45 protein-coding genes and 1 pseudogene (1 of these 46 only partly in view) are annotated in these 43,568 nt (G+C 71.1%); 22 read left to right on the top strand and 24 right to left on the bottom strand.

Annotated features, from left to right (window positions below; genetic code table 11):
* Positions 1 to 166: 166 nt before the first annotated feature.
* The 3 genes from ACFVFQ_RS29185 (at position 167) to ACFVFQ_RS29175 (ending at position 3,665) form a co-directional block, all read left to right on the top strand.
* Positions 167 to 580 (top strand): DUF3592 domain-containing protein, encoded by a 414-nt coding sequence (locus ACFVFQ_RS29185; protein ID WP_383421604.1) that lies wholly within the window; start codon positions 167 to 169, stop codon positions 578 to 580.
* Between the two features lie 371 nt (positions 581 to 951).
* Positions 952 to 1,761 carry an SDR family NAD(P)-dependent oxidoreductase gene (locus ACFVFQ_RS29180; RefSeq protein ID WP_383421601.1) on the top strand — a complete coding sequence of 270 codons (810 nt, stop codon included), beginning with the start codon at positions 952 to 954 and terminating at the stop codon, positions 1,759 to 1,761.
* A 335-nt stretch (positions 1,762 to 2,096) separates the two neighbouring features.
* Complete coding sequence (locus ACFVFQ_RS29175) at positions 2,097 to 3,665, top strand: Na+/H+ antiporter (protein WP_383421598.1); 1,569 nt, start codon at positions 2,097 to 2,099, stop codon at positions 3,663 to 3,665.
* An 83-nt stretch (positions 3,666 to 3,748) separates the two neighbouring features.
* Here the strand turns inward: ACFVFQ_RS29175 and ACFVFQ_RS29170 are convergent, their stop codons facing one another.
* Positions 3,749 to 4,522, bottom strand: coding sequence for a class I SAM-dependent methyltransferase (locus ACFVFQ_RS29170; RefSeq protein ID WP_383421595.1), 774 nt, complete (start codon positions 4,520 to 4,522; stop codon positions 3,749 to 3,751).
* 562 nt (positions 4,523 to 5,084) lie between these two features.
* Here ACFVFQ_RS29170 and ACFVFQ_RS29165 point away from each other — a divergent pair.
* Positions 5,085 to 6,122, top strand: a complete 1,038-nt coding sequence (locus ACFVFQ_RS29165; RefSeq protein WP_383421593.1) for a Gfo/Idh/MocA family protein — start codon at positions 5,085 to 5,087, stop codon at positions 6,120 to 6,122.
* Complete coding sequence (locus tag ACFVFQ_RS29160) at positions 6,119 to 7,132, top strand: Gfo/Idh/MocA family protein (RefSeq protein WP_383421588.1); 1,014 nt, start codon at positions 6,119 to 6,121, stop codon at positions 7,130 to 7,132. The genes ACFVFQ_RS29165 and ACFVFQ_RS29160 overlap by 4 nt, the downstream gene beginning before the upstream one ends.
* 145 nt (positions 7,133 to 7,277) lie before the next feature.
* On the opposite strand, the gene ACFVFQ_RS29155 is transcribed toward ACFVFQ_RS29160, so the two are convergent.
* The 5 genes from ACFVFQ_RS29155 to ACFVFQ_RS29135 form a co-directional block, all read right to left on the bottom strand.
* Complete coding sequence (locus ACFVFQ_RS29155; protein WP_383421585.1) at positions 7,278 to 7,769, bottom strand: GNAT family N-acetyltransferase; 492 nt, start codon at positions 7,767 to 7,769, stop codon at positions 7,278 to 7,280.
* Between the two features lie 153 nt (positions 7,770 to 7,922).
* Positions 7,923 to 8,516: a lipoprotein gene (locus ACFVFQ_RS29150; protein ID WP_383421582.1), complete on the bottom strand. Its 594-nt coding sequence runs from the start codon at positions 8,514 to 8,516 to the stop codon at positions 7,923 to 7,925.
* A 711-nt stretch (positions 8,517 to 9,227) separates the two neighbouring features.
* Positions 9,228 to 9,677: a hypothetical protein gene (locus ACFVFQ_RS29145; RefSeq protein WP_383421579.1), complete on the bottom strand. Its 450-nt coding sequence runs from the start codon at positions 9,675 to 9,677 to the stop codon at positions 9,228 to 9,230.
* A gap of 297 nt (positions 9,678 to 9,974) precedes the next feature.
* Positions 9,975 to 10,922 carry a hypothetical protein gene (locus ACFVFQ_RS29140; RefSeq protein ID WP_383421576.1) on the bottom strand — a complete coding sequence of 316 codons (948 nt, stop codon included), beginning with the start codon at positions 10,920 to 10,922 and terminating at the stop codon, positions 9,975 to 9,977.
* Positions 10,923 to 11,182: 260 nt separating this feature from the next.
* Positions 11,183 to 13,240 (bottom strand): DUF2264 domain-containing protein, encoded by a 2,058-nt coding sequence (locus ACFVFQ_RS29135; RefSeq protein ID WP_383421573.1) that lies wholly within the window; start codon positions 13,238 to 13,240, stop codon positions 11,183 to 11,185.
* A gap of 168 nt (positions 13,241 to 13,408) precedes the next feature.
* Here ACFVFQ_RS29135 and ACFVFQ_RS29130 point away from each other — a divergent pair, with 168 nt between their 5' ends.
* From ACFVFQ_RS29130 to ACFVFQ_RS29120, 3 genes are all read left to right on the top strand, one after another.
* Positions 13,409 to 14,617, top strand: coding sequence for a Gfo/Idh/MocA family protein (locus ACFVFQ_RS29130; protein WP_383421570.1), 1,209 nt, complete (start codon positions 13,409 to 13,411; stop codon positions 14,615 to 14,617).
* 264 nt (positions 14,618 to 14,881) lie between these two features.
* Positions 14,882 to 15,487 (top strand): HAD family acid phosphatase, encoded by a 606-nt coding sequence (locus tag ACFVFQ_RS29125; RefSeq protein WP_383421567.1) that lies wholly within the window; start codon positions 14,882 to 14,884, stop codon positions 15,485 to 15,487.
* Between the two features lie 100 nt (positions 15,488 to 15,587).
* A complete protein-coding gene (locus ACFVFQ_RS29120; RefSeq protein ID WP_383421564.1) occupies positions 15,588 to 16,571 on the top strand; it encodes a helix-turn-helix domain-containing protein in 984 nt (327 codons plus the stop codon).
* Positions 16,572 to 16,624: 53 nt separating this feature from the next.
* Here the strand turns inward: ACFVFQ_RS29120 and ACFVFQ_RS29115 are convergent, their stop codons facing one another.
* Positions 16,625 to 16,843: a ferredoxin gene (locus ACFVFQ_RS29115; protein ID WP_383421620.1), complete on the bottom strand. Its 219-nt coding sequence runs from the start codon at positions 16,841 to 16,843 to the stop codon at positions 16,625 to 16,627.
* A gap of 69 nt (positions 16,844 to 16,912) precedes the next feature.
* Entirely contained in the window at positions 16,913 to 18,133 is a 1,221-nt protein-coding gene (locus tag ACFVFQ_RS29110; RefSeq protein WP_383421561.1) for a cytochrome P450, read from the bottom strand.
* Between the two features lie 199 nt (positions 18,134 to 18,332).
* On the opposite strand from ACFVFQ_RS29110, the gene ACFVFQ_RS29105 reads away from it, so the two are divergent.
* The 3 genes from ACFVFQ_RS29105 (at position 18,333) to ACFVFQ_RS29095 (ending at position 20,964) form a co-directional block, all read left to right on the top strand.
* The gene (locus ACFVFQ_RS29105) at positions 18,333 to 18,869 is read left to right on the top strand and encodes a TetR/AcrR family transcriptional regulator (RefSeq protein ID WP_383421558.1); all 537 of its coding nucleotides are present in this window, start codon (positions 18,333 to 18,335) and stop codon (positions 18,867 to 18,869) included.
* 297 nt (positions 18,870 to 19,166) lie between these two features.
* Positions 19,167 to 19,967, top strand: coding sequence for an SDR family oxidoreductase (locus ACFVFQ_RS29100; protein ID WP_383421555.1), 801 nt, complete (start codon positions 19,167 to 19,169; stop codon positions 19,965 to 19,967).
* Between the two features lie 172 nt (positions 19,968 to 20,139).
* Entirely contained in the window at positions 20,140 to 20,964 is an 825-nt protein-coding gene (locus ACFVFQ_RS29095) for a lipase family protein (RefSeq protein WP_383421552.1), read from the top strand.
* 80 nt (positions 20,965 to 21,044) lie between these two features.
* Here the strand turns inward: ACFVFQ_RS29095 and ACFVFQ_RS29090 are convergent, their stop codons facing one another.
* From ACFVFQ_RS29090 to ACFVFQ_RS29070, 5 genes and pseudogenes are all read right to left on the bottom strand, one after another.
* Positions 21,045 to 21,785: a hypothetical protein gene (locus ACFVFQ_RS29090; RefSeq protein WP_383421549.1), complete on the bottom strand. Its 741-nt coding sequence runs from the start codon at positions 21,783 to 21,785 to the stop codon at positions 21,045 to 21,047.
* Entirely contained in the window at positions 21,782 to 22,927 is a 1,146-nt protein-coding gene (locus ACFVFQ_RS29085; RefSeq protein WP_383421546.1) for an NAD(P)/FAD-dependent oxidoreductase, read from the bottom strand. The genes ACFVFQ_RS29090 and ACFVFQ_RS29085 overlap by 4 nt, the downstream gene beginning before the upstream one ends.
* Positions 22,924 to 24,942 carry a LodA/GoxA family CTQ-dependent oxidase gene (locus ACFVFQ_RS29080; RefSeq protein WP_383421543.1) on the bottom strand — a complete coding sequence of 673 codons (2,019 nt, stop codon included), beginning with the start codon at positions 24,940 to 24,942 and terminating at the stop codon, positions 22,924 to 22,926. Before ACFVFQ_RS29080 ends, ACFVFQ_RS29085 begins: the two co-directional genes overlap by 4 nt.
* Positions 24,943 to 25,243: 301 nt before the next feature.
* Positions 25,244 to 25,399 (bottom strand): annotated as a pseudogene (locus tag ACFVFQ_RS29075) (TetR family transcriptional regulator); the annotation flags it as partial.
* Between the two features lie 2 nt (positions 25,400 to 25,401).
* Positions 25,402 to 25,566 (bottom strand): hypothetical protein, encoded by a 165-nt coding sequence (locus ACFVFQ_RS29070; protein ID WP_383421540.1) that lies wholly within the window; start codon positions 25,564 to 25,566, stop codon positions 25,402 to 25,404.
* Between the two features lie 334 nt (positions 25,567 to 25,900).
* Here ACFVFQ_RS29070 and ACFVFQ_RS29065 point away from each other — a divergent pair, with 334 nt between their 5' ends.
* Both ACFVFQ_RS29065 and ACFVFQ_RS29060 read left to right on the top strand, forming a co-directional pair.
* The gene (locus ACFVFQ_RS29065) at positions 25,901 to 26,164 is read left to right on the top strand and encodes a hypothetical protein (RefSeq protein WP_383421535.1); all 264 of its coding nucleotides are present in this window, start codon (positions 25,901 to 25,903) and stop codon (positions 26,162 to 26,164) included.
* Entirely contained in the window at positions 26,151 to 26,501 is a 351-nt protein-coding gene (locus ACFVFQ_RS29060; protein WP_383421532.1) for a hypothetical protein, read from the top strand. Before ACFVFQ_RS29065 ends, ACFVFQ_RS29060 begins: the two co-directional genes overlap by 14 nt.
* A gap of 41 nt (positions 26,502 to 26,542) precedes the next feature.
* Here ACFVFQ_RS29060 and ACFVFQ_RS29055 read toward each other — a convergent pair whose 3' ends face one another.
* Positions 26,543 to 27,958, bottom strand: coding sequence for an alpha/beta hydrolase family protein (locus tag ACFVFQ_RS29055; RefSeq protein ID WP_383421529.1), 1,416 nt, complete (start codon positions 27,956 to 27,958; stop codon positions 26,543 to 26,545).
* Positions 27,959 to 28,042: 84 nt separating this feature from the next.
* Positions 28,043 to 28,468 carry a MarR family winged helix-turn-helix transcriptional regulator gene (locus ACFVFQ_RS29050; protein ID WP_383421617.1) on the bottom strand — a complete coding sequence of 142 codons (426 nt, stop codon included), beginning with the start codon at positions 28,466 to 28,468 and terminating at the stop codon, positions 28,043 to 28,045.
* Between the two features lie 266 nt (positions 28,469 to 28,734).
* On the opposite strand from ACFVFQ_RS29050, the gene ACFVFQ_RS29045 reads away from it, so the two are divergent.
* From ACFVFQ_RS29045 to ACFVFQ_RS29025, 5 genes are all read left to right on the top strand, one after another.
* On the top strand, positions 28,735 to 29,664 hold the full coding sequence (locus ACFVFQ_RS29045) for an SDR family oxidoreductase (RefSeq protein ID WP_383421526.1): 930 nt from the start codon (positions 28,735 to 28,737) through the stop codon (positions 29,662 to 29,664).
* Positions 29,661 to 30,548: an amidohydrolase family protein gene (locus tag ACFVFQ_RS29040; RefSeq protein ID WP_383421523.1), complete on the top strand. Its 888-nt coding sequence runs from the start codon at positions 29,661 to 29,663 to the stop codon at positions 30,546 to 30,548. Before ACFVFQ_RS29045 ends, ACFVFQ_RS29040 begins: the two co-directional genes overlap by 4 nt.
* A gap of 11 nt (positions 30,549 to 30,559) precedes the next feature.
* Complete coding sequence (gene menE, locus ACFVFQ_RS29035; protein ID WP_383421520.1) at positions 30,560 to 32,080, top strand: o-succinylbenzoate--CoA ligase; 1,521 nt, start codon at positions 30,560 to 30,562, stop codon at positions 32,078 to 32,080.
* A 29-nt stretch (positions 32,081 to 32,109) separates the two neighbouring features.
* The gene (locus tag ACFVFQ_RS29030; protein ID WP_383421518.1) at positions 32,110 to 32,583 is read left to right on the top strand and encodes a MaoC family dehydratase; all 474 of its coding nucleotides are present in this window, start codon (positions 32,110 to 32,112) and stop codon (positions 32,581 to 32,583) included.
* Between the two features lie 68 nt (positions 32,584 to 32,651).
* Positions 32,652 to 33,191: a DUF3995 domain-containing protein gene (locus ACFVFQ_RS29025; RefSeq protein WP_383421515.1), complete on the top strand. Its 540-nt coding sequence runs from the start codon at positions 32,652 to 32,654 to the stop codon at positions 33,189 to 33,191.
* On the opposite strand, the gene pcaB is transcribed toward ACFVFQ_RS29025, so the two are convergent.
* The 5 genes from pcaB to ACFVFQ_RS29000 all read right to left on the bottom strand — a co-directional run bounded on the left by pcaB (position 33,163) and on the right by ACFVFQ_RS29000 (position 37,423).
* A complete protein-coding gene (gene pcaB / locus ACFVFQ_RS29020) occupies positions 33,163 to 34,536 on the bottom strand; it encodes a 3-carboxy-cis,cis-muconate cycloisomerase (RefSeq protein ID WP_383421512.1) in 1,374 nt (457 codons plus the stop codon). The two genes, ACFVFQ_RS29025 and pcaB, sit on opposite strands and share 29 nt — an antisense overlap.
* Positions 34,533 to 35,123, bottom strand: a complete 591-nt coding sequence (gene pcaG / locus ACFVFQ_RS29015) for a protocatechuate 3,4-dioxygenase subunit alpha (RefSeq protein WP_383421509.1) — start codon at positions 35,121 to 35,123, stop codon at positions 34,533 to 34,535. Before pcaG ends, pcaB begins: the two co-directional genes overlap by 4 nt.
* A gap of 1 nt (position 35,124) precedes the next feature.
* Positions 35,125 to 35,898 carry a protocatechuate 3,4-dioxygenase subunit beta gene (pcaH, locus tag ACFVFQ_RS29010; protein ID WP_383421506.1) on the bottom strand — a complete coding sequence of 258 codons (774 nt, stop codon included), beginning with the start codon at positions 35,896 to 35,898 and terminating at the stop codon, positions 35,125 to 35,127.
* Positions 35,899 to 35,966: 68 nt separating this feature from the next.
* Complete coding sequence (locus ACFVFQ_RS29005; RefSeq protein ID WP_383421503.1) at positions 35,967 to 36,641, bottom strand: CoA transferase subunit B; 675 nt, start codon at positions 36,639 to 36,641, stop codon at positions 35,967 to 35,969.
* The gene (locus ACFVFQ_RS29000) at positions 36,641 to 37,423 is read right to left on the bottom strand and encodes a CoA transferase subunit A (RefSeq protein WP_383421498.1); all 783 of its coding nucleotides are present in this window, start codon (positions 37,421 to 37,423) and stop codon (positions 36,641 to 36,643) included. The genes ACFVFQ_RS29005 and ACFVFQ_RS29000 overlap by 1 nt, the downstream gene beginning before the upstream one ends.
* Before the next feature lie 158 nt (positions 37,424 to 37,581).
* Here ACFVFQ_RS29000 and ACFVFQ_RS28995 point away from each other — a divergent pair, with 158 nt between their 5' ends.
* Positions 37,582 to 38,052: a MarR family winged helix-turn-helix transcriptional regulator gene (locus ACFVFQ_RS28995; RefSeq protein ID WP_383421614.1), complete on the top strand. Its 471-nt coding sequence runs from the start codon at positions 37,582 to 37,584 to the stop codon at positions 38,050 to 38,052.
* Positions 38,053 to 38,162: 110 nt separating this feature from the next.
* Here ACFVFQ_RS28995 and ACFVFQ_RS28990 read toward each other — a convergent pair whose 3' ends face one another.
* Entirely contained in the window at positions 38,163 to 38,462 is a 300-nt protein-coding gene (locus ACFVFQ_RS28990; RefSeq protein ID WP_383421495.1) for a chaplin, read from the bottom strand.
* A gap of 187 nt (positions 38,463 to 38,649) precedes the next feature.
* On the bottom strand, positions 38,650 to 38,880 hold the full coding sequence (locus ACFVFQ_RS28985; RefSeq protein WP_383421492.1) for a hypothetical protein: 231 nt from the start codon (positions 38,878 to 38,880) through the stop codon (positions 38,650 to 38,652).
* 194 nt (positions 38,881 to 39,074) lie between these two features.
* Between ACFVFQ_RS28985 and ACFVFQ_RS28980 the strand changes: the two genes are divergently transcribed.
* Complete coding sequence (locus ACFVFQ_RS28980) at positions 39,075 to 39,881, top strand: HipA family kinase (RefSeq protein ID WP_383421490.1); 807 nt, start codon at positions 39,075 to 39,077, stop codon at positions 39,879 to 39,881.
* A gap of 56 nt (positions 39,882 to 39,937) precedes the next feature.
* Here the strand turns inward: ACFVFQ_RS28980 and ACFVFQ_RS28975 are convergent, their stop codons facing one another.
* Positions 39,938 to 41,809: a glycoside hydrolase family 15 protein gene (locus ACFVFQ_RS28975; RefSeq protein WP_383421487.1), complete on the bottom strand. Its 1,872-nt coding sequence runs from the start codon at positions 41,807 to 41,809 to the stop codon at positions 39,938 to 39,940.
* Positions 41,810 to 41,942: 133 nt separating this feature from the next.
* On the opposite strand from ACFVFQ_RS28975, the gene ACFVFQ_RS28970 reads away from it, so the two are divergent.
* A complete protein-coding gene (locus ACFVFQ_RS28970) occupies positions 41,943 to 42,608 on the top strand; it encodes a TetR/AcrR family transcriptional regulator (RefSeq protein ID WP_383421484.1) in 666 nt (221 codons plus the stop codon).
* A 68-nt stretch (positions 42,609 to 42,676) separates the two neighbouring features.
* On the opposite strand, the gene ACFVFQ_RS28965 is transcribed toward ACFVFQ_RS28970, so the two are convergent.
* Positions 42,677 to 43,234, bottom strand: coding sequence for a heme-binding protein (locus tag ACFVFQ_RS28965; RefSeq protein ID WP_383421481.1), 558 nt, complete (start codon positions 43,232 to 43,234; stop codon positions 42,677 to 42,679).
* A gap of 192 nt (positions 43,235 to 43,426) precedes the next feature.
* Between ACFVFQ_RS28965 and ACFVFQ_RS28960 the strand changes: the two genes are divergently transcribed.
* Positions 43,427 to 43,568, top strand: the beginning of a protein-coding gene (locus ACFVFQ_RS28960) for a sensor histidine kinase (protein ID WP_383421478.1). 1,145 nt of this gene lie beyond the right edge of the window; only the first 142 of its 1,287 coding nucleotides appear in the window; it begins with the start codon at positions 43,427 to 43,429; its stop codon lies off the right edge, out of view.

Below are 43,568 nucleotides of genomic sequence, written 5' to 3'. Positions count from 1 at the left end.
TGCACTGGTACAACCACCACCGACCCCACACCGGAATCGGCGGCCACACCCCAGCCAGCCGCGTCACCAACCTCTCCGAACAACACACCTAGGCCCTGTCGTCCGACGAGTCAGGCCGGGGCGGGAACGGAACGCCAGGCACGGGGAATCCGGAAGGAGGCGCGCGATGGACGGAGTGGCGGTGCTGGCGGTGTTCGCCGCGTTCGGTGGTGCGCTCGCCCTGCTCGCCGGGGTGTACGGGCTGCGGCACGTGCGCCGGGTGCAGCGGACCGGTGTGTGCGTGCCGGCCCTGGTCATGCAGGCGCCGGGCCGGGGCGCCGAGGAGCCGGTCCGGCCGCGCCCGTTGCTCCAGTTCGTGACGGACGACGAACGGGTCATGGAGGTGGTCTGCCCCGTCGCGTCGACGTCCCGCCGTCCGCTGATCGACGGTGACCGGGTGCTCCTCCACTACGACCCCGCCGATCCGCGCACCGTCGTCGTCCGGGACCGGGAACGCCTGGGCATGGAGCGCGCGTTCATCGCCGCCGGCGGAACCGTCCTGCTGCTCGCGCTGGTGCTGTTGGCGGCCGTGGCGCTCTGATCGGCGCGCCGGCCGGGCGGTGCCTTCCGGCCGTCGCGCCGCAGGTCATCAGGGCGGCGTCAAGAGGGGCCGGGAGTGCTTGCGACCGTGCCCGGCCCGGCATTTGATGGTGGCGTGAACAGCGCCTGGCTCCTGCTCGACCGCCCGCCTCATCCGGCGGCCCCGTGTCGTGCGCCGCGCTGCCCGGAGGGCTCCGCCTCCCTCTGAGCCGTCTTCCGGATCCTCACGGGGCGTCACGATCCGCTCGGGCGCCCCGTTTCCGTGCCTCCGCACGGCCATGCCCGTTCGCTGCCGCCCGTTGCGGCAGCGACTCCGGCATAGCCGGACGCGGCGCACCCCTCCCTTCCTTCGTCCCAACCCAGATAGGAATCATGTCCGTCTTCGACCTTTCCTCCCGTACCGTCCTGGTCACCGGGGCCACCTCCGGCATCGGTTACGAGACCGCCCGGCAGCTCGCCGAACGCGGCGCGACCGTGCTGCTGCACGGCCGGACCATCGAGGAAGCCCTGGCGGCGGCCGATGCGCTCGTCGCCACGTCGGGCCTGGATGCCGCCCGACTGATCGGCCTCGGCGCGGACTTCGCACGCCTGGAGGAGGTCGAGGCGCTGGCCCGGCGGGTCGTCGCCGACCACCCGCACCTGGACGTGCTGGTCAACAACGCCGCCACCGCGGCGCCCGAGCGCCACACCCTCACCGCCGACGGCAACGAACTCGCCTTCCAGGTCAACTTCCTCGCCCACTACCTGCTGACCTGCCTGCTGGAGCCGGCAATCACCAGCGGAGTCGGCGGCCGCGTGGTCAACGTCTCCTCCTCGCTGCACCGCACCGCCTCCATCCAGTGGAGCGACCCGCAGCGCGCCCGCCGCTACTCCCGGCTCGCCGCCTACGCCCAGTCCCAACTCGCCCTCACCGTCTTCGCCGCCGACCCGCGCGTGGCCGCCGTCTCCGTCCACCCGGGCGTCTGCGAGACCGGTCTGCTGCCGCTCTACGGCGTCGAGGGCGGCCCGGCGGCGGAGGGCGCGACCCATGTGGTCCGGCTCTGCGACCCGGCCGTCGAGATCGTCAACGGCGCCTACTACGACCGCGACCAGCGCGTCGACCCGGCACCCGTCGCCGCCGAGGACCGCACCGTCAAGCGCCTGAGCAAGCTGGCCGACGAACTCGTCGCCCACCACGCCTGACGGCCACTCCCGCGCTCCCGCACTCCACCGACACTCCGAAAGGATCCGTACCGATGTCCAAGCGCGCCCGTAAGAAGAGAGCCCGCCGCAAGAAGAACGCCAACCACGGCGGCAAGGCCGGGCAGGGCTGAGGCCGAACTCGCGGGGCCCCGGGGCGGATTGCCGTCCCGGGGCCCCGCCATGACGCCCCCTCAACCGCGGCCGCGCATGCGGACACATGGCGCGTAGGAACTGTGGCAGAGACCCGATAAAACCCGATAGGTTTCCTTGCGGAGTGCCGGGAAGTCTGGTCGGCGGCGGTTCCTTGACGGCCGAAGCCACCGAGAGACGAGCGTGTGACCGAACTTACTGCCATCCTCCTCCTCGTCGGATTCGCCACCCTGGTGGCCACCGGCGCCCGCCACTGGCGCATCCCCGCCCCCTCGTTGCTGGTCGTCGGCGGGGTGCTCATCGGCCTGTTGCCCTGGCTTCGGGACATCCAGGTGGCGCCCGAAGTGATCAGCGTGGTGGTGCTGCCGCCACTGCTGTACGCGTCCGCCGAGGACATCCCGTGGCGCGAACTGCGCCTGGTGTGGCGGCCGGTGACCGTCCTCGCCTTCGGTCTGGTGCTGGCCAGCGCGGCGGCCGTGGGCGTGGTGGCCTCCGCGGTCACGCCGCTCTCCCCCACCATGGCGTTCGTCCTGGGCGCGGTGCTGGCCAGCACCGACCCGGTCGCCGTGACCGCCCTCGGACGCAAGATCGCGCTGCCGCCGCGGATACAGGTGCTGGTCCAGTCCGAGAGCCTCTTCAACGACGCCACCAGCCTGGTGCTCTTCAAGGTCGCGGTGGGCACGGCGGTCGCCGCCAACGCGGTCACGCTGCCCTCGGCCGGCGGCCAGTTCCTGCTGTTGGGCGGCGGCGGGGCGCTGGTCGGCGGCGCCGTCGCGGGCGTGGTCGCGCTGATCCGGCGGCGGACCGAGGACCCGATACTGGAGACGGTGATCGCCCTCGTCACCCCGTACGCCGCGTATGTGCTCGCCGAGGACCTGCACACCTCGGGCGTCACCGCGGTGGTGGTCGCGGGGGTGGTGCTCGGCAGCACCGGCCACAAGCTGACCAACGCCGCCATCCGCCTCCAGGTGCACGCCGTCTACGGCACCGTGGTCTTCCTCCTGGAGAGCGTCGTCTTCGCCCTGATCGGGCTGGAACTGCCTCCGCTCGTGCGCCAGTTGACGCCGGACGAACGGGCCTGGCCGCTGGGGCTGCTCGCGGTGGCCGGCACGGTGCTCGCCGTCCGGCTCCTCGGGGTCCTGCCGCTGTCCGCCATCATGCAGCGGCGCCGCGGCAACGGCACGGTCACCTGGCGCATCCCCGCGGTGGTCTCCTGGGCCGGCACCCGCGGCGTGATGCCGCTGGCCGCCGCGCTGTCCATTCCGCTGACCGCCGACGGCGGCGGCCCGTTGCCACACCGCCCGTTGGTCCTCGTCCTCACCACCGGCGTGGTCGTCTTCACCCTCGTCCTCCAGGGCTTCACCCTGGCACCGGTCGTGCGCTGGTCCGGGATCGCGCTGGAGCCGGAACACACCGCCCGGGAGGAGGCCCGCGCCCGCGCCGGCCTCGCCAAGGCGGGCCTGAGCTGCCTGGACGACCTCGAATCGGCCGAGGCCGCGCCCGCCCCGGTCATAGACCAACTACGGCGCGGCCTCCTGGCCCGACTCGACCAGGCCGACGCCGACCAGGACGACGCCGCCACACCCACCCCATGGGCCTCGGCCGCCACCTACCGGGAACTGCGTCGCACCGTGATAGCGGCCGAATCCGCCCAACTCCACCGCCTGTACGCGGACAACCACATCAGCGACACCACCCGCCGCAGACTCCAACGCAGCCTGGACCTCGAAGAGGCGGGTTTGGGCGACGACTAGGGCGCTTCTGACGGATCTCCGCGGCGCCGGTGGCGGTGGCGGTATGACCGACCCACCTGCTGCGACAAGACGCCCTACAGGCCCTAGTTGACCGAGCCAGTGTCCGAAAGCGGCACCTCGACAACGAAGAACAGGAAGCAGGGTTTGGCCGAAAGGTCGCGGAAGCCGTCGGGGAAGAGTTCACGGGCGGCCGGGTCCGGCTGCGGCTCGCTGAGGGTGGCAAGGCGGAAGCCCGCGGCGGTGAAGGCATCGATCATCGCGTGCAACGGCTTGCGCCAGAACTTCATCGGGACGGTCTGCCCGCCGAACGTCCAGTCGAAGGTATAGCTGGTGGTCGCGAAGTAGTCGGGCCGAGGTTCCTGGATCGTGTAGGCCACGACCGGGTGGTCCACCGACGCGATCAGCCGGCCGCCGGGCCTGAGCACGCGCCGCAACTCGGCCAGCGTCGGCCCCCAGTCCTCCAGGTAGTGCAGGACCAGCGAAGACATCACGTCGTCGAACGCGCCGTCGTCGAACGGCAAGCGGTCGCGAAGGTCGACCTGGTGCACGTCCGCGTCCGCACCGAGCCGTCGCGTGGCCAGTGCCAACATTCCCGCGCTGGCGTCGATGCCGGTGACGACGGCGCCGCGGTCGCGCAGCGCTGCGGAGAGGGGGCCGGAGCCACAGCCGGCGTCCAGGATGCGACGACCGGACACGTCTCCGGCGAGGTCCAGCATCGCGGGTCGCGCGTAGTACGCATTCACGAGACTGCACTCGTTGTCCGCCGAGTACGCCTCGGCGAAGCTGTCGTAGTCGTTCACCCGGGCCGCGTCCGCAGACTCGTCAGGGCGCTCGGGCACATCGGTTGCGCGTTCCATCGTCGCAGCCTAGTGAGCCATGGGTCACAAGATCCGCCGGACGGGCCATATCGCGCCGCCCCGCCCCCGCCACGTCAGATTCAGCAGCGGTCCCGGAATCAGAACCGGTCGCGGAACTTGACGCCGGCCACCAACAACCCGACCAGTGCCACCGCCACCAGCACCCCCACGACGCGCTCCGCGCTCACCACTTCACCGCCGGCACGACCACGCCGCCGCAACCATCCACCACGGGTCTCCTCCTCGCGCGCTGCACCCGATCCGTTCCCGGTCCGCCCGGTCCCGGCGCCGATCCCGGTCCACCGTGGCGGCCGAACCGCCGCCGGACGCACCCCGGCACCACTTCCCTAACGGAATCCGAACGTCGACGGACACCCTTCGGCCACCGGGCCGGGAGACGCCCCGCACACGAGGCGTGGGCCGCCCGGCAGGGGGAGGCTCACCGCGCCCCGCTGCCCTGTGCCCCGCGCCCCACATCAAGCGGGTCGGAGAAATCAAAGCCACCGTCACTCCAGCCCACGGCACAATTGATCTTGACGTAGAGAGAAAGGCACGAACCTCGATGTCACCGCTTCATATCGGCCTGCTCGGCGCGGGCGCCATCGCCCGCTCCCACCTCGACGGCTGGCTGGAACTGGGCGCCACCGTCAGCGTGTACAGCCGCGGCGACTCGGCGGAGAAGCTCGCCGCCGAGTACGCCGCGCTCGGCCACGACGTCACCGCCAGCACGCTCGACGAACTCCTCGCCCACTGCCGCGCCGTCGACATCTGCACGCCCACCGCCACCCACAAGGACCTGGCCCTCGCTGCGATCGCCGCGGGCAAACACGTCGTGTGCGAGAAGCCGTTAGCCCTGACGGTGGCGGACGCCCAGGAGATAGGCGCAGCGGCCGAGTCAGCGGGCGTCCGCCTGCAACCGGCACATGTCGTGCGCTACTTCCCCGCGTACGCCGCCATGCGGAAGGCGGTGCACCAGCGCGAGCTCGGCGACCTCGCCGTGCTGCGCTTCACCCGGAGCAGCGCGAGGCCGCGTTGGGCCCCCTGGCTCGGCGACCCCGCCCAATCCGGCGGCATCCTCATGGACTTCATGCTGCACGACCTCGACATCGCCCGCTGGGTCGCGGGGGACGTGGTCCGCGTACACGCCCTGACCCGAGGCACCGAGCGCCTCGCGGATACCCAGGCCGGGAACGGCACGGACGCCCCGGCCGACGTCGTCACCGCCACGGTCGTGCTCACCCACGCCTCCGGCGCGCTCACCCACGTCTCCGGCCTGTGGGGACTGCCCGACCAGCCGTTCCGCACCACGTTCCATGTCGCCGGCTCCGAGGGGCTGCTGCGCCACGACTCCGCCGCCGCGCCCGGCTTCCGCATCACCGCGCAGGACGCCCGCACCGCGCACGAGGGCATCCCGTCGACGCCCATGACGGAGAGCCCCTATCTCAGCCAGCTCCGCGAGTTCGCCGCGGCATGGGACGACGCCATGGTGTCGCCCCGCGTCACCGCCCAGGACGGCATCGAGGCCGTGCGCCTCGCGCGGGCCGCCCTCGAATCCAGCCGCACCGGCCGCGCCGTCGAGCTCAAGGAGGTCACGCGATGAAGGTCGCCGTCCTGTCGTTCGCCCACGTCCACGCGGCCACGTACCTGGAGTTGCTGCGGGACATGCCCGGCGTGGAGGTCCTCGCCAGCGACCCGGACACCGCCGGCGCCGCACCCGGTGAGGTGCGCGGCAGCGATCTCGCCGCCTCGCTCGACGTCCCCTACGCCGCCACGTTCGACGACGTCTTCGCCTGGCAGCCGGACGCGGTGATCGTCTGCTCCGAGAACGCCCGCCACCGCCCCCTCGTCGAACTCGCCGCCGCACACGGCGTGGACGTGCTGTGCGAGAAGCCGCTCGCGACCACCGTGGCCGACGGCGAGGCCATGCTCGCCGCCTGCCGCGCCGCGGGCGTGCGCCTCTCGATCGCCCACCCGGTCCGCTTCAGCCCCGCGTACGCGGCCGTCAAGCGGGCCGTCACCTCCGGCGACACCGGCCGCGTCCTCACCGTGACCGGCGCCAACAACGGCCACCTGCCCAGCCACCTGCGCCAGTGGTTCGCCGACCCCGAACTCGCCGGCGGCGGCGCCCTCATGGACCACACCGTGCACCTCGCCGACCTCCTCGACGACCTGTTCGGGGCCCGCGCCGTCGAGGTGTACGCGCAGACCAACAACCTGCTCTACGAGGGCAAGGCCACCGTCGAGACCGGCGGCCTGGTCACCGTGACGTACGACAACGGCGTCGTGGCCACCATCGACTGCAGTTGGTCCCACCCCCGCTCCCACCACTCCTGGGGCGGCCTGGACATGACCGTGGTCGGCGAGCGGGCAACCCTGGAGATGGACGCCTTCGACCAGAAGGTCCACGGCTTCAGCGAACGCCGCGGCACCGGCCTCGAACTCCCCTACGGCGTCGACCTGGACGAGCGCATGCTGCGCACGTTCCTCTTCGGACCACGCAAGGGCGAGGTGAACGTCTCGGACGCCGAAGCCGGCCTGCGCCTCCTGCGGATCGTCAAGGCCGGCTACGCGTCGGCACGGGCGGGCGCACCGGTACCGGTGGAAGACTGACAACCGGCGAGGCTCCCTGTTCCTCCTTCCCTTCCCTTCAGCGAAGGGAAGGAGGAACAGGGGATGGCGATGTTGCGGAAGTTGGTGGCGACCTCGATCCATGGGCCGCCATTGCCGCTGTAGGAGAGCCCAAACCCCCCTGCCTTCAGGGGAGTTCCTTCCGCATCAACGTGCACATCGTCTCGTAGCGGCGCACCGACCCGTCCGGAGCCAGTTCGTCCCAGGCATCAGCTTCCCGGCCGTAAGCGACATAGCCCAGTCGCTCGTACAGCGCCCGTGCCCGGGGGTTGTCCTCCTCCACCCCGAGCTCGGCCCGACGGAGGCCGCGCTGTCTGATCCGCTCCTCCGCCGTCCGAATCAGGAAGCTGCCGACCCCGCACGACTGCCAGGCAGGATGGACCGCCAACTGCCACAGCGTGCCCACCGCTTCACGAAGCCCGTAGTCCACTCCCCCGATGGCCACCGGCACGCCCGAGGACGGGCAGACCGCCAAGTAGTCCACCTCGCCGAGCTCGGCCCGCCGCAACTGCTCGGCAACGGACCGAAGATGGAGGGCGGACCCCGACCACCCGCACGCCGCCAGATCATCCGTCAGGAGATCGCGCGCACTGAGCGTCAGCACCATCTCGTCCACCATCCTCACCACCTCCGGCTGACCAGGATCGGCGCGAACGCCCCGGGCGGCAAAGGGTTTTCGTCGACACCGAACGTCTCGGTGGCCTGCCTTCCCGAGTGAGGCCACAGCCACCGGCCCGGCTCGTCCCCGCTCACCAGACCAGCCGAGGTCGTGTCAGGAGGCGGCGCGCAGGGTGGACTTCACCCGGTCGTAGACCCGACGGGTACGTTCCTCACCGCCGGGGCCATGGCTCTTCACCTCCAGCACGATGGTGTCCTTCGGCGCCACCACCGCGAGCTTGCGGACCCAGATGCTGGGGTCAAAGGCGCTTGGGGGCTGAAGCTCGTAGTCCATCTCCGCTGCCGGCCGTCCGGCGACGGTCATCGACTCGGTCACGTGCCGGTTGTGCATGTACTCGCCATAGAGGTTGGTCGCTCCCTCGCCATCGTGGTCACCCACCACCTTGCGAGGGTTGTCGCCCTTGAGGGAGTCGGCGTCAACGGTGAGCTCCACCGCTTCCTTCCCCGTCCCCAGTTCGAGCTTGCAGGTATTGGAGAAGTGGTACCACGAGGCCGAGTCGTCCGGTTCCAACGGCTTCGCCTTCCAGACCCCCACCACCTCGAACGTCACCGGCAACGCGCACGCCGAACGCGGACCGCCTATCGACGCCACGGATTCCTCCGCATCCCGCGCACACCCGACGGCCGCTGACGCCAACAGTGCCAGTGCCAGTGCCCAAGACGCATGACGAGATACCCGGCTTCCCATCCAGGCCCCCTCCCTCTGCTTCCGCGGAACGGTAGCCGACTTCCCCAAAACGACCAACAGACAGCCCCTGCCAGTCAGAACCGTTGGGCCACTGCCCCTTCATGAAGTGCTGCTCGGACTGCGCCATCGCCTGGCGCAGGCATCGAGGTTCGCTCGACGCCTGCGCCGCCAGGCCGTCGTCGGTGGGCCCGGGAGGAGGCCCGTCAGGAGTCCGGCGCGGGATGGCCTTCGGTCGCGCGGGGCTCTGCGGAGTCGGTTCGTCGCCGCCCACTGACGCAGCCGGCGCAGGCCCGCAACACCCTTAGCAACCACAGCAGTCGGAGCTTGCGGGACCGCCGGGAGCGGGGGCGCCAGACAGCCTGGACGGGGGCCGGGACCGGGGCCAAAGGCGTTGTCGGCGCGGATGTGGACGGGTCGCCCTGGTTGCCTGGCACGGAAGCGGTCGAGGGTTGCGGCGGCGCGGATCTGGCATCGCCTGGCGGCGTAGCGGGGGTTGGGGTGGAGGTTGGGGTGGGGGTACGGGGCTCGGGTCGGGCTGCGTTGCGGGCAGCCTCGGCGCGCACGAGGGCGCCGAGGGCCGCGAAGATGTCGGCGGGCATGCCGGAACTCCTGCGGTGCTGAGGTCGTGGACGCTGAAGTGGCAGGTGGCGGCGCCCCGTTGGCCCCCTTCGTGGGGAAGGCGGGCTGGGGGATGTGCGCGGCCGGGTCCGCTCAGCAGCGCAGAACGGTCACACGGGAGGGCGCTCCGGTGGCGGCCGGGAGAACGGCCCAGGAAGCAGCGCGTTCGGGCGCGACCAGGGAGTTCAACACCCGGGATTCCCGAACCGCCTTGTCGTTCGGCCCGGTTGGAACGTGGGGGCGCAGATGGCCGGCCGTCGCGTGGGACAGCCGGCGGAAGCCGTTGCCGTGATGGTGCGTCTCGCTCCGCGAGCGAGTCAGCAGGTGCGCCGAGGGGTCGCAGGTCCGGTCCGCGGGACCGGTGGCGGCGCCGTCGGCGGTCTCGGCGGAAGCGGTGCACTTCCCGGCGCCGGGCGACAGCGCGTCGGAGTAAGGGGCGCTCAACGCCGTGAAGAGCAGGGCCAACAGGGCCACGAACACCAGCATGCGCCCGCGGCCGCACCCGGTCGCCACGGAGCGGCCGGTGCTGGCGGTGTTACGCATGCGGGTCTCCCAACGCTCTTCCGCGGAAGGCATGCCCTGGGAGCGATGGGGACATTCGGGAGCTAGGGGAACGAGTCGGTTATTCCACTCGTTCCGGCTATGGGTCGCATGCGTGATCCAGCGCGCCCCGGGCGCAGTTCGGGCGGTGGGGTGCGGGAAGCGGCTGGTGGGGAGCCTGTTTCCGCGACCCGCGCCCCTGGCACACGCGGGTACGACCACAGACACGCGCCCGCCAGGGACGCGACGGTCCCCCGCCAGTCAACCAGTAGCGAGACCAGCAGGGACGCAACGCCCCCGTCAGTCCTCCGCGCAGGCGCGACCGTAGTGATGCGCGAAACGCTCCAGCGGCTCGCCCTCCGCGTTCCACGGCCAAGGCGTCGCGACGCCGCCGGTGGCGCGCAGCGTTTTCGCGGCCTCGCCCGGCCGCGCGGCCTTGATCAGCGCGTAGGCCAGCAGGTTCAGGTCGGCGAGCGCCCGCGCGTGGTGGAGGAAGCCGGGGCTGAGCCAGTAGTGCGCGGCGTGGTCGAGCACGGTGACGGCGTCATGGCGCCGCCAGAACTCCCCCGCGCCGAGGGCGGTTACCCCACCGGGGGCCATGGCGCGCTGGTGACTGCGGACGAGCGCGGTGAGCTCCAGTCCGGCCGCGGGGGCGTTCGGCGGCATGGCGCGAACGCTGTCGAGCAGGTCCAGCACCTGACCGCTGGAACCGCACTCGTCCGGCGAGAGGTACCCCAGGGCCTGGAGATGGGCCTCCCGGTTCCACGGGTCGCGGGCCTTGATCTCCCGCCAGACCGCCGACAGTTCGGTGGACGGCCACCGCTCCAGGCGGAGCGTTGCCAGGTAGATCGCCCAGGGCGTGGGGTCGGCGGGCACCAGCTCGGCCGCGAATCGACAGCTCTCCCGGGTCGCGTCGAGGTCGACGTTGGAGCCCTCTTGGCCCGCCTGGAACAGCTCCGACCAGGCATGCAGCAACACGGCGGACTGCTTGCGCGGGTTGTGCTCCCGCCAGATGCCCGGCAGTGCCCGCCCCGCGGATGCGGCCAGGACGCGGAGGCGGTGTGCCTTGCGGTCCCAGTCCTCGCCGGCATCGTCCAGGATGTCCGACATCAGGGCCATGACAGCCGTATCGAGCGAACCGCGGTCCCAGCAGGTCTCGACGCGTTTGCGAACGCGCCCGAGGGCGACGTCGTCGAGTTCGGGGAGCAAGCGGGGACGGCTGCCTTTGCGGCGTCTGAAGACGGGCATTCCGCGATGGCCTTCCGGGGGAGATGTGGACGGAACGGAGTTTCGGGCATCGTACGGGCGAAGAGACGCCACGCGATCCGCATCCCGCACTCCGAGACGCACCCGATATCCAGCCACAGGGAAGGCGTCATGGAATGGATGAAAATGGGCAGTTTGCGAGACCTATCGTTTCTCCTCCCCGATTGACCTTTGGTGGGGATTGGGTTGGGGATCTGGGGTGCGGTCGGAGCCGGGCACGCGGTCGACGTACTCAGCGAGCCCTACCCCACCCCCGGAACGATCACCGGCCGCTCCCCCGGAGACAGTCGGGCATAGCGCACCGACCCGGCCAGCCGCTCCCCTCCCACCAACGGCGACTGGCCAGGCTCTTCCCCAAGGGCGAGGAAGACCCAAGTGCCGTCGGGGAAGCGGGCGTTGACCGTCGTCCCGTTGATGTCGCATCGTACGGTAGGAGGGTGGGGGTCCGCGCCACGGCCGGTGAGGCCGACGAGGGCGACATGTACGGAGCGTGCCGTGGTGCGCCGGCCGGTGGCGTGGGGAACGGCGGAATGCCGGCCGAAGGCGCTGGTGCCTTCGGCGGTCGCCACGGCGAGCTCGGTGTGGCCGGCGAGGGAGACGAACGAACTGGTGAGGCCGTCGTCCGTGGTGGCGGCGGCCACGCCGTCGACGGACCGGACGCGAGGGGGCCGCTCCCCCGCGATCTGCCAACCGCTGTCGTACAGCGGTAGGTGCGGGGGCGCGTCGACCAGGTGGGCGCGGAGCTCCCACGCTCCCCAGACCACGCTCGCGGTCTCGATGCGGGCCTCGGGGTCGGTACGACCGTTCCAGGTCGGGCGGTGCCAGGACGCGGCGTAGCGGTCCTGGACGTGCCGACGGTGGATGCGGGCGCGGCCGGACAGACCGAATTCCGGGTGGTCGAGCGCCACGTGGTTGTCCGGTTGGTGCCTGTGGTGGGCGGCCTGGGTGTGGGCGTTGGCGTGGCACGGGCCGGTGGCCGTGGAGTAGGCGAACCGCGCGTAGTGCGGATCCCCGGCCGTACCGCCCTGACCGTTCCCTGCGAAGTGGTCGATGCCGTGGTGGTCGCTGCCGTGGTTGATCAGGCGGACGATGCCGTCGGTCCGGGTCGTCGAGAGGAGGAAGCCGGGGGCCGGCAGTGCCTGGATGCGGTCCTCGCGTTCGACGGGCAGCGGCTCCTCGGGGGCGGTCCAACACGGATGGTCCGCCGGGAGCAGCAGGCCGAGGAAGGCCTTGGCGAGCCAGTAGGGCGAGCCCGGGCCGGAATAGCGCTGCACCATGGGCGGGTACGGCCCGTACCAGCCGAGGGTGGCGATCCCGTTCCGGTCGCGGAACCCGTGCTCGGTGAAGTGCCGCAGGGTGCCGCTGGCCAGGCGCCTGGTCTGGCCCGGGCTGAGCGGTGTCGCGTCGACCAGCGCGCCCAACCACGGGGCGGTGGCCGCCGCGAACCGGTAGATGAGCGAGCGGCCCTGGTGCATGGGGGCTCCGTCCGCACCGAAGAACAGCGCGTAGTCCGCGAGGAACCGTCGCAGGCGTGCCTTGAACAGCGGCAGACGGGCCGCCCGGTCCGTCGCGTGCGGGTCGGCCATCAGGGTCCACAGGAGCGGGTAGGTGTGCAGGGCCCAGCCGTTGTAGTGGTCGAAGTTGTCCGCGGTGTCGGCGTGACCGCCGTCGCGGTACCACCCGTCGCCGACGTAGAACTCCTCGATCCGCGCGAGGTCGGCGGCCATCTCGGCACGGTCATGGCCGCCGCCGACGCTCGCCAGGAACTCGCCGACGATCACCCGGAACATATGCCAGTTGTTGTCGGGTATCGACAGTCCCCACACACCCTGGAACCACTCAACGGTCCGTTCCCGTATGGAACTTGACAGGTGATCCCACAGCCACGGCCGGGTCAGATGGAGCCCGAGTGCGAGCGAGCACGCCTCGACGAGCGTCTGGCGGCATGCCCGGTCGAGTGACGGCCACGCCTCGGGGTGTCCCGGATCGACGCCGGCGCCGATACCCTCGGCGTACGACTGGAGCAGCCCCGCGGGTGCTTCCCCACCGCAGCCGGCCGTGCGGAAGGCCAACAGCAGGAACGTCCGGGCGAAGCCTTCGAGTTGGTCGGAGCCGGTGCCCGACACCGAGGGCCGGCCGGGCAGCACGATGCGCGCGCCGGAGGGAGAGGCGAACCGATGTACGTCCGTGAGGAGTTGGTCGGCAAGGGCCAACCAGTGGGCGCGGCCGTATCCCGTGAAGGGCGACAGCGTGCGGTCTTCGGGCGGCAACGGTGAACCGGCCCCCTGCGTGCGCGGCATTCTGCTCCTTGGGACGGCGGACCCCCTCTCACCAGCATGGCCGCCGCACCCCGAGGGTGACAACCGTACGCGCCTGTCGAGGCGGACCGTCGCGACCCGACGTCGCGGCGCACGCCTCGCGTTCTCCCCACCCTCCCCCACACCCCCACGCCGGAAAGGCAGTTGACGTTGCCCAGTCCTCAGGAACCCTCCCCACCACGCACCCACGGCAACCTCCGGCTGGCCGTAGTAGGTCTCGGTCTGCGCGGAACGCTCGGCAGGCATGTCGCGGAGCGGGGCCTGCCGGCGCGGGTGGTGGCGGTGTGTGACCCGCTCGCGGCCCGTCGGGAGCGCAGCCGCGAGCTGTACCCGGAGGCGGCCCACTACGCCGACCACCGCCCCTTGCTCGACCGGGGCGCGAACGGAGGCTTGGACGGCGTCCTGCTGACCACACCGGACGACACCCACGAGGAGCTGGCCAGCTCGTTCCTGGAGGCCGGCGTAGCGGTGTTCGTCGACAAGCCGCTGGCCATCACGACGGCGGGTTGCGACCGGGTGTTGGAAGCGGCCCGTCGCACCGGCACCAGGCTCTACGTCGGGCACAACATGCGGCACATGCCGGTCGTCCGGACGCTGCGGGAGCTGATCGTCAAGGGCACCATCGGCGAGGTCAAGGCGGTCTGGTGCCGCCATTTCGTCGGCCACGGTGGCGACTTCTACTTCAAGGACTGGCATGCCGACCGGCGGCGGACCACCAGTCTCCTGCTCCAGAAGGGCGCGCACGACCTCGACGTGATCCACTGGCTGGCCGGCGGCTACACCGTGCGGACCCAGGCGATGGGCGGGTTGACCGTCTACGGCGGCATCGCGGCGCGGGGCGGTCAGGGCGAGCGGACCATGACCGAGTGGTACGACCCGGACGCCAACTGGCCGCCCACCTCGCTGACCGGCCTCCATGACGTGGTGGACGTCGAGGACCTCTCGATGATGAACATGCGGCTGGACAACGGCGTGTTCGCCACGTACCAGCAGTGCCACTTCACCCCCGACTACTGGCGCAACTACACCGTCATCGGCACCCACGGCCGGATGGAGAACTTCGGCGACACCGAGGGTGCGGTGGTGAAGGTCTGGAACAGCCGGCGCAGCGGCTACCGCGAGGACGCCGATCTCGTCGTCGAGGTGCCCTCCGAAGAGGGTGGCCACGGCGGCGCCGACCCGCAACTGGTGGCCGAATTCGTGGACTTCGTCCGTACCGGAATTCCCACGCTGACCTCACCTATCGCGGCACGGCAGGCGGTGGCCGCCGGCTGCGCCGCCACCGCATCGCTGCGCGCCGACGGCATTCCCGTCGATATCCCCACATTGCCAGCGGAGTTGCTCGGTCATTTCGCTTGACAGCCGGACGGAATGGGGCAGAACGCAGCGGGCGGGACGGGGTGTTCGGGAACCGAGAATCGCGCGCAAACGGCGGAGAAACCCCAGAAGAACGGCAGCGGACCGGCGAAGGCAATAGGGCACGGATCACGCGCCCATCGCGGCCAATGGCGCGATCTGGACACTACGCGACGGCCGATTCAGGTACCACTGTTCTGGACGATCACGCGCAGGAGGCAGGAACGGCCTGGGCGTTCAGGAAAGAGACCACAGGCAAAAGGAGTGATGGACGACATGACCGAGAACATGGTCAAGGGTAAGAAGCGCGCCCTGGTGCTGTTGGGCCCGGCGGTGGGCATGATGATGGCCCTCCCCGCTACGGCGCAGGCGGCGCCCCACCCCGCCAAGCTGCCGAGCGAGAGCCAATGGCTGAGCGATATCGCACCGATCGCCGCATCCTTGCAGGACTACCTGAAAGGCCGTCTTTCCGGTGGGAAGAGCGGCGAAAAGCCCGCCGTCGTCCTGGACATCGACAACACCTCGCTGGCGACCCACTACGACCGGGGAAAGCCGATCGAGGCGATCCTCAAGGCGACCGAATACGCGCACGAGCACGGTGCCGCCGTGCTGTTCGCCTCGTATCGCAGCCCCGACAAGCAGGACGCCACAACCCGCGAACTCACCTCGGCCGGCTACACCGTGGACGGCCTCTGCCTCAAGCCCGACGGTGACAGCCCGGGCAAGGCCAAGGTCAAGCTCGGCTGCCGGAAGAAGTACGAGTCCGAGGGATACACCCTCATCGCCAACGTCGGAAATCGCAGCACCGACTTCGAGGGCGGACACTACGAGAAGGGCTTCAAACTGCCCGACTACGACGGCCAATTGAGCTGACCCGGCTACCGACCCCCTCCTCTCCCCTCTCCTCCCGCTCCCCCACACTCGCGCACCGCCAAAGCTCCCCTACCCCCCACGAGCTACCCATGAGCTACTCATGAGCGATGACGACCGGTCGGCCCCGCTCCTCCGGCTCGGCCTGTCCAAGGCCGAAGCCGCCGCCTATCTGGCCATGTTGGACGCCGGCCCCACCACGGCGACGGCGCTGGCCCGGCGGCTCGGCCAGGCACGCACCGTCACGGAACGCGCCCTCGCCCGGCTCATCCACCTGGGCCTGGCCTCCAGTCACGGTCCCGACGGTTCCGGAGTGGCCCCGATCGACCCGTCCCTCGGTCTGGGCCACCTCGCCAACTCCCGTACCGCGGAGCTTCAGCAAGCCCATCTCTCGGCGATGGACGCCTACCGCACCTACCGTCGCCAGGTGCACCCACAGGCCACCGACCACCTCGTCGAAGTGGTCACCGGCCAGCAGATCGTCGAACGCATCATGCAGGTGGAGGACGCGGCCTCCACCGAGGTGCTGCGTTTCGACACGCCGCCGTGGCACACCGGCGGCACTCCCAACCCGATCGAGATCCGCAACCTGGAGCGCGGCGTGGCCTACCGCGTCGTCTACTCCAAGTCCGCGGTGGAGAACGGCGATTACTACGCCTGCAACATCAGGCCGTGCATCGCGGCCGGCGAACAGGCACGGGTCCTCCAGTCCCTGCCGGTCAAGCTGGCGATCTTCGACCAACGCCTGGCCATCGTCTCGCTGGCGTTCGGCGACGCCGAGGTGAACGACTCGATGCTGCTGGTCCGCCCCTCCAGCCTGTTACGCGCGCTCACCGGCCTGTTCGAGACCTCATGGCGCTCCGCCTACCCCCTCCACTTCGGCGAGCGGGTGCCGACCGCGCTCCGCCCGGTCCAACGTCGCATCCTGGAACTACTCGGCAGCGGCATCACCGACGAATCCCTCGCCGAACTCCTCGGCATCAGCCGCCGCACCCTGTCCCGCCAGCTGGAACAGCTCAATCGCGCGGCCGGCGCCACCACCCGCTTCCAACTCGCCCTGTACGCGGCACGGAAGGGGTGGATCTGACGCGAAGAAGGGGTAACCCCAGGGCCGTTCCGACCCTGCCCCATCGGACAGACCTAGCCCATCGGGCTGCGGTCCTCGGCCTCCTCGACGACGCGCACGGCGCCCGAAGGGCAGAGCAAACCGGCCTCGCGCGCCGCCGGCCGATCACCCTCGGCGGGCTCGACCGCCAACACCGTGACGATGCCGTCGTCGTCCTGGTCGAAGACCCCGGGGGCGGTCAGCGCACACAATCCGGCACCAACGCAGACCGCCCTGTCCGCACTCACCTTCATGGCCATGGCCGTTCCTTCCCTTCGCTCCCCCACCAGACGCCCGCTTCGCCGTCCTCTCCCTCCTCTCCTTCACCAGGTGACCGGGAGCTCGTTGACGCCCTGGATCGTGGTCCCCGGGCGCAGCGTCAACTCCTCTACGGGAACGGCCAGTTGGAGCGTCGGCACGCGGTCCAGCAGCGCGGTGAGGATGACCTCCAGCTCCAGGCGGGCGAGGTTCTGCCCCAGGCACTGGTGCACTCCGAAGCCGAACGAGAGGTGGTGACGGGCGGAGCGGCGCACGTCCAGGGTGTCCGGGTCCGCGTAGACCGAGGCGTCGCGGTTGGCGATGGAGTTGGTGACGATCACGCCGTCTCCGGCCTTGATGGTCTGCCCGTCGATCTCGATGTCGGCCAGGGCGACGCGGCCGCCCGCGATGTCGGCGATGGCGAGGTAGCGGAGCAACTCCTCGACCGCGCCGGGGACGAGACTGCGGTCGTTCCGCAGGGCGGCGTACTGGTCGGGGTGTTCCAACAGGGTGATCACGCTGAGGGAGGTCATCGAGGCCGTGGTCTCGTGGCCGGCGATCAGCAACAGCATCGCGGTGGAGGCCAGTTCCTCGCGGTCGATCTCACCCTTGGCCAACTGCTCGGCCACCAGGCTGCCGATGAGCCCTGGGCCGGGCTCCGCCTGGAACGTGGTGATCAGCCCGTCGAAGTAGCGCCTGAGGTCGTCCCGCGCGGCGGCCGCGGCCTGCGCGCTCTCGCCCTGCACCAGGCGCCTGCTGGCGTCCTGGAAGAAGTCGTGGTCGGCGTAGGGCACACCGAGCAGCCGGCAGATCACCATGGACGGGACCGGCAGCGCGAACTGGCTGACCAGGTCGGCGGGTGAGCCGGAGGCCAGCATCTCGTCGAGGAAGCCGTGCACGATCTCCTCGACCTCGGGGCGCATGGCCTTGATGCGCTTGACGGTGAACTCACTGATCGTCATCCGGCGCTTGGGGCCGTGCTCGGGCGGGTCCATGCCGATGAACGCCTGGCGGCTCTCCCGGATCGCCTCGATGCGGGGCGAGGTGGCGGGGAAGCTGGCGTGGGTGCGGTTGGAGGACAGGCGCGGGTCGGCGAGCAGCTGGCGGGCGGCCTCGTGCTTGGTCACCACCCATGCCTGGCGGCCGTTGTAGAGGGTCACCCGGTGCAGCGCACCGGGGGTGTCCCGCAGCTTGGCGTAGCCGTCCGGTAACCGGTACGGACAGGTCCGGTCGTTCGGGAAGGCGGGTGCGTCCGCTGCCTGGGGCGTTGCGGTGGTCTCGGTCATCGGTCCACTCCGCATCGAAATCTCTCACCGTTAAAGAACGCCTAGTTCTCTAAATCGGAGCATAGACTGCCCCCATAGGGAACGCAATGGCCTCTACCGGAGATCTTCAGGAGTCACGCTGTCACCCAACGCCGACCCCACCGCCGACCACCGCAAGGGCCCCCGCCGCCGCGGCGCGGAGCTGGAGAACGCCATCCTCATGGCAACGCTGGAGGAACTCAGCGAGACCGGCTACGCCGCACTGACGATGGAACGGGTGGCCGCCCGCGCCCGCACCGGCAAGGCCGCCCTCTACCGCCGCTGGTCCAATCGGGCCGAACTCGTCGTGGACGCCTGCGCGTTGGCCGGCTTCTCGCAGATCGAGATGCCCAACACCGGCGCCCTGCGGGAGGATGTGATCGCCCTGATGCGGCAGCTCGCCGCCAAGATGGCCAGCCCGCTCGGCGGCATCCTGCGCGGCCTGCTGGCCGAGATGACGCGCGACCCCGAGTTCGCCACGCTCATCCGCAAACGGCTCCACACCGCCGGCCCGGCCTCCCTCCGCAACATCCTGGAACGCGCCGTCGAACGCGGCGAGATCGAACCCTGGATCCTGGACTCGCGCCGCGCCACCGTAGCGACCGACCTGCTCCGCAACGAGTTCCTCATCTTCGGCACCCCCGTCACCGACGACGCCATCACAGACATCGTCGACAACGTCTACCTACCACTGGTCCGCCGCCCGGCACCAAGGTAGGCGGCAAGGCCACCTTCTCCCTTGCGCTTGTGCCACATGGGGAGCACGGTGCCAAGCGCGGCGAACACCAGCGGCCGGTCGGTGGGCAGTTCGCCGACCCAACGGGGCAACACCGCGACGCGCCGCACGGCGGGGCGACGCCCAGGCGGACGGCTCGCATTTGACCCTCACACCCATGTGAGGCCATACCGTCCTGGCCATCGGAGCACCCCGGTGGATGCCGGATCCGTGCCCCGCGGCGAACCCAGGAATCCGACGAAGTCCACGAAGTCACCGAAGCCGAGGAGGCCAACTCCCATGACTGATAACGGAAGTAGTAGGAACAGCAAGCCGCTCGCCGGCAAGGTCGCGCTGGTTACCGGCGGCAGCCGGGGCATCGGACGCGCCATCGCCGAGCGCCTCGGCCGCGACGGTGCGCTGGTCGCGCTGTCCTACGCCCGCGATGCGACGGCCGCGGACGAGGTGGTCTCCCGCATCCGCAAGGACGGTGGCCAGGCCGTCGCGCTGCACGCCCCGCTGGGCCACCGTGGCGACGCCGCCGCCCTGTGGTCGGCCTTCGACGAACGGATCGGGGAGCATGCGCCCGGGACGGGCACGGCCGTCGACATCATCGTCAACAACGCCGGTATCGGGATGCTCGCGAGCCTCCCCGAACTCAGCGAGGACCAGTTCGACGAGGTCTTCGCGGTGAACGTCCGAGCCCCGTTCTTCGTCGTGCGGGAGGGACTCAAGCGGCTGCGCGACGGCGGCCGGATCATCAACGTCTCCAGCACCGCCGGCCAGCGGGCCATGCCACAGGCCATCGCCTACGGAGCCACCAAGGGCGCCCTCGACAACTTCACCCGCAACCTGGCCCAGGAACTCGGCCCCCGGGGCATCACCGTGAACGGGGTCGCCCCCGGAGTCATCGACACCGACGTCAACGCCGACTGGCTGCGCGGTAATCCGCAGGCCGAGGCGGATATCGCGGGGCGGTCCGTGCTGAACCGGGTCGGCCAGCCGGACGACGTCGCCGCCATCGTGGCGTTCCTCGCGTCGCACGACGCGCGGTGGGTCACCGGGCGGGTCATCGACGCCGCGGGCGGCGCCGGGCTGTGAGCGGGCGGTGAGCGCGCCCTCCGGGCCAATGGCCAATCGTTCGGGGGAAGTCCGGGCGCGGCGAGGCGGCGGGCCAGGCACCGGCCGTTACGAAGGGACCGGTCTCGTACTGGAGTGACTGGAGCGCTCTGCCCCGGTACGGGGCCGTCACCGCCCAGCGAAAGGAGCCCGCATGTCCGCACCGACCGCGATCGACCATCACGCATCCGCCGGGTACAGCCTCCCCCTGGCGTACTGGTTGGCCCAGGCGTCCGATCTGGCCTACAAGGACGAGGCCACGATCGAATCCCGCGCCCGTGACTGGGGTTTCGACGAGGTTCGCCACCATCAGACGCGCTTCACCCCGCCGTTCCCGCTTGAGGACACCCAGGCGTACACCGCGGCCAGCGACCACATGATCATCACCGCCTTCCGCGGGACGGAGCCGGCGGAGATCCGTGACTGGTTGTCGGACGCCAGCACGCCGCCGTGGCCGGGGCCGGCCGCGACGGGCTATGTGCACTACGGCTTCGCCGAGGCCCTCCAGTCCATCTTCCCGAGCGTCAAGGACGCCTTGGCCGCACTGCGCACCAACAACCAGACGGTGTGGTTCACCGGCCACAGCCTCGGCGGCGCGCTCGCCATGCTCGCCGGCGCGCGGCTGTACCTGGAGGACCCTCGGCTCCAGGCGGACGGGGTCTACACCTACGGTCAGCCCCGCACCTGTGACCGCTTCCTGGCGGATGCGTACAACAAGGGCTTCAACAACCGCATGTACCGCTTCGTCAACAACGATGACATCGTGCCGCAGTTGCCGCCCGAGCCCGTCTTCACCCACGTCGACGCGCTCCGCTACATCGACTCCGGGGGCAAAGTGCACGAGTCCATGGGCCTGTTGGGCGGTCTGACGGACCGGGCCAAGGGGTTGACCGCGGACGCCTTCGCGCCCGCCACGGCCGGAATTCGGGACCACTCGATCAAGCGCTACATCTCCGCGATCGAGAAGAACCTGTCCTGATGGGCAGTCATATAGCCACCGGCTCGGGCCGCTGGGGGTCCGCAGGCCCGAGCCGGGGCGACCGGGGGCGTCGGCGTCCGTCAGGCGGTGTTGAGGCTGGTGTGGTTCCACCAGCCCTGGCGACCGACGATGAAGTCCACCGTCAGGTTGCTGCCACCGATCTTGCCCTGGTATTGCTGGCCCTTCTTCAGCAGGCTCTCCTTGATCACGCCCTTGGGGTCGTTGATCGACTCGATGACGAGGGGCGGGACCTTCTTCAGGGTCTCGTCGTTGATGGTCTGCTTCGTGGCCACGGTGATGACCTCGTCCCAGTTCGGGCGCTCGGCGAGTTCGTGGGCGAGGTGGACCTCCTTGCCGGCACCGAACGCCAGGTAGGTGAGGTGCTGGGGGTAGGGCAGGGGCCGGTCCGACAGGTCCCGGAAGTACAGCACGTCCTCCGGTCGGCACTTCACCGGCACCGGCGGCGCCTCGGCCGGGGTCATCTGCTGGAAGTCGCGGCTGCCGTCCTCCTTGACCACCACCCGCTCCAAGTAGACGTTGAAGTCCAGGCCGTTCTGGAGCTCCGGGAGCTCGAAGTGGTGCGGGCAGCGCACGGCGTAGTAGACCCGCTTGTCCTCGTTCTTCTTCAGGTCCTCCAGGTACATCTGCTTCAAGGCGCCGCCGTCCTCGACCTGGAAGGTGAAGACCGCCTGGTAGTGGTGGCCGAGGTCCGGGTTGTAGAGGGCGAGGTGGTAGAAGAACAGCTTCTCCTTGCCCAGGATGAGGAAGCGGTGGATGTGCTCGTGACCGCCGTGCTGGGGCGAGGGGGCGGGGGTGTTCATGTCGGGTAACTGCCTTTCGTTTTGGTGGGGTTGGGGGTGCGGTGCCGCCGGGCCCAGAAGGGGCGGTCGGCCCATCGGGTCTCCTGGGCGTGTACGGCGCGGTGGCCGTACTCGTAGGCGGCACGGGCGGTGGCGACCTGCTCCGCGTAGCCGGCCAACGCCGTGGGGTCGCCGGACAGTTGGGCGTCGACGGCCTCGCCGGCGCTCAGTCCGGTGTAGAGGGCGGTGAGGATGCCCTGGGAGCTGAGCGGGTCGAAGGCGGCGGCCGCGTCGCCGGCGGCCGTCCAGCCGTCCCCGTGCACCCGGTCCAGGTGGGCGGTGTGCGCGGGTGCTCGGCGGGGCGGTCGGAGCGGGGGGCGGCCGTGCGGGCGTGCCCGGCCGGAGATGTGGCGGGTGGCCAGCATCCGGTCGTGGAACCCCTCGGCGCCGCGGGCGGCGGCGAGGGGCAGGTCAGGGTCGGTGAAGTAGGCGACCAGGCGCTGTCGGGAGGGCAGTGGGGCGGTGTACCACCAGCCGTCCTGGTCGGACTCGACCAGCGAGCGGCCGTCGGTGACGGCGTCCGGGGCCGGGTCGAGGAGGAGGTGGAGGGCGGTCAGCCGGTCGGTGGTCCGGCGGCGGGCGCCGGCGTGGACGGCGAGCGCGGCGCCCCGCCCGGTGGCGTCGATCAACCACCGGGCGCGGACGGTGCGTTCGGCGCCCCGCTCGTCGCGGTCGCGCAGCGGGACCTGCCAGGCGCCGTCCGGTTGCCGGACCGGGCGTCGGACGACGGTGCGCTCGACGACCTCGGCGCCCGCGGTACGGGCGGCGGCACGCAGCCTTTGGTCGAAGAGCTGGCGGTCCAGGTGCCAGCCGTGGCCGTAGGGGTCGCGGAGCGCGTCCACCCCGTGGAGTGCGGACGAGCCCCAGGCGGAGAGGTTTCCGTGGCAGGGCAGATGTCCGGTGTCCAGGACGGAGCGGTCGACGCCGAGGTCGGTCAGGAGCAGTCGCGCGACGGAGACCAGCGCCTCGCCGACCTTGGGCGGCCCGGTCCCGGCGTCGGCCAACAGCACCCGGCGACCCGCCCGTACGAGGGCGAGCGCGGCGGCACAACCGGCCGGTCCGCCGCCGGCGATCAGCACGTCGTGGGCGGGTGCCGGTGTCACGGTGCTTCGTGGAAGGGGTCGAGCTTCTCCAGGTAACCGGCGGCGATCTCCGCATCGCCGTAGCCGGTGAGCTCCTTGACTTCCTCGACCGCCTGCCGGACGAGCGCGCTCTCGACCTCGTCCGCGGAGATGGCGCCGCGCCAGGTGCCGGCCGCCGCGGCCCGCTGCGGGACGCCGGCCTCGGGTACCTGGATGTTGATGAGGTTGGCGTGGTCGGGCACCGCCCCGTAGCCGGGCTTGGACTCGACCTGCATGTACGCGGGGAACTTGCCGTCGCCCACGGTGTATTCGCGCGGCTCGACGATGCCGAACTGCCACCAGATCTCGATCATCTTCTCGCGCTGCTTGTTCATCTCCACCCCGGGCAGCCCGCGCAGCCACACCGCCCGGTTCTCGAACGCCTTCTCACGGGCGCTGTCGTCGCCGGTCGGCGTGGTGTTGACGGTGTTGAAGTCCTTCTCCGTCAGCACGTGGTTGGGCATCTGGGCGGGCCAGAAGGTGGGCACGAAGGGGCTGTAGCGGGGGCCGAGTCCGCCGCGCTCCGCGTAGCCCATGCGGCAGCTCGCGGTGTCGCACTGCCAGGGTGCGGCCATCCAGCGGGTGAGGTCGCCGGGACCCTGGGCGTACAGCGGCCCGTCCTTGCTGTACAGGTCCGTGTCCCTGAGCACGTCGCCGTAGTCGCGTTCGGGCTGGTCCGGGTTGCGGTGCAGGATGCGGAAGGGCTCGGAGTACATGGTCTTGTGGCGGATCGGCCAGGTGACCTCGCTGCCGGGGTGGAAGGCGTCGGCGGCACAGTTGTCCAGCGCCGCCTGGTCGAGCAGCCCGGGCTGTTGGGCGACGGGGGCGGCGTCCACGTTGGGGTATCCGGTCCGGGGCGGACCGGGGGTGAAGTGCCCTTCGGCCCACTGGGCCAGCAACCAGTCCTGCGTGGGGGACAGCGTCAGGAACTCCCGGACCGAGGTGGCCTTGCCGCCGGACATGGCGTCGCCGTAGAGCCACGGCCAGGGAACGGGCGACACGCTGTCCCGGTCGTAGTCGCGCATCTGGTGGTAGATCTGGCGACGGAGGTCGCGGCTGATCTCACCGGGGTCATTGAGCCGCTTGCGCATCTTCGGGTCGAGGAAGTGGTGCGGGCCGTCCCAGCCGAACTGGGTGGCGAAGCCGTGGTTGACCCACTGGAGTTCGCAGAACCGGGCCAACAGCGGCTCGATGTGCTCGGGGTAGGAGATCTGCGGCACCAGTTCCAGCGTCTTCTCGGTGGCGAAGACGTCGTACAGCAGGTCGTAGAGGGTGCGGATGGTCTTGACGCCGGGTGCGTAGTGCGGCGGGCCGACCACGACCCAGGCCGGGGCCGCGTCGATGACTGCGCCGTTGACGGTGACCTTGGCGGTGATCGGACCGTCGGAGGTGTTGTCGTACCAGGAGTCGTTGTTGGCGACGCCGCTGATCTCCTTCGGAGGGGTGGTCCAGGAGCCCGATACGCCGTTGCCGCCGGCGATGACGAGCCGGCCGTCCCCATCGGTGTGCGCCGTGCCCAGGCCGACCGTCTTGGTCATGATCTTGCCCTCGAAGACGACGGTGTTCTTCTCGCCGGCCGTGAGGGTCTTGGCGCCTGAGTCGATGACCAGCTTCTTGCGGTCGGCGCCCTTGACGTCGGCGTTCCGCCGGCTCCGCTTGGCGTCCGAGAGGTTGGCGGCCTCGGGGATGTCGAGCGGGATGTGGAACTGGTACCAGGCGGCCTTCTTGTTGGCGAGGTGGGCCGTCCACGCGATCTGGGTGACGCCCTCCTCGCCCAGCTTCAGCTCCCGGACGACGTCGCCGGCCGCGTTGTAGCCGTAGAGCCGGAAGCGGGCCGCCTGCTTGATGATCTTGCCGTTGCTGTCCTTGTAGGAGCCCAGTTGCAGCGGCGGCTGGTCCGGCGACTCCGGGCCGATGAAGGGCGTTGCATCGCTGTTGCCGACCCGGGCCACGCCTATGGCAGGGTGAATCTTCACCTGCACGATCTGCTGATCCATTACGAGACCTCTGGTTGATGTGTGGTCTACATTGCCCCCAGTTACGTAATGGTCGTTATCCGTGAATTGCGGCGCGATTCCACCGCGTCCTAATGGGTATGCGGCGCCTGGACCAGCCCCTGACAGACATTGAAACCGCAGGTCAGGGAGTGCCTGGCAATGGTCGCTGCGGGCGATCTTGTGTGGGGTGGCCGGTGACTGGCGAGCAGCGGAACGCCCGCCTTGACGACCGCCGGTCCGGGTCGGCGGCTCGACGGCCCTCAGGCGGAGATCGTCAGGCGATGGCGGTCACCGGCGCCAGCCAGTGGTAGCCGACGGCGGCGTTGTTGCCCTGGCCGGCGGCCTCGCTGACCTGGCGGTTGGAGACGGTGGACAGGCCGTGCTCGGCGAACAGGCGCTCCGCCGCGGCGAGGATGACCTCGCGGGTCTGCGCGGAGCGGGTGGCTCTGCGGGGCATCGTCACCACCGGACCGGGACTTCGCACAGGCCACCGACGACCAGTCCTTCGATGTGCCGCAACTCCCTTTGGGCGGTGGCTATTTCGCGCTGGTCGTAGCCGACGGCGGCCTGGAGGCCCGCCGGGTGGCCGTGCGCGGTCATCTCGTCGACGAGCCGCTCGGTCATGGCCTCGGGCGCCGCCTACGCGCCCGGTGCCGTGAGCGGACAGTCCAGTGCGGGGCCGCTGTTGCCGTGGCTCACCGCCGTCTCCCTTCGTCCCGAAGCCACTCGGAGCCACTCGATGTCGCGCGATATCGCTCGAAGCCACTGGATGTCGCTCGAAGTCGGCGGTCAGTCAACGCCGGCCGAAAACGTAAGTCAAGCAACTGACTTAACATTGACGGGATCGGGGCTCGCGACGCGCTCGGGCTCCCGATGCGGTCCTGGTCATCTCAACTGATCGAGTGCACTCCGGGGGAGGTCGTCGTCTCTCGCGCGCGGGCCAAGTAATCTCCGCGCCATGGGGACCTTCGCCGACGAAGCACGCTCGCGGATGGCGAATCTGTTGCGCATGGCCGGGAACAGCGAGCGGGACCGGGCGCTGATCATCGCGTATGTGGAGTCCACGCCCGAGCCGCCGCCGCTCGGGCCACGCGGCATCCACACCAGCGGCTGCCCGCGCTGCCGAAACACCATGTGGGGCCAGCGGGATCGGGACGGGCACCCGATCTCCGTCTGTGCGCGGTGCGGATTCGTCAAGGAGGCCGACGGTGGAGTGTCCTGACTGCGGCTTGTCGATGCTGGAGCCGGGCGCGCAGAGTAACCGGCACTGGTGCTATCGATGCGGTCGTGTCGCGGCGACCGGCGAGACCGCGGACGACATCACCATCCGCGAGCGGGGCCGGCAAGAGGCGTTCGGCCTGCTCGACTACGCGCTGGCGCTGCGCGGCGGGTGCCGCTCGCGCCGCCCGATGGAGGATCTGCACATGGGTCAGCTCATTGAGACCAGAGGCTGCGGCAGGTGTGGCGGAACGATGTACCGGACGGTCGAGACGGACGAGAGGGGGAATCCGACACAGGAGAGCCAGTTCGTGTGCTCCGCCTGCGGACACGTGGAGTGAGAGGGAAACCCGGAGCGAGTGGGGCGTATCGCGAAGGGGCGTCAACCGCCTGAGGTGCGGCGCCCGTTGACGTGGTGGTGCGCGAGGTCGAAGGGGCGGGGGTAGGGGCCCGGGCGGAAGGTGAGGTAGCGGGCCGCGGTGGTGGGGTCGAGGCGATGGGCCTCGGTGTTGAGGGCGGTGGGGCTGGTGTCTCCCCAGTGGCCGGTGGTGATCCGGCGGTCGACGGCGTGCAGGGCGGCGGCCCGTTCGGCGGGGGTGAAGGTGCAGTGGCCGGCGTTGTCCACGTATGCCTGGCGGAGCAGGCGCGTGGTGCCGGCGCCCAACACCGCGCGCCGGTAGGCGCTTTCGGACTGTACGGGGATGAGGGGGTCGCCCGTGGTGTGGATGTCCAGTTGGGGCTTGCGGAGGCGGCCGGTGAAGGCGATGTTCCGGGTGAGGTAGGCGACGGCGGCGGGGTCGGCGTGGAGCCTGGGGGCCTTGTTGAGCGTGCCGAGATCGTTAGCGAGGGAGCGTCCGGCGGCCTTGTAAAGGGCCTTGACCTCTTGGTAGTCGGCGGAGTGGCGGAGCAGGGCGGCGTAGTCCACGCCGGTGTTCCAGGACGGGGAGCCGCCGGCGCGCTGCTCGGTCTCCTGCCGCCAGGAGAAGGCCGGCATCGTCAAGAGGCCGGTCATCGCCTCGTACTGGTTGGCCTGTTGGGCGGCGTAGTCGGTGGGGGCGGGGCGGGTTTGGGAGGGGTCGTTCCAGCCGGGGATGTTGTGCAGGGCGGCGGCGAGCGCGATGCGGGCCCGGCCGGCGGCGCTGCGCTGCGCCCGGGTGACGGCGCCGGTGAGGGCGTGGGCCGCGGCGCGGGCGTTGGTCTGACTGCCCAGGCGGGTCAGGGGGATGTGCTTGCCGGGGGCGAGGAGGGTCTTGAGGGCGAAGACCGGGTCGAGGGTGGAGTTCCAGTTGGCGACGCCGCCCTGGACGAGGCCGCAGGTCGACAGCGAGCCGTCCAGGCGGTCGGGGTGGCGTTCGGCGAGGGCGGTGGTCACCAGGCCGCCGTAGGACTGGCCCCAGGCGATGGTGCGTTGGGCCCGGCCGACGCGTGCGGTGAAAGCGTCGAGGGTGGCGAGTTGGTCGGGGACGGCCTGCGCCACGGCCCATCCGGTGGTGGCGTACGAGGAGCCGGCGAGGGCGTACCCCTCGGCGAGCAGCAGGCGTGCGGTGCGGGCGTCGGAGGCGTCCTCGGCGGGGTTCGAGGTGCCGGCCGCGCGGTAGCCGTGGCTGAAGAGCAGGAGGGTGCCGTTCCAGTGGGCCGGTACGTCGAGCACGTAGGTGGCGCCGGAGGCCAACGGGCCGTGCAGGTGGACGGTCCGGCCGGTGGCGTGCGCGGGGGCGGTGGCGCCGAGGGTGCCGGCGGCGAGCAGGGCGGCGGCCAGGACTCCGGTGGCGCGTGGGGCGGGGATGCGGGGTTTCACGGGCGGGTTCCTCCTCGATCGGTGGGTGGGAGGGACGTGCGGCCGGGCCGGGCCGCACGCCGGGTACCGCTTTTCGCTGCCCGGTCAGGGCTCGTCGGGCTCCGAGGTGCGCAGCAACAGCCCGTGCAGCGCGGTGCGTTCGTCCTCGGAGAGCGGTGCGAGCAGTTGCTCGGTGACGTTGCGGCTCATCCGGTCGGTGTCGCGCAGGAAGGCTCGGCCGTCGTCGGTGAGGACGACGAGGCGGCTGCGCCGGTCGGTCGGGGCGGGGCGCCGCTCGACGAAGCCGAGTCCTTCGAGGTCGTCGACGAGGCCGACGATGGCGCTGGGGTCGTAGCCGAGGCGGGTGCTCAACTCCCGTTGCAGGGCGCCCTCGGCGGTGGCGAGGTAGCGCAGCAGTGCGTAGTGGCGCAGCCGTACCCCGGATTCCTGGAGGGCGGCGTTGAACATCTGTCCGGAGCGCAGGCCGAGTCGGTAGAGGAGGTAGCCGGTGTCGGAGTGCAGGCCGCGCATCCAGGGTTGGTCGGGGGCGACGGATTCCGTTCCGCGGGTGGGCGGTTGCTTGCTGGCGATGGCGTGCTCCCTGGTTGGGGCCCGGGTGGGGCCGGTGCGCGGGGTGTGCTGTGCCCAGCATGGCGCAGCACTGGTGTCGCCGACAACCATTGACGTCAACAATTATTGGTCTTAGCTTCGCTATGGATCGTCCGGCGCGGATCGAGCACAGCTCTCCGACGCCCCTATCGCCCTGCGCAACTCCCCGCTTCACGAAGGGACTTCCCATGGCACACCCCTCCCCCGTCGACCTCACCGGCAAGGTCGCCGTGGTCACCGGCTCCGGCCGCGGGCTCGGCCTCGCCTATGCCAGCGCCCTGGCCGCCGCGGGCGCCTCGGTCGTCGTCAACGACGTCGACGAGGCGGCCGCCGAACAGGCGGTCGCCGCCGTCACCGCGGCCGGCGGAACGGCGGTCGCCGAGACCGTCCCGGTCGGCACCGCCGAGGCCGCCGACCGGCTGATCGCCCGCGCCGTGCACACCTTCGGCCGCCTGGACGTGCTGGTCACCAACGCCGGCATCCTGCGCGACCGGATGCTGTGGAAGATGACCGACGACGACTTCGACGCCGTCATCACCACGCATCTGCGCGGCACCTTCACCTGCGCCCGGGCCGCCGCCGTCCAGCTGCGCGCCCAGGGGCAGGGCGGCAGCCTGGTGCTGGTCGGCTCGCCCGCGGGCCAGCGCGGCAACCTCGGCCAGACCAACTACGCGGCGGCCAAGGCCGGTATCGCGGCCATGGCCCGCACCTGGTCCATGGAACTGGCCAGGGCCGGCATCACGGTCAATGCGATCGTGCCGGTCGCCGCGACCGCCATGACCCGGACCATTCCCGCCTTCGCCCCGTACGTCGAGGCGATGGAAGGCGGCGCTCCGCTGCCGGACGCGCTGCGCAAGGGCGAGGGGTTCGGCACCCCCGAGGACTGCGCCGCGCTGGTGCCCTTCCTCGCCTCCGACGCGGCCCGCGGGATCACCGGCCAGTGCATCGGCATCGGCGGGGACAAGCTCGCCCTGTGGTCACACCCCCAGGAGGTCGCCACCGCCTACGCCGACGGCGGCTGGACCCCGCAGGCGCTCGCCGCCGCCTGGCACACCTCGGTCGGCCGCGCCGCGCAGACCGTCGGCATCCCCGCCCCCGACCTCACCCAGGCCCGATGAACGACATCGACGTGGCCGCCCTGACGGCCATCGACGTCCACACCCACTGCGAGGTCTCGGCGGACGGACGGGAGTCGCTGCCCGGGGAGTTGCACGCGGCCTCCGGCGCGTACTTCAAGGTCACCGGGGACCGGAAGCCGACGCTGGCGCAGACCGTCGCCTACTACCGGGAGCGGCGGATGGCCGCGGTGATCTTCACCGTGGACGCCGAACACGCCACCGGGACCGCACCGGTGCCCAACGAGGAGGTCGCCGAGGCCGCCGCCGCCAACCCCGATGTGCTGATCCCGTTCGCCTCGGTCGATCCGTTCCGGGGCCGCGCCGGAATCCGGCAGGCCCGCCGCCTGGTCGAGGAATACGGCGTCCGCGGCTTCAAGTTCCACCCCAGCATCCAGGGCTTCTACCCCAACGACCGGCTGGCGTACGGGCTGTACGAGGTGATCGAGGAGACCGGCTGCATCGCCCTGTTCCACACCGGCCAGACCGGCATCGGCGCCGGCGTGCCGGGCGGCGGCGGAATCCGGCTGAAGTACTCCAACCCGCTGCACGTGGACGACGTCGCCGCGGACTTCCCGCACCTGAAGATCATCCTGGCTCATCCGTCGTTCCCGTGGCAGGACGAGGCGCTGGCCGTGGCCACCCACAAGCCGGGCGTGCACATCGACCTCTCCGGCTGGTCCCCGAAGTACTTCCCGCCCCAACTCGTGCGCTACGCCAACTCCCTGCTCCAGGACAAGGTCCTCTTCGGCTCCGACTACCCCGTGCTGACGCCCGACCGCTGGCTCGCCGACTTCGCCGACCTCCCGATCAAGGACGAGGTCCGCCCCAAGATCCTCAAGGCCAACGCCGCCCGGCTGCTGGGACTCACCGCCGCCGGCTCCTGAAGGGGAACGTGATGCGCAACGACGGACTGGGGTCCTGGCCCGCCCGCCGGGCCCGCAAGACCCCGCACCGCACCGCCCTGATGCACCGGTCCACCACCATCAGCTACGCCGAACTCCACGAGCGCACCACCCGGCTCGCCCACGCCCTGCGGACCGCCGGCCTCCGCCGTGGCGACCGCATCGCCTACCTCGGCCCCAACCACCCCTCCTTCCTGGAGGCCCTGTTCGCCGCCGGCCTCCTCGGCGCCGTCTTCGTCCCGCTCAACACCCGCCTGGCCGCGCCCGAACTCGCCTACCAGATACGGGACTCCGGCGCCGCCGCCCTGCTGCACTCCCCCACCTGCACGCCCCTGGCCGACGCGGTGCGCGCCGACGCCGGCCCACGGACCGTCCTTGCGGCCGGCGGCCCCGCCTACGAGGCGCTGCTCGCCGCCGCCCCCACCACGCCCGTCGACGAGCCGGTCACCCACGACGACCTCGCACTCCTCATGTACACCTCCGGCACCACCGGCCGCCCCAAGGGCGCGATGCTCACCCACGGCAACCTCACCTGGAACGCCCTCAACGTCCTGGTGGACCTCGATCTGCTCGCCGACGAGACCGCGTTGGTCTCCGCACCGCTCTTCCACACCGCCGGCCTCAACATGCTCACCCTGCCCGTCCTCCTCAAGGGCGGCCGCTGCCTGCTCGTCGACTCCTTCGACCCCGGCGACACCCTCGACCAGATCCAACGCCACCGGATCACCTACATGTTCGGGGTGCCGACCATGTTCGACCGGATCGCCCGGCACCCCCGTTGGGCGGCCGCCGACCTGTCCAGCCTCCGGCTGCTCAACTGCGGCGGCTCCCCCGTACCCACCCCGCTCATCGACGCCTACCAGGAGCGCGGCCTGACCTTCCTCCAGGGCTACGGCATGACGGAGGCGGCACCCGGAACGCTCTTCCTGGACGCCGAACACGCCGTGTCCAAGGCCGGATCGGCCGGGGTGCCGCACTTCTTCACCGATGTGCGCGTCGTCCGGAGCGACGGCCAAAGCCCCGTCGGCATCGGGGAGACCGGCGAGGTGGTCGTCCGCGGCCCACACGTCATGCCCGGCTACTGGGGGCTGCCGGAGGAGACCGCGGCCGCCTTCGCCGACGGCTGGTTCCGCAGCGGCGATGCCGCCCGGATCGACGCCGACGGCTACCTCACCATCGTCGACCGCATCAAGGACGTGATCATCTCCGGCGGCGAGAACATCTACCCCGCCGAGGTGGAGAACGCCCTGCTCACCCACCCCGACATCGCCGAGTGCGCCGTCATCGGCGTCCCCGACGACAACTGGGGCGAGGTCCCACGGGCGGTCGTCGTCCCCCACCCCGGCACCGCGCCCCGGGCCGACGACCTCCTGGCCTCCCTCCGCGGCCGCCTCGCCCCGTACAAGATCCCCAAGTCCCTCGTACTGGTCGACGCGCTCCCCCGCACCGGCTCCGGCAAGCTCCGCAAGGACCAACTCCGCGCGGAACACGGCCGCGCACACGGCACCACCTGACCCACCCCACTCACCACCGAGGAGAAGAAATGCCCCACCGCGTCAAGAACGGCCGCACCGTCAACGGCCTGGACGAACTGCGGAAGTTGGCCGGCAGCGACCTGGGCACCAGCGACTGGATCACCGTCACCCAGGACCGGATCAACGGCTTCGCCGACGCCACCGACGACCACCAGTGGATCCATGTCGACCCCGAGCGGGCCAAGGACGGGCCCTTCGGCGCGCCGATCGCCCACGGCCATCTCACCCTCGCGCTCTTCATCCCGCTCTTCACCCAGCTCCTGGACGTCCACGGCGTCACCACCAAGGTCAACTACGGGCTGAACAAGGTGCGTTTCCCGGCACCGGTGCCGGTGGGCGCGCGACTGCGGCTGGCCGCACGCCTGGCCACCGTCGACGAGGTGCCCGGCGGCGTGCAGATCACCGTCGACGGCACGGTGGAGATCGAGGGCGGCACGAAACCGGCCTGCGTCCTCCAGAGCCTGTCCCGCTTCCTCCTCTAACACCCGTCGCCGACGCCCGGGTCACGGTGCAGGCGACTGGGCTCCACGACAGTGGCATGCTCCTCTCCATGCAGAGAGATCCGCAGAACAAGACGACGCCGGGAAGATCGGGGTGGTGGGGGCGCGGCGCGGGTGCCTGGGCGGTCGCCTTCGCCGCCCTTCACTTCTCCTGGGCGCTGGGCGGCAGTTGGGGCCTGAGCGTCTCGGCGGGGCCGCTGGCCGAGGAGCGTCCCGGGTGGTTCGTGGCGGTGGGCTTGTGGGGCGTGGGCGGGCTCTGCCTCGTCGGCGGTGGGCTGGGGTGGCTTCTCGCCAGGCCACGGCCCGGCGGCCCAACAGGATCGGCAGTCAAGGCGTTGGGTTGGTGCGCCTGCGCCGTGCTGCTGGTGCGCGGCATCGCCATCGAGGTGCTCCTGCTGCTCGGCACCGCGGGCCCGGAGCTGGACATCAGCCCGGCACAACGCCTGTGGTCCCTGACGCTGTGGAACCCGTGGTTCCTGGTCGGCGGTCTCGTCTTCGGCCTGGCCGCCCGGGAGTTCGGACGTGCGCAGGGTTCGCGCGGCGGTGCCATCCGACAGCCGGTCACGACCTCCCGAGGGCCCGGTCGGTGAGGGCCGCCGCCGCTCCGGTGTAGTGGGCGGGGTCGGTCAACGCGTCCAAGTCGACTCCGTCCAGGGCCGGTTCGGCGGCGAGCGCCTCGGCGAGGGTGCCACCACGGGTGCGGACGGTGCGCGCCGCCTCGGTCACCAGGCGGCGCGCCTCGGCCCGGCCCAGTCGACCGGCGAGGGCCGCGGACAACCGCTCCGACACGATCATGCCGCCGGTCACGTCCAAGTTGGCGCGCATCCGGGCCGGGTGCACCTGGAGGCCCGTGACGAGCTCCGCGGCGTCCCGGGCCGCGCCCCCGACCAGGCGGAGCAGATCCCGCAACGTCTCCCACTCCGCGTGCCAGGCACCGGCGGGCCGCTCGTCCTCCGCGGCCAGGCACCCGTAGAGCACGGCGGCCAACGCCGGCGCCCGGCGCGCCGCGGCGGCGAGGAGCGTGGCCCGCACCGGATTGGCCTTGTGCGGCATGGCCGAAGAACCGCCGCCCGCCCCCTCGCTCACCTCACCGACCTCGGTACGGGAGAGGACCAGCACATCGGCGGCCATCTTGCCGAGCGCCCCCGCGGCGCAGGCGAGACCGCCGGCGAGTTCGGCGAGGGGAGTGCGCAGGGTGTGCCAGGGCAACTCGGGTTCGGCCAGCCCCACTTCACGGGCGTACGCGCCGAGCAGCCCCAGCGCCGCCTCCGTGGGGTCAGCCACCCCATCGCCCTCCGCATACGCCTGACTGGCCGCCAATGTCCCTGCGGCTCCTCCCAGTTGGGCCGGAAGCGAGCCCCGCACAACGGTGAGTCGATCGCGGGCGTCGAGCACCAGGCTCCGCCATCCCGCGGCCTTGAGGCCGAAGGTCGTCGGGACGGCGTGCTGGGTGAGGGTCCGGCCGGGCATGGGGGTCGCGCGGTGCTCGGCGGCGAGGCGGGCCAGGGCGCCGGCGGTGCGCTCCAGGTCGTCCAGTACCGGCCCCAACGTCCGGTGGGCGACCAGCATCGACGCGGTGTCGAGGATGTCCTGGCTGGTCGCACCCCGGTGGACGTACGGGGCATGGCGTTCGTCCACCGCGGCGGTCACTGCGGCGACCAGCGGAATGACCGGGTTGCCGCCCGAGCGCCCGCGCAGCGCGAGTTCACGGGCGTCGAAGCGGTCCGCGCGGGCGGCCGCGTCGACGGCCCGGGCCGCCTCGGCGGGGGCGAGGCCGACGGTCACCTGGGCCCTGGTGAGGGCGGCCTGGGCATCCAACATCGCCTGGAGGTAGGCGATGTCCCCGGTGGCGGCCTCGGCCGGCGTCCCGACCCACCCCGGCGCGAGCAACCCGAACTCGCCCTGGCTGCTCTGCTCGTCACGCCCAGCACTCATCCGAACTCCAAGAACACGGTCTCCGCGCCGCCCTGTAGGCGGATGTCGAAGCGATGGGTGCCCCGCGGCTCGGGGGTGGCCAGCAGTGTCGCGCGCCGTTCGGGTGGCAGGGCGTCCAGCAGGGGGTCCGCGGGCATCGGTCGCCCGTCCGGCGCCGGCAGATAGACGCGGGTGAACAGGTGACGGGTGAGGCCGCGGGCGAAGACGCAGAGCGCGAGGTAGGGGGCGCGCTCGCCGCGGGCGGCGGGCCGCAGCGTGCGGATCGTCCAGTGGCCGTCCGCGTCGGTCGGTACGCGGGCGAAGCCGGTGGAGCCGACGCCGTCCCGGCCGAGGTAGCCGCCGGTGGCCGGATCGCGGCGCGACGACCCGGCGGCGCGCGGCAGTTCGCCGTCCGGTCCGGGTCCCCAGAATTCCAGCAGCGCGTCGGGGACGGGGTTGCCGGCGCCGTCCAGGACGTGGCCGTGCAGGGTCAGTGCGTCGGGGTGTCCGGGCGGGGCCGCGTCACCGCCGTCGGGGAACGGCAGGGCGTATCCGTAGAACGGGCCGATCGTGTGGGCGGGTGTCGGCGGTGCGGGGTGGGGCGTCATGTCAGCGGCCCTCCTCGATCCAGGTGGCGGTGGGCCCGTCGAGCACGATGTCCCAGTGGTAGCCGAGGGACCGCTCGGGCTGCGACAGGTCGTGGTCGTAGCGGGCCACCAGCCGTTGCCGCGCGGCCTCGTCGGTGACGGACTGGAGGATCGGGTCGCGCGGGAAGAGCGGGTCGCCGGGGAAGTACATCTGGGTGATCAGCCTTTGGGTGAAGGCGGCCCCGAAGAGCGAGAAGTGGATGTGGGCGGGCCGCCAGGCACCGGTGTGGTTGCGCCAGGGGTAGGCGCCGGGCTTGATGGTGGTGAAGGTGTAGTGGCCGTCGTCGTCGGTCAACGTCCGGCCGACGCCGGTGAAGTGGGGGTCGAGCGGGGCGGGGTGCTGATCGCGTTGGTGGGCGTAGCGGCCGGCGGCATTGGCCTGCCAGATCTCGATCAGTTGGCCTCGTACGGGGCGGCCGGCGCGGTCCAACAGCCGGCCGCTGACGGTGATCCGTTCGCCCAGGGGCTCGCCCGGGTGCTGGCGGGTGAGGTCGTTGTCCAGTTCGGTGACGTCGGTCGCGCCGAAGACGGGTGAGGCCAGTTCGACGGCCTCCGGGTCCCGCTCCAGCGCCACGGGGATCGGCGGCTGCTTGGGGTGGCGCAGTGCGCTGGAGCGGTAGGGCGGGTAGTTCCGGGCCGGGTGGTGGGTGCGCGGGCCTCCTCTGGCGAGGGCCGCTTCATACGCCGCCCGCTCCTGCGCGATCTCCCGGTCGATGTCGCCTTGCGTCGCTGTCATGGGTGGTGAACTCCCTTGGTTCGATGGCTGCGTGGGCTCCCGCGCTCAGCGCCCCGCCTCGATGCCGCTCACCGGCCCTCTTCCGGAAGTCGGCCGTCCACCGCGGTCCGTTCGGCTGCCCGGACGGGCGCCGCGGTCTTCTCCACGATCTCCTCGGTCGTGACGCCCGGCGCCCGTTCGACGAGCGCGAAGCCGTCTCCGGTGACGTCGAACACGCCGAGGTCGGTGATGATCCGGTCGACGCAGGCTTGGCCGGTCAGCGGGAGCGTGCAGTCCTCGACGAGCTTGGCCGAGCCGTCCTTGGCGGTGTGGGTCATGACGACGAGGACGGTGCGGGCGCCGTGCACCAGGTCCATGGCGCCGCCGATTCCGGTGATCAGCTTGCCGGGGACGGCCCAGTTGGCGAGGTCGCCGTGGTGCGAGACCTGCATCGCGCCGAGCACCGCGACGTCGATGTGGCCGCCGCGGATCATGCCGAAGGAGAGGGCGGAGTCGAAGTAGGCGGCGCCGGGCAGGACCGTGACGGTCTCCTTGCCGGCGTTGATGAGGTCGGGGTCGAGCTGGTCCTCGGTGGGGTACGGTCCGGTCCCCAGGATTCCGTTCTCGGATTCCAGGATCACCTCGACGCCGTCGGGCAGGTGGTTGGGGATCAGCGTGGGCAGTCCGATGCCGAGGTTGACATACTGACCATCCGTCAGTTCCCGGGCCGCCCGCGCGGCCATCTCCTCGCGGCTCCACGGCATCAGCGCGCCCCCTTCCCCGGGGTCTTTGGCACGGCGACGGTGCGCCGCTCTATCTGCTTGTCGGCGGCCTGTTCCGCGGTGAGCGCCACGACCCGTTGGACGAAGATGCCCGGCAGGTGAACGTGGTCCGGGTCGATCGCACCGGGCTCGACCAGCTGCTCCACCTCGGCGATGGTGACCCGTCCGGCCATCGCCGCAAGGGGGTTGAAGTTCCGCGCGGACTTGGCGAAGACCAGATTGCCGTGCCGGTCGCCCTTGGCGGCCCGGACGAGCCCGAAGTCGGTACGGATTCCGCGCTCCAACACGTAACGACGCCCGTCGAACTCCCGCACCTCCTTGGGCGGTGAGGCCACCGCGATCCCGCCCGAGCCGTCGTACCGCCAGGGCAGTCCCCCGTCGGCAACCTGGGTGCCGACCCCGGCCGGGGTGTAGAAGGCGGGGATGCCGGCGCCCCCGGCGCGCAGCCGCTCGGCAAGCGTCCCCTGCGGGATCAGCTCGACCTCCAACTCGCCGGCCAGGTACCGGCGCGCGAACTCCTTGTTGCCGCCGATGTACGAGCCGGTGACGCGGGCGATCCGGCCCGCGGCGAGCAGCACGGCCAACCCCCGGTCCATCGCGCCGCAGTTGTTCGACACGACGCCCAGCCCGCCGACGCCCTTGTCGTACACGGCCTGGACGAGCACGTCGGGCACCCCGCTGAGCCCGAAGCCGCCGACGGCCAGCGTCGCCCCGTCCCGCACGTCGGCCACCGCCTCCGTGGCCGAGGCCACCACCTTGTCCATCCGCCCCTCCTCCCGACGTCAAATACTCAGCACACTGACTATCTCTCGTCAGTTCCGCAGCGTGGCATGATGAGAAGGCAAGGGCAAGACCCTCAGTGCAATGAGCATTGTGTGGCGAGCGTCGCGCAGTGCACACCGCCCGGGAGGACAGGACCGCCGTGCCCCCGCTCGACCTCAGCACCCACCCCGGCCACCTGGCCCGACGACTCCAGCAGGCACACACACTGCTGTGGACCACCATGGTTTCGGAGGACGTCACGTCCCCGCAGTTCGCGGTCCTCAACACCCTGGTCGACGCGGACGGCCTGGACCAGCGCACCGTCGGCGAACGAGTCGGCCTGGACCGCTCCACCATCGCCGAGGTGGTCCGCCGCCTGGTCGCCCGTGGCCTGGTCGACAAGGTCCGGGACACCAGGGACGCCCGACGCTCCGCGCTCCGCCTCACCGCGGAGGGCGCCCGCCTCCACCACAGACTCTCCGCACGAACGGCCCGGATGAACGAGGTCTTCCTGGCCCCGTTGGCCCCCCAGGAGCGTTCCACCTTCCTGGAGTTGCTGCGGCGGGTCTCCGACGCGGCCGAGGACCTGCGCAACCCCACCACCCGCACACCGGGGCGACCGGCACCGTGAACGCCGAGAGCCGCTCCCCCACGCACACAACGGACCCGCCCCGTCCCTGACCGAGGAGATCGGAACAGGGACGGGGCGGGTCCGTTGTGTCGAAGCCGAGGCTCAGCCGCTCAGCGGCGACCGCCACCGTTGTGGTGGTGGCGCCCGTGGTGGCCGCGGTGCCCTTCCTTGTGGTGCTTCTCCTTGTGGTGCATGAAGTGGCCGTTGAGGCAGTTGTTGCCGAAGGCCGGGTTCAGCAGACCGATGATGTCGATGGTGTTGCCGCACAGGTTGATGGGAACGTGCAACGGGATCTGGATGACGTTGCCCGAGATCACGCCGGGCGAACCGACGGCGCCGCCGCCCGCGCCACTGTCGGCGAAGGCAACCGAACTCCCGCCCAGAGCAGTACCGACCGCGAGGGCAGCCACGGCGGTAATTCGAGTGATCCGTGACATTCCGAACCTTTCGATCATTCCAAGCGACCCACTGCCGCTCTCTGCTCTTCCCTTCGGCAGACAGAACGTCATCATTAGGGCAGCGGCCAACAATTCGCTCTTTCGCGCTGTTTCCCCTGGCATAGGCGCGTCTTTGCCGGAATCGACCTTGCGCTTCGCTTCAACCGTCGCCACCGGCCCGCCCGGTCGTCTCGGCGTGCCGGGCGCGGGCCTGCCGGAGGGCGGCGTCGAAGTCGCGCTGGGTGCCGTCGCACCAGTGCAGCAGGTCGGCGAGGACGCACCGCAAGGTCTCGCCGGGGCTGCGGCGCCAGCCCTCGGCGGACAACGTGTAGGTCTGCAATGCCTCATTGACGCGCCGCACCGCCGCATCGCGTCGCTCCCTGTCGGTCATGCCGCCCCTTCCCCTCGTGTCACCCCCCGCTTGCTCGCGGGCAGGCCGGACGGCGGGCATCGGCCACGCCCGCGCCGGGAAATAGTAATGCATTGCAGTTTTACAGTAGAGTGCAATGTAGGTGATGTGGTGTGCGTGGCCCGGTGCGTGGTCGTCGAGCGCCTGCGGCGGATCTTGGGAGGAGGGCGGGGGCGATGACCTCGGCATCAGGGGTGTTGCGGACGGTGACGGCCGTTCGGTATGTGACGCCGTTGCGCAGTGGTGGGTCGGTGCCCGGTGTCGTCGAGGCGGACGACCTGGGGACCTATGTCGTCAAGTTCACCGGCTCGGCGCAGGGGCGGAAGGCGCTCGTCGCCGAGGTCATCGTGGGCGAGTTGGCGCGGCGACTGGGGCTGCGGGTACCGGAGTTGGTGCTGGTCCACTTCGATCCGGAGGTTGCCAGTCAGGAGCCGCATCAGGAGGTGCAGGACCTGCTGTGGGCCAGTGCGGGGCTCAACCTCGGCATGGACTTCCTGCCGGGGGCCGCCGACTTCACGGGGGCCGGGGTGGACGTCGAGCCCGCGGAGGCGGCTCGGATCGTGTGGTTGGACGCGTTCACCGCCAACGTCGATCGCACCACGCACAGTCCCAACCTCATGGCCTGGCCGACCTCCGGGCATCAGCGGCCCCGTCTGTGGCTCATCGACCACGGCGCCGCGCTCGTCTTCCACCACCGCTGGGACACCGCGGCCGAGGCGGCGGGGCGGGCGTACGACTTCCGGCACCATGCGCTCGGCCACCATCGGCCCGATGTGGCGGCCGCCGATGCGGAGTTGGCGCCGCGGGTGACCGTCGGACTGCTGCGCGAGGTCGTGGCCGCGGTGCCCGATGCCTGGCTCGTCGGCGAGCCGGGGTTCGCGGCGCCGGAGGAGGTCCGCGACGCCTATGTCGGTCATCTCGCGGCGCGCGCCCGGGAGTCGGGGCGCTGGCTTCCGGCGGCGTTCGCGGCGCGGGAAGCCTGACGGCGCAGGTGGCTGGGTGCTCCGGTGGTCTGGTGGGAGGCGCGGCGTGCTCGCCGTCAGTGGAGCCAGGTGCCGAGTCGCCTCGGTAGGTCGTCCCACCTCGGCGCTCCGTCCCGCTGCCGGTCCAGGGCGTCGTCCAGCGTGGTGGCGGCCATGATGAGGGACAGGTGGGTGAATGCCTGGGGGAAGTTGCCCAACTGCTCGCCGCTGGGGCCGATTTCCTCGGCGAAGAGGCCGACGTGGTTGGCGTAGGTCTGCATCTTCTCGAAGGCGTAGCGTGCCTGGCGGAGGCGGCCGGCGCGGGCCAGGGCGTCGACGTAGAGGAAGGTGCACAGGCTGAAGGTGCCTTCGGAGCCGCGGAGGCCGTCGGGCGAGGCGAGGGGGTCGTAGCGGTAGACGAGGCTGTCCGACACCAGAGTGCGTTCCATGGCGTCCAGCGTCGACAGCCAGCTCTCGGTCTTGGGTGACAGGAAACCCACGCGCGGGAGGAGCAGGAGCGAGGCGTCGAGCACCGTGCCGCCGTAGTGCTGGACGAGGGCTCGTTGCTCCGCGTTCCAGCCGCACTGCATCACCTGTTCCAGGATCGTGTCGCGGGCGGCGGTCCATCGGGCCGTGTCTGCGGGCCGGCTGTACTCGGCGGCCAGGCGGAGACCCCGGTCGAAGGCGACCCAGGACATCATCCGGCTGAAGGTGAAGTCCTTGCGGCCGCCGCGGGTTTCCCAGATGCCCTCGTCGGGGCGGTCCCAGGAGTCGGCGAGCCAGTCCAGTGTGCGGGCGACGTTCTTCCAGCCGTGGTAGCCGGCCCGCAGGGCGATCTCCCGGCCCTCCGACAGGGCGTAGAGCGCCTCGCCGTAGATGTCCAGTTGCAGTTGGTCGGTGGCGGCGTTGCCGACGCGCACGGGGGACGAGTCGCGGTAGCCGGCGAGTTGCGGCAGGAGTTCCTCGGGGAGGTCGGGGTTCCCGTCGACGCGGTACATGATCTGGAGCGGTTCGCGCCGGTCGCCCTCCGGGGCCTGGAGGCGGTCTCCCAACCAGTGGGTGAACTGCGCCGCCTCCTCGGCGAATCCCAGGTCGAGGAGGGCCCGCACGGAGAGTGAGCCGTCACGGACCCAGGTGTAGCGGTAGTCCCAGTTGCGTTCGCCGCCGATCTGCTCGGGCAGGCCCATGGTGGCGGCGGCGACCGGTGCCCCGGTGGGGGCGTAGGTGAGCAGTTTGAGGGTGATCGCGGAGCGGTGCACGGCCCCCGGCCATCGGCCACGATAGCGGGAGGTGCTCAGCCAGCGCTGCCAGAACTCCACGGCCTGCCAGAAGCGTTCGGTCATGGCGTCCGGGGTCAGGGGTGGCGGGGTCGGCGGGGTCGGTGCGGCGTCGACGGTGAGGACGGCCGCGGCCAGTTGTCCGGCGTGGAGGGTGACCGTGCCGCGTGCGTCGGTGCCGTCGGGGCGCAGGGGGAAGGTGGCTTGGAGGTGTGCGGTGAGGCCCGGTGCGCGGAAGGTGACGGTGTCGTCGCGCAGGTCGCAGGTGTGGTCGGCCCGTGCGTAGTCGAAGCGTGGGCGGCATTCCAGGTCGAAGCGGACCGTTCCGCGGACCGCTCGGGCGCCGCGGAACAGCACATGGCGGTCGGACGGCGTGCCCGTGTGGTCGGGGGGCATGAAGTCGAAGACCTCGCCGACGCCGTCGGGGGACATGAAGCGGGTCACGAGGACCGCGGTGTCCGGGTAGTAGAGCTGTCTGCAGGTGCTGCCCCGGTCTTCCGGGGCGAGGCGGAAGTGGCCGCCGCGGTCGTGGTCGAGCAGTGCGGCGAAGATGCTGGGCGAGTCGAACCGGGGTGCCGGGAACCAGTCGACGACTCCTCGGGAGGAGATCAACGCGGCGGTCTGCAGGTCCCCGACGAGGCCGTGGTCCGCGATGGCTGGGTACCGTTCCATGATCATCACGCTTCCGAGGGGCGCATACCTCCACTGTCCGCTCCCGTTGGCGGGCGCGCGAAAGCGGAGCGCACGAAAGCGCAATGCGGTGCAAAGATGCAGTGCGGTTCGGTGCCGGGGTTAGGGTTGGGGCATGGGTGAAGGGCTGCGGGAGCGCAAGAAGCGGCAGACACGGCAACGCATCGCGGAGGTGGCCGTCGGCCTCTTCGTGGAGCGGGGCTTCGACCGCGTGACCATCGCGGAAGTCGCCGCCGCCGCAGAGGTCTCGGTCAACACGCTCTACAACTACTACGAGTCCAAGGAGGACTTGGTCCTGCCGCCGGACCAGGCGTCCCCGCAGCGGCTCGCCGACATCGTGCGCGCCCGCCCGGCCGGCGAGTCCGCCGCTCGGGCGGTCCTCGCCCACCTCCGCGACGAACTGCGGCGCCACGACCGCGCGGTGGGCCTGACCGCGGGCTTCGGGCGGTTCTTCGAGATGATGCGGGCCGCCCCCACCCTCACCGCCCGGCTGGAGGACCTCGGCCGGCAGATGACCGACGCGCTGCACGTCGTCTTGGCCGAGGAGACCGGCGCGGCCGCGGACGATCTGACGCCGCGGGTGGTCGCCAGTCAGATCGGCTGGTTCCACTCCCTGGTCTACGCGGAGATCGGCCGGCGCATCGTGGCCGGCGAGGACCCGGACACGATCGCCAAGGCGGTCCTGGAGCTGCTCGACCTCGTGGAGGGGACGTTGAGCGAGACCGCCCTCGACTACGCCACCCGTTCACCTGACGGGTCGTCCGGGTCCGCAACTGCCTGACGTCGCCGCCCAGTTGAGGGCGGGTGCCTGGCCCAGCGGGCCAGGCACCCGACGTCCGAGCGGGCCGGTCAGCCGTTGAGTGCGGCGACGCCCGCCTGGGCGAACTGCTCGTCCTGGTCGCCGCTGGGGGCGCCGGCGACGCCGACGCCCGCTATCGGGGCGCCCTTGGCCTGGACGGGGGCACCGCCGGCGAGGAACAGGGTGCCGGGAATGTCCTTCAGGGTGGGCGCCGTCTCCAGGCGCTTGGCCAGCGCCGAGGTGGGCGCGTTCCAGGACACCGCGGTGAACGCCTTGGCCTGAGATGCCTGGTACGACTGGGGGCCCGCGCCGTCGCCGCGCAGCGTGACGAGGGTGTTGCCGTTGCGGTCGACCACCGACACCGACACGTGCTGGTCGGCCTTCTCGGCGGCGGTGAGCGCGGCCTGCGCCGCCTTGGTCGCCGCGGCGACGGTCAGGTGGTCGGTGGCGACGACGCTCTGGGCCGGCGCCTCCCCCGCGGTCGCCGCGGTGGACTTGCCGCTCTTCTCCGGGGCCGCGACGGCGACGGCGCCGACGGCGGTCAGCCCGACGGCGGCCAGCGCGGCCGCACCGGTGACGATCCGGACGCGCTTGGACGGCATCTGCATGGGAGTGCTCCTCTTCGTCGACCCGGGGCCGGGTGGCCCCGCGGCCCGCAGTGGTTGCGGTGTTTCCATCCTTGGTGGCCCCGACGCGGGAGCGGTCGGCGGAGCGGATGGCGTTGCGGAGCATGATGGATGACGTCGGTGTCAACCGATCGGATGACGGGTGCGGCCCGGAATCCGGGCTACGAATCAGGGATGAACGTGAAGCACGTGAGCCGGGAACGTACCGGGGCCGCGGACGACGGAGCGCCGGCGGGGCCCACCGCGGGCTCGACCGGCCGCCGGATGGAAGCGGTGATCTCGACCTCGTTCGTCCTGTTGCTGATCGCCGCCATGG

Source organism: Streptomyces sp. NPDC057743, assembly GCF_042798755.1.
Taxonomy (GTDB): Bacteria; Actinomycetota; Actinomycetes; order Streptomycetales; family Streptomycetaceae; genus Streptomyces.
The sequence above is the reverse complement of the archived record's forward strand: the minus strand, read 5'-3'. Positions and strand labels throughout refer to the sequence as shown.

Bases quoted from the DNA above. Each gene is read 5' to 3' on its own strand.
- ACFVFQ_RS29110 (WP_383421561.1), bottom strand. From the start codon at position 18,133: ATGACCGAGACCACCGCAACGCCCCAGGCAGCGGACGCACCCGCCTTC.
- ACFVFQ_RS29125 (WP_383421567.1), top strand. From the start codon at position 14,882: ATGGACGACATGACCGAGAACATGGTCAAGGGTAAGAAGCGCGCCCTG.
- pcaB (WP_383421512.1), bottom strand. From the start codon at position 34,536: ATGAGTGCTGGGCGTGACGAGCAGAGCAGCCAGGGCGAGTTCGGGTTG.
- ACFVFQ_RS29005 (WP_383421503.1), bottom strand. From the start codon at position 36,641: ATGCCGTGGAGCCGCGAGGAGATGGCCGCGCGGGCGGCCCGGGAACTG.
- ACFVFQ_RS29000 (WP_383421498.1), bottom strand. From the start codon at position 37,423: ATGGACAAGGTGGTGGCCTCGGCCACGGAGGCGGTGGCCGACGTGCGG.
- ACFVFQ_RS29120 (WP_383421564.1), top strand. From the start codon at position 15,588: ATGAGCGATGACGACCGGTCGGCCCCGCTCCTCCGGCTCGGCCTGTCC.
- ACFVFQ_RS29165 (WP_383421593.1), top strand. From the start codon at position 5,085: ATGTCACCGCTTCATATCGGCCTGCTCGGCGCGGGCGCCATCGCCCGC.
- ACFVFQ_RS29105 (WP_383421558.1), top strand. From the start codon at position 18,333: ATGGCAACGCTGGAGGAACTCAGCGAGACCGGCTACGCCGCACTGACG.
- ACFVFQ_RS29140 (WP_383421576.1), bottom strand. From the start codon at position 10,922: ATGCCCGTCTTCAGACGCCGCAAAGGCAGCCGTCCCCGCTTGCTCCCC.
- pcaG (WP_383421509.1), bottom strand. From the start codon at position 35,123: ATGACGCCCCACCCCGCACCGCCGACACCCGCCCACACGATCGGCCCG.
- ACFVFQ_RS29155 (WP_383421585.1), bottom strand. From the start codon at position 7,769: ATGGTGGACGAGATGGTGCTGACGCTCAGTGCGCGCGATCTCCTGACG.
- ACFVFQ_RS29135 (WP_383421573.1), bottom strand. From the start codon at position 13,240: ATGCCGCGCACGCAGGGGGCCGGTTCACCGTTGCCGCCCGAAGACCGC.
- ACFVFQ_RS29170 (WP_383421595.1), bottom strand. From the start codon at position 4,522: ATGGAACGCGCAACCGATGTGCCCGAGCGCCCTGACGAGTCTGCGGAC.
- ACFVFQ_RS29070 (WP_383421540.1), bottom strand. From the start codon at position 25,566: ATGACCGAGCGGCTCGTCGACGAGATGACCGCGCACGGCCACCCGGCG.
- menE (WP_383421520.1), top strand. From the start codon at position 30,560: ATGCGCAACGACGGACTGGGGTCCTGGCCCGCCCGCCGGGCCCGCAAG.
- ACFVFQ_RS29090 (WP_383421549.1), bottom strand. From the start codon at position 21,785: ATGAACACCCCCGCCCCCTCGCCCCAGCACGGCGGTCACGAGCACATC.
- ACFVFQ_RS29180 (WP_383421601.1), top strand. From the start codon at position 952: ATGTCCGTCTTCGACCTTTCCTCCCGTACCGTCCTGGTCACCGGGGCC.
- ACFVFQ_RS29160 (WP_383421588.1), top strand. From the start codon at position 6,119: ATGAAGGTCGCCGTCCTGTCGTTCGCCCACGTCCACGCGGCCACGTAC.
- ACFVFQ_RS29040 (WP_383421523.1), top strand. From the start codon at position 29,661: ATGAACGACATCGACGTGGCCGCCCTGACGGCCATCGACGTCCACACC.
- ACFVFQ_RS29185 (WP_383421604.1), top strand. From the start codon at position 167: ATGGACGGAGTGGCGGTGCTGGCGGTGTTCGCCGCGTTCGGTGGTGCG.
- ACFVFQ_RS28970 (WP_383421484.1), top strand. From the start codon at position 41,943: ATGGGTGAAGGGCTGCGGGAGCGCAAGAAGCGGCAGACACGGCAACGC.
- ACFVFQ_RS28965 (WP_383421481.1), bottom strand. From the start codon at position 43,234: ATGCAGATGCCGTCCAAGCGCGTCCGGATCGTCACCGGTGCGGCCGCG.
- ACFVFQ_RS29065 (WP_383421535.1), top strand. From the start codon at position 25,901: ATGGGGACCTTCGCCGACGAAGCACGCTCGCGGATGGCGAATCTGTTG.
- ACFVFQ_RS29115 (WP_383421620.1), bottom strand. From the start codon at position 16,843: ATGAAGGTGAGTGCGGACAGGGCGGTCTGCGTTGGTGCCGGATTGTGT.
- ACFVFQ_RS28985 (WP_383421492.1), bottom strand. From the start codon at position 38,880: ATGACCGACAGGGAGCGACGCGATGCGGCGGTGCGGCGCGTCAATGAG.
- pcaH (WP_383421506.1), bottom strand. From the start codon at position 35,898: ATGACAGCGACGCAAGGCGACATCGACCGGGAGATCGCGCAGGAGCGG.
- ACFVFQ_RS29100 (WP_383421555.1), top strand. From the start codon at position 19,167: ATGACTGATAACGGAAGTAGTAGGAACAGCAAGCCGCTCGCCGGCAAG.
- ACFVFQ_RS29025 (WP_383421515.1), top strand. From the start codon at position 32,652: ATGCAGAGAGATCCGCAGAACAAGACGACGCCGGGAAGATCGGGGTGG.
- ACFVFQ_RS29045 (WP_383421526.1), top strand. From the start codon at position 28,735: ATGGCACACCCCTCCCCCGTCGACCTCACCGGCAAGGTCGCCGTGGTC.
- ACFVFQ_RS29150 (WP_383421582.1), bottom strand. From the start codon at position 8,516: ATGGGAAGCCGGGTATCTCGTCATGCGTCTTGGGCACTGGCACTGGCA.
- ACFVFQ_RS29050 (WP_383421617.1), bottom strand. From the start codon at position 28,468: ATGCGCGGCCTGCACTCCGACACCGGCTACCTCCTCTACCGACTCGGC.
- ACFVFQ_RS29095 (WP_383421552.1), top strand. From the start codon at position 20,140: ATGTCCGCACCGACCGCGATCGACCATCACGCATCCGCCGGGTACAGC.
- ACFVFQ_RS28975 (WP_383421487.1), bottom strand. From the start codon at position 41,809: ATGGAACGGTACCCAGCCATCGCGGACCACGGCCTCGTCGGGGACCTG.
- ACFVFQ_RS28980 (WP_383421490.1), top strand. From the start codon at position 39,075: ATGACCTCGGCATCAGGGGTGTTGCGGACGGTGACGGCCGTTCGGTAT.
- ACFVFQ_RS29080 (WP_383421543.1), bottom strand. From the start codon at position 24,942: ATGGATCAGCAGATCGTGCAGGTGAAGATTCACCCTGCCATAGGCGTG.
- ACFVFQ_RS29030 (WP_383421518.1), top strand. From the start codon at position 32,110: ATGCCCCACCGCGTCAAGAACGGCCGCACCGTCAACGGCCTGGACGAA.
- ACFVFQ_RS29145 (WP_383421579.1), bottom strand. From the start codon at position 9,677: ATGCGTAACACCGCCAGCACCGGCCGCTCCGTGGCGACCGGGTGCGGC.